We start from the raw sequence: 57,671 nt of genomic DNA on the forward strand, positions 1-57,671 counted from the left end.
TCCGTAACGGAGCCTACCTCGAGTTGACCTGATTTGATAGGACTTAATGACATGGATAGCTTGCTCCCTTCGAGTACATGATTTAATCGTAGCATAACCCAAAAAAAATCCAGTGTCCAATATATAGTTTGTAGCTTTGTTATACATTTTATGTATAATGAAAGCGAAGGAGTGGGGATGATGGAGCTTAGGCAATTACAATATTTTCTAGCGGTTTCGGAGGAATTAAATTTCAGCAGAGCTGCCGAGCGCCTCAGAATGACGCAGCCTCCATTAAGCCTGCAAATTCAAAACCTTGAAAAGGAGCTGGGGTTTCCGCTATTTAATCGAAACCACCGGCTTGTAGAGCTTACTGACGCGGGGCAAGTATTTGCTGACGAAATCCGCAAATTATTCGATCAGCTTCATCGGGCGATCGAGCATTCCGGCAGTGTCCACCGTGGGGAAAAAGGCAAGCTTACAATAGGTTTCGTCGGCTCTGCCACCTATGATATACTTCCAAGAGTGTTACGAGAATTCCGTAGGTTATATCCGGATGTCCTTGTACATCTGTTGGAATTATCTACACCTGCCCAAATGGTCGCTTTACATGAGGAAGAAATTGATATCGGCGTGCTTCGCCCTCCGATACATGACGATAACCTATGCACGGAAATTGTTTCTACGGTACCTTGCGTGTTAGCGGTCCCCAAGCAGCATCCGCTTGCTGTTCAACCGAATGTTTCTCTTGCCGACTTGGCACCTTACCCCTTCGTGATGTTATCCCGCAAAACCTGGGCGGGTCTATACGATGAGGTATTGGCATTTTGCAATCCCATTATTCAGCAGGAAGCGTTTGAGTTCCAAACGGTGATCGGCCTTGTTGCAGCAGGACTCGGGATCGCGGTTGTGCCGCAATCTGCGATGAATTTACATACCAAGGATGTCGCTTACTTGGATATGCGGAGCCAATTACCTGAAGCCTCGATGGGAATTTCTTGGCGTCGGACGGACGCTTCCCCATTAGTACAAGCTTTTGTCCGTTTTGCACAGGATAACATGCCTTCATAAATAGCAAAGATCAATATTCATCAGCTTTATTTAAGTTCGTCTACCCTATATTTACAAAAGGAAGGATCAAGGCTATGGGCTTTCAACTAACTGAGCGGGTTATTAAATTATTATGCGGGCAGACCTCCTACGACAAGGGAGAAGACTACGTGCGGGCTGGAAAAGTAAGCTTCACCCAATATGATGCCGATCCTTCTCTTTTTAAAGCCGCAGTTGAGGGCAGCCGCAGCTATCAGGTGATTGTAGAAATTGATCGCAACGGGGACGTATACGCCGAATGCACTTGTCCTGCCTATCTCGGAAATGGCAATAACTGCAAGCACATTGCCGCCGTTTTGTTAAGCATCCACCATACCGAGCAAGGCGGAAGCGGCCAAGCTCCTATTCGTGCAGTCTCCTCCTTGCTTGATCCAGAAACCCAAGGAAGGAACGATCCCGGTTATATCGAGCCGCGTGTTGCCCAAATGAACAGAGCGTCCAGGCAGGCCTCTGCCGATCATCGGCTAACCGATAGCATGCTGGGATTGTTCGGCAACCAACCCAAGCGAACAACTAGTAGCCGGGCTCTTTTTGATACAAGAACCCAGCTTACCGTAGAGTTTACCCTCAAGCCCTTCCCTTACAGCTATCGAAAATCAATGTTTGGCATCGAAATGAAGCTCGGGACCAAACGTTTATATATTGTACAAAAACTGAGGGATTTTCTCGAAAAGCTGGAACGCAAAGAAGCTTTTGTCTTTTCTAAGCATTTTATTTACGATCCATTGCTTCATAGCTTGCAGAAGGAGGACGATGCAATCCTCCAGCAGCTCATCCAAATCTACGACAATGAACAGATGTACAAGGAAACCATAAGCCATTATCCCTCTCATTCCAGTACGGCTGGCGGCGAGCGGCTGCTGCTGATCCCCGCTTTTTCCTGGGAAGCCTTATTCCCCTTACTTGAAGCGGCACCACTGATTAAACTGGAGCAAGGCAGGCGTATTTTCGAAGGGCTCCAGCTCTCGGATGAACCGCTTCCCCTTCGTTTTGAATTCGACCAAGCCGAACAGCTGGAGCGAGGTCTAGCCGATACGGATCCTGTGGGCTATCAGCTGGACATTCAGGGCTTAGATGAAATTACGGTGATGGAATCGTACGGAATGGTGCTTTACGATGGAAAGTTCCTGAAGCTGCAGCCTGAACAAGGCAAACAGCTGTCCGAGATGAAGCAAATGCTCGAAGTATCGCGGAAGCAGCAAATCCAAATCGCCCCCGTGCAAATGGAAGCTTTTATGGATAAGGTCATTCCTGGACTGATGAAAATGGGCAGTGTCCGCATCGCCAAAGCCGTATCCGAGCGAATTGTGCATACTCCCTTAATAGCCAAGCTGTACTTGGATCGTGTAAAAGATAGGCTGCTGGCCGGACTGGAATTCCAATATGGCGATATTATTGTGAATCCGTTGGAGGGTAGCCTCCAGAAGCGGGGAACCGACCGAATTCTGATGCGGGATGGAGAACAAGAAGCGCGAATATTGGCACTTATGGAGCATAGCTCAGTTGTCCAAACGGAAAGCGGCTATTTTATCGATAATGAAGAAGCCGAGTATGAATTTCTGTACCATACAGTTCCACAGCTCGAAAAGCTGCTGGATGTGTATGCCACCTCTGCTGTCAAAGTTAGGCTTCATACCGGACCTATCCATCCAAAGGTAGCCGTGGAGCTGAATGAACGAACCGACTGGCTGGAGTTCCGTTTCGATATGGAAGGAATCCCGGAAGCCGAAATTCGCCATTTGTTGAAATCGCTGGAGGCGAAGCGCAAATACTACCGCTTGCCCAATGGATCCTTATTGCCTCTGGAGGGAGACGAGTTCCAGGAAATTATGCAATTTATGAATGAATCCGGCATTCGCGATATGGAAGTGAAAGGAACCGGTGGGCAGCTTCCCGTGCTACATGCCTTGCATCTGATGGATTCACAGCAGCAAGGCCATGCTGTCAAGCTAGGCAAATCTTTTCGCAGGTTATTGGAGAACATCCGCAATCCAGATAATCTGGATTTTCCCGTACCCATCGGCTTGTCGACGGTGCTTCGGGATTACCAGATTTATGGCTTCCAATGGATGAAGACCTTAGCCCATTACCATTTTGGCGGCATTCTCGCAGATGATATGGGGCTTGGTAAAACCCTTCAAAGCATCGCTTTTCTAGTATCGGTGCTGCCCGAAATCCGACAATTAACATTGCCAGCGATCATTGTCTGCCCTGCTTCTCTTGTCTACAACTGGCGCAATGAGCTGCAAAAATTCGCGCCGGAGATTAAAGCGGTCATAGCCGATGGTATTAAAACAGAGCGTGATTTGGTGCTCACCCATGTTTTCCAAGTGGATGTGATCATCACCTCTTACCCGTTACTGCGCAGAGATATTAAGCAGTATGCCAAGCAGTCCTTCCATACCTTGATATTGGACGAGGCGCAGATGTTCAAAAACCATACCACCCAAACAGCGCAGTCCGTAAAGCAGATCCAGGCGCAATACCGTTTTGCCCTAACCGGTACGCCTGTGGAGAACCGGATCGAGGAATTGTGGTCGATCTTCAATGTTGTCTTCCCGGCTTTATTCCCGGTGCGAAAAGTGTTCAGCGAGCTATCCCGCGAAAATGTTGCCAAGCGCATCCGTCCGTTTCTGCTGCGCCGTTTGAAAACGGATGTGCTGAAGGAGCTGCCGGATAAGATCGAATCCTTGCAAGCCTCCGAGCTGCTCCCGGAGCAGAAAAAGCTATATGTCGCCTATTTGGCCCAGCTCCAGCAGGAAACCCTGAAGCATTTGAGCGAGGATGGCTTTCAGAAGCATCGGATCAAGATACTCGCCGGCCTAACTCGGCTTCGCCAGCTCTGCTGCCATCCTGCGCTATTCGTTGAAGGCTATTCAGGAAGCTCCGCCAAGTTCGAGCAATTGCTGGAAATTATCGAGGAATGCCGAAGCGCAGGCAAGCGAATGCTTATATTTTCGCAGTTCACCAAGATGCTGGAGTTGATCGGTCGCGAGCTTGGCTACCAAGGTGTGCCCTATTTTTACCTGGACGGAAGCACCCCTGCCTCCCAGCGTGTAGAGCTATGCAACAGGTTTAATAAGGGTGAGCATGAACTATTCCTCATCTCGTTAAAAGCCGGCGGCACCGGGCTGAATCTAACAGGGGCTGACACGGTTATTCTCTACGATCTCTGGTGGAACCCCGCTGTGGAGCAGCAGGCCGCTGACCGGGCACATCGGATTGGACAAAAAAATGTAGTCCAAGTCATCCGCCTTGTCACACAAGGCACCGTTGAGGATAAGATGTACGAGTTGCAGCAGAAAAAGAAAAGCTTGATCGACGAAGTGATTCAGCCTGGACAGGAAGCCTTAAGTACGCTTTCGGAGCAAGAGATTCGGGATATTTTGATGATCCATTGACAATGGCGAGTGTAAGATTGTGAGAGTGAACTAGATATTTCATACGCATTGATGATTCGCGGCAGAGCCTGTTTTCCATTCACTTTGTGGAGAAGAGGCTCTTTTTTCATGCTATTGATAGGGGACAGCACCTAGAAATTGCAATTTAATAGGCTCTAAAGCTATCTGCTGAATATCCCCCGTATAATGAAAATTATATAACAATATAACGGTATTAAACGGATGTGGCCATGTTTGTTGTGTCAAGGCTATAAATCGGGGGGTAATGGCTTCCTCATACGAAAAGCCTGCCAGCAATTGCTCCATTTCATGGCTTGGCGACTCCCGATATTCGGCTTCTCTAACCGCATCATCATAATAAGGAAGCCCAAAATAAGTAGCAAATAGCGAAGGAATAGATTCCCCCTCTTCTGAATAAGCAACCAGCATAAGCTCTTCTAAAACTGCAGGGGTACTAATATTGCCTACCCATAAAGATACGAAACCTTCTTTTACCATTTAATGGCTCCCTTCATGTTGTACATATTGGATACTGTTAATAATTTATCATAGTAAGCACAGGAGTCCAACCCTATATTTTACGTTGCAAAATAGCGCCAAATCGTACATACTATATTTAGTATAATATTTATACCAATTATTCAAAAAGGAGATTTTCTCTATGACAAATGTAGCCCAGCCGTTAAAAGATTATTCAGTTGATTCCTTAAAGGTTCAAGTATTCAAAGACCGCAAATCTCTTGGCGCAAGCTCAGGAGCTGCAGTTGCCGCAAAAATGCGCGAGCTACTCGACCAGAAAGCTAATATACGAATGGTTTTTGCAGCGGCACCGTCACAGAATGAATTTTTGGAGACACTTATAGCCGCGTCGGGGATCGATTGGTCCCGTGTCACAGCCTTTCATATGGATGAATATATTGGGTTATCCCTCGAAGCCCCACAACGATTCGGGAGGTTTTTATCGGAGCGTTTATTTGATATCGTTAAGCCGGGTACGGTCCATCTGATAAACAGCAGCGCGTCCATCGCTTCGGAATGCGAGTACTATAGCCAATTGCTGGCTAAAGCACCCATCGACATCGTATGTATGGGTATAGGTGAAAATGGCCATATCGCCTTTAATGATCCACCGGTTGCAAATTTTCAAGATCCCGCTTCGATCAAAGTAGTGGAGCTAGATGACCCCTGCCGGCAGCAGCAGGTTAACGATGGATGCTTTGCTACCTTTAATGACGTACCTACGCATGCTTTAACGCTTACCATCCCTACGTTAATGTCGGGTACACATTTGTTTTGTATGGTTCCAGGTTCAACCAAACACCAAGCAGTTCAACAAACCTTAAACGCTGCCATTTCCACGGATTGCCCGGCAACCATCCTTCGCCAGCATGCCGATTGCATACTTTATGTGGACACAGATTCATATGGTACCGTTTAATGGAAGCAAACGCGAAACGATTGATTGATGGGAAACGCCTTACTGACAGCGCCGCTATTCGTCTACATGTTGAAGACGGGCGAATAACTAGCTGGGAAGCGTAGATGAAACAGTCAATGGCTTGGATAGCACGCTCCCCTGGATCGCGCCAGGGCTTGTTGACCTGCAAATCAACGGATTTGCCGGGTTCGATTTTAATGGGCTCCTCCCAGATGCTGGCCGCAGGCATCGAGCTGTTGCACAGCAAAGGCATCACCAGCCTCGCGGAAGCGTGGGAGATGGCATCGGCCAGGCCTGCGAAGCTGCTTAACCTGCGCGAACATGGACGCCTAGATGCAGGTGCTTTTGCCGACATCGTCTTGTTCGACTTAGAAGGTGAACACTACCATATTCACATTCGTGAGGTATACAAGCAAGGCTTGAAGGTATTATAAAAAAAGATGCCTTCATTTCCCTGAAATTCAGTGGATTTGAGGGCTTTTCTGCTACGCTTACTCAATAAATGTCCGATTCAATCTTGCCAGTAGCTCTCCGAACCTTTGCCTTTCCTCATCCGACCAATCCTTAAATAGCTTTGTATGCCTGGCTATCCGGGCTTTTTTGGCATCCCCTACTTTACGCATCCCTTCTTCTGTCACTTGAAAATAACTGGATCTCCCATCAGTTGGATCAGGTAACCGCTGTACATAGCCCTTTGCTTCCAAAGCCGTCGTTTGCCTGCTTATTGTCGATACGTCCAATCGAAACTCGTCCGCTAATGCCTTGACTCCAATAGGTCCATTCTTAGACAGCTGTGTCAGTAGCGTATAGGTAGATCGGTCAAGCCCTCCCAGCTCCTTATCCAAGGAAGTGCGGCGAATAAGAACAACTAATTCATAATCGATCAACTCCAGATCCTTTTCTTCCATCGATTTATCATTCCTTTCCATGGTATTGACTTTATCGCATGTAGTTGTATAATACATGTACATAAATGATTGTATCATACAACTATATGAAAAATATACCTCGTTCTCGTTGTGTTTGATAGCAGTGATGAAAGGCGGACACTACCATGGCAAGCAAAGCAACTGCTAATTCAGCGTTCTGGTTAATTATTTTATCGATTTTTTTCGGAAATTTTATGTCCATTCTCAGTTCTACAACGATCAATGTTGCCTTTCCAATATTTATGAAGGATTTTCATGCCGAATTAGGCGCTGTTCAATGGATGATTACCGGATTTTTGCTGGCTACAGGAGTTGTCGCTCCGGTTGTTGGCTATTTTGGTGACCGCTGGAGCTATAAACGTTTATACCTATTTGCTCTTATAGGCTTCACGTTATTCTCTGGATTATGTACGGTCGCATGGAATATTGAATCGTTGGTGTTGTTTCGGATTTTGCAAGGGGTATTCAGCGGATTAATTATCCCTACTACCATGACGATGATCTATCAATTTATTGAAAAAGATAGACAGGCATTCGCGATGAGCTTATGGAGCCTCTCCTCCATGCTGGCACCAGCTTTTGGACCGACACTTGGAGGCTGGCTTACGGAATATTGGGGCTGGAGATCGTTGTTTCTTCTTAATTTGCCAATCGGGCTTACTGCTATTGCAGTTGCGTTCAAATGCCTTCCCTATCAACGGGCAAGCCAGTCGAAGACTTTCGATTTATCCGGTTTTATTACCGTGCTTATTAGCAGCACGTTCATCATTCTTGCTTTTAGTGAAGGCAATGGCTGGGGCTGGACCTCCTGGAAAACCTTGTCACTCCTATGTATTGGGGCAGCAACCTTGGTTTATTTTATTCGCCATGAGCTTTCCTTGAAGGAGCCTTTGCTTAACCTGAGTGTGTTTCAATCCCGCCGCTTTACGTACAGCTTAATCATTAATTGCGTTATTACCGCGTCGTTATACTCGGGAACTTTTTTAATTCCGGTATTCCTGCAGGATGTCCAGCAATCTACGGCTTTGAATACGGCTTTGGTGCTGCTGCCCGGTTCCTTGGTTATGGCGTTGTTTTCACCGATTGTTGGCCGGCTGTATAGCAAAATAGGCCCATTTGGGCTGATTCTTAGCGGCATTATATTGTTGACCATCTCGACGTGGGAGTTAAGCCATATTACGCTGCAGGCTACTCATATGTATGTGGCGGTTTGGATGACGATCCGTTATGTGGGGATTGCCTTGGCCTTTATGCCGGTTATGAATGCGGGGATGTCTGCCATTCCCAAAGAAAAATCCGGACATGCCTCGTCCGTAACGAACTGGGTACGACAAGCTACAGGAGCTTTGTCCATCGGGATTTTCAGCTCCATGCTCGCTGCCAGGTCGTTAACTCACCAGCAAGAGCTCAGTGAAGGTGCAGCGGCAAGCACATCATTACTACGAGAGCAAGGTATGACCTTGGGCGTTCAGGATGTTTTTATGGCGGCTACGATCATTTGTATATTGGCTATCCCACTCACCTTTTTGTTAAAAGAAAAACGCCGGAAAGCTCAGCCTATGACCGAGTGAAGGTGTAAAAAGGATCAATATGGAGCAAAGGACAAACACGACCTGAGTCCGATCCCACATGAAAAGCAAAAGGACCTCCTATCCACTAATTTAGTGGGGGAGGTCCTTTTTTTGTATGGTACCACTGTTCTTAAATCCGCATCGTATCCACGCGGCGGTTTTTAATCGCGGCTTGAATAGCGGCCGGCTGTAAATTTTCGCTAGCTGTCCGCTCTGCCAGTGCTGGTAATTCATTGTCCCCTGCATAACGCAGGGCAATGATTTGGGCTAGCGTAAGCTTGGGATTTAATTCCTTGCCTGTTAAACGAAAATGGCGGAATTGCTCCTCTACCCTCACGATCCGATCCTGTGTCTTCGTTGCATAGACACGCATTTTCAACACAGCAAGCAATAATCCTAAGGTGATGCCAAACAGCAAGGCATACATAGCCACAGACTGCCCATCTCGTAATGCAGTGAATAGATTGATGCAAGACCAGATGAACACGATTAAGGCAATTGGTAAGTTAACAAAATGATGTGCGGGATCAAAGCGTAACGCCTGTTTGGCATTTGATTGTGATTGTGGTTCCTCCATGCCTTTCCCCCTTTTTAAGAATTGAATATTTTGTGGTAGCCTTGCCGTTTCGGATCACTTTCAACATCCAGGTTATCCTCTACAGCCAACCAGTTCCGGATCATCGAAAGCAGCTGGGCACTATTAACTGGCTTGGTAATATAATCGGAGGCACCTGCTTCCAGACATTGCTCACGGTCGCCTTTCATCGCTTTGGCAGTCAAAGCAATAATCGGAAGCTCCTTGAACTCTGCTTTCTCCCGGATTGTACGTGTCGTTTCATAGCCATCCATCACCGGCATCATAATATCCATTAACACAATTTGAATATCCGGCGTTTGCTCAAGGATCGTAATCGCGTCATGTCCGTTCTCGGCTGCAATCACCTTCATCCCATGGCGTTCCAAAATCGTCGTTAAAGCGAAAATATTGCGGATATCATCATCAACAACCAGCACCTTTTTCGTCTCGATCATCGCATCGGATTGCAGGTGGTTGACAAGTGTTTCCTTGGGCCCCTCTGGAAGATTCTCCGCATTCCTGTGTAGGAACAGAGTTGTTTCATCAATAATTTGAATCGGCGACTTCACTTCCTTGACCACTGCCGTCCTGATCAATTCATCCAGCTCATTGGCTTCCTCGGGTGACAGCTTTCTGCTTGTATGAACCACGATTGGCAGGTATTTATTTTTGGAGATTTTTTGCATTTCGCGCACCAATTGAATGACGGACATATCCGACAAATCATTGTCGATAAGCACGCAGTCAAAGCTTTTGCTTTTAAATTGGTTCAGTGCTTTGCGGGAAGTATCCACGGCGACAATTTTGATATCTTTATTTTCGAGCAAATTCATAAATTGCTTACGCCTTGCCTCATCACTTACCACAACGAGCAGCTGGTGTACCGCTTTGTCCGCAAAGTTATTTAATTTGTCCAATGCATTTTCCAGATCTTCTTTCGTTACAGGCTTACAAATGTAATCATACACGCCTTTTTGCATCAATTGAATAACATCTTCCTCTACAGAAATGACGCATACCGGAATATGGCGGGCATTCATATCATTTTTCAAATGCTCAATGACGATCCAGCCATCTGTATCCTTGAGGTGTAGATCCAAAGTGATCGCAATGGGTTTATATTGGTTGGCAAGCTCTAAAGCATTCGAGCCCTTGTTCGTAAGGATCACTTTGATCCCCTTTTTGCGCAGTGCATCCAGCAGAATTTCATTAAACTTCTGGTCATCCTCAATGATTAAGAATACACGGTCCCCCGGCAGGATATTGTCCCGATCATCAATCACTTCCTCTTCCGTATTCAATTGGAAGGTTCTAGTCCGTTTGGGCGGCGTGACATCAATGACCTCCGAAATGTACTTTGGCTTCACCTCGGGCTCTATCATATCGGTTTCAAACGGCAGGTACAGATTAAAGGTGCTGCCTTGACCAACCATACTGAAGAGGGTCAGCTCTCCACCCAGCATCGTTGCAATTTCACGTGAAATCGCAAGGCCCAGACCAGTTCCGCCATATTCCCGATTTGTACTGCCATCAGCTTGCTGGAACGCTTCGAATATAATTTGCTGCTTTTCCTTAGGGATGCCGATACCTGTATCACTTACCGAGAAGCAAAGTACACCTTTTGCGCGATTCAGCACATCGTTGTTAGGGCTCCAATCATTCAAAGCTCTCCGGATCAGCAGCATCACTTGACCCTGATCCGTAAATTTGAAGGCATTGGACAATAAATTCTTCAGAATTTGTTGCAGTCTTTTGGAATCCGTCAAAATCGCCTTAGGCACATTAGGCTCAATCTTAATTAAATAATCAAGCTTTTTATTATCGATCATATGGCGGAAGGTGCGATCCAATCCATCGGTAATTTCCTTGATTGAGGTTTCAATGAAATCCGGCGTAACCGTTCCCGATTCAATCTTCGACAGATCCAGGATGTCATTGATTAGATTCAACAGGTCAAACCCAGAGTCTTGGATCGTTTTGGCAAATTTCACTTGGATTTCCGTCAAGTTCGATTCCGGATTATCCACAAGCTGCTCGGCAAGCAGCAGCAATGAATTTAGCGGCGTCCGCAGCTCATGCGACATATTCGCCAAAAATTCCGATTTATATTTGGAGGTTAATACCAACTGCTCCGCCTTTTCCTCCAAGAATCGCTTCGCTACCTCGACTTCGTTGTTTTTACTTTCCACCTCGGCCTTCTGGATAACGAGCAGCTTCGCTTTATCCTCCAGCTCTTCGTTCGTCGTTTGCAGCTCATTTTGCTGCTTTTGCAGCTCTTCAGTTAACGACTGGGATTGCATCAGCAATTCCTCAGTACGTCTATTCGCCTGCATCGTATTAATAACGATACCAATCGATTCCGTTAATTGATCGAGGAAAGCCAGGTCGATTTCGCTAAAAGCACGGAACGAAGCCAGCTCTAAGACCGCAAGCACCTGATCCTCAAAAATAATCGGCAGCAGCACAATATTGAGCGGAGTGCCTTCGCCTAAGCCAGAGGAAATGACGACATAATCGGCAGGCACATTCGTCAATAAGATGCGCTGATTTTCGATTAGGCATTGGCCCACCAAGCCTTCACCTTGACGGAACTCGTTAGACAAATGCTTGCGCTGCTGATAAGCATAGCTGGCAAACAGCTTGAGCACAGGCTCTCCATCCAAAGTCTCATTAATATAAAAGACGCCGTGCTGCATAGAAACCAGCGGTGCCAATTCGGAGAGGATCATTCGGCATACGGCAAACAAATCCCTTTGACCCTGCAGCAAGCGTGAAAATTTCGCAAGATTCGTTTTTAACCAATCCTGCTCGGTATTAATCCGCGTCGTTTCCTTCAGGTTGCGAATCATTTCATTGATATTGTCTTTCAGTGTGGCGACCTCACCGGCTGTTGCAACATCGATCGTTCTCGAGAGGTCACCCTTCGTAACGGCTGTCGCAACATTGGTAATGGCTCGTACCTGTGTAGTTAATGTACTCGCCATATAGTTAACATTATCAGTCAAGTCCCGCCATGTGCCTGCTGCACCTGGTACATTCGCTTGTCCGCCCAGTTTACCTTCGGCACCAACCTCGCGCGCAACGGTCGTAACCTGGTCAGCAAAGGTAGCCAGCGTATCGATCATATTATTGATCGTATCGGTCAGCTCAGCGATTTCGCCCTTGGCATCAACCGTCAGCTTCTGCTTCATGTTCCCGTTTGCTACCGCGGTTACAACCTTGGCAATACCACGCACCTGGTCCGTTAAATTCGTCGCCATAATATTAACATTATCGGTGAGATCCTTCCAGATTCCCCCTACACCACGCACCTGTGATTGCCCGCCCAACTTCCCATCGGTACCTACCTCACGCGCAACCCGTGTAACCTCGGAGGCAAAGGAATTCAATTGGTCCACCATCGTGTTGATCGTATTTTTCAGCTCAAGCAATTCACCTTTAACATCTACGGTAATTTTTTTGGACAAGTCTCCATTCGCAACCGCCGTAGTCACCTCGGCAATATTACGCACCTGATTCGTCAAATTCGAAGCCATATAGTTAACCGTGTCCGTTAAGTCCTTCCACGTTCCACCTACGCCCTTAACCTGCGCCTGGCTTCCCAGCTTACCTTCAGTACCTACCTCACGGGCAACACGTGTGACCTCGGAGGCAAACGTCGAGAGCTGGTCCACCATCGTATTGATCGTGTTTTTCAGCTCAAGGATTTCCCCTTGAACGTCTGCGGTAATTTTCTTCGACAAATCGCCATTCGCAACCGCTGTTGTAACGACCGCGATATTACGCACCTGGTTCGTCAAGTTGGAAGCCATGTAGTTAACGCTCTCCGTCAAGTCGCGCCAAGTACCGGCAACACCCGTAACCTGAGCTTGCCCACCCAACATACCAAGCGTACCCACCTCACGCGCCACCCGCGTAACCTCAGAGGCAAAAGTGGACAGCTGATCCACCATCGTATTGATCGTGTTTTTCAATTCCAGGATTTCGCCTCTGGCGATAACCGTAATTTGCTTGGACAAATCGCCTTTGGCAACTGCTGTGGTAACCTCCGCAATATTACGCACTTGGTCGGTTAGTGTGCCCGCCATGAAATTAACGTTATCCGTCAAGTCCTTCCATGTTCCCGAGACATCTTTAACGTCCGCTTGGCCGCCCAGCTTGCCCTCGGTCGATACCTCACGGGCAACACGCGTAACCTCGGAGGCAAAGGTAGACAACTGCTCCACCATCGTATTGATCGTGTTTTTCAGCTCAAGAATTTCGCCGCGGGCATTGACCGTAATTTGCTTGGACAGATCGCCCTTTGCTACCGCTGTAGTCACCTCCGCGATATTACGCACCTGATCGGTCAGGGTGCCCGCCATAAAGTTAACGTTATCGGTCAAATCCTTCCACGTACCCGAGACATCCTTAACATCCGCTTGGCCGCCCAGCTTGCCCTCGGTCGAAACCTCACGGGCGACCCGCGTAACCTCCGAGGCGAAGTTGCTGAGTTGGTCTACCATCGTATTGATCGTGCTCTTCAGCTCCAAAATTTCACCTTTGGCGTCAACGGTAATCGTTTTGGACAAATCGCCCTTGGCGACCGCTGTTGTCACCTCGGCAATATTACGCACCTGATTCGTCAGATTGCTTGCCATATAGTTAACGCTTTCAGTTAAATCACGCCAAGTTCCGGCAACTCCGCTTACTTCAGCTTGCCCACCGAGAATCCCTTCGGTACCTACCTCACGAGCCATCCGAGTAACCTCGGAAGCAAACGTTGAAAGCTGGTCCACCATTGTATTAATTGTATTTTTTAGCTCAAGGATTTCCCCTTGGACATCCGCTGTAATTTTTTTAGATAAATCCCCATTCGCAACAGCCGTCGTAACTACTGCGATATTACGTACCTGGTTTGTCAAGTTCGAAGCCATATAGTTAACGCTTTCCGTCAAATCCCGCCAGGTTCCCGATACACCTTTAACATCTGCTTGTCCACCCAGCTTTCCTTCGGTACCAACCTCACGGGCAACCCGTGTAACCTCCGAAGAGAAGGTCGAGAGCTGATCCACCATCGTATTGATCGTGTTTTTTAGCTCCATAATTTCGCCTTTGGCATTAACGGTAATTTGTTTGGACAAATCCCCGTTCGCAACGGCTGTCGTTACCGCAGCAATATTACGCACCTGGTCCGTTAAATTGCTCGCCATATTATTAACCCCATCGGTCAGGTCCTTCCATGTACCTGATACGCCTTTTACATCCGCTTGTCCGCCCAGCTTACCATCGGTTCCTACCTCACGCGCTACGCGTGTTACCTCAGAGGCAAAGGTGCTGAGCTGGTTCACCATCATATTAATATTCGTTGCCGTTCTGTGGTATTCCCCGGTCAAAGCCCGGCCTTCAAATTCAAGGTCAACCTTTTGCGATAGATCGCCTTGGGCAACCGCGTTAATAACCCGTACCATTTCACTGGTTGGTTGCACCAAATCAATAACAAGGCCGTTAAGGGATTCCACGACGGTATCCCAAGAGCCTCCTGTATTTTTATGGGTTAACCTTCGGGTAAGCTGGCCTTCCTTGCCTACTACTTTGGCAACGGTTTGCACCTCGGTTACCAGGCTTTCCTGCATATCCATAATTTCATTAAAAGTATCAGCTACTTTGCCGGCAATACCTGTATGGTCGTAAGGTAATCGATAGGAAAAATTGCCCTTCTTCAAAGCCATTAAGGCATTAAGCAATTCACCTGTGTCCAAGGCATTTTGGATCGATTCTAGATTATGTTCTTGATCCGGCATAGTAAACTTCCTTTCTATCTATCAATTTTGACTTCACAATATAGCATTCTTAACTGTAATTCTAGTGTTTATTTTACACAATAAATGTTCCGTTTACAAACATCCCAGAACCTACTCCTTTTGGTAAATCAACGTAAAAAAGAGCCTGTACAAGCACTCTTTCCGGGAATCTACGACATCGGTTGGAAGCTATTATTTCGAATGCTCCTGGATCAAATCCATTTTTTGCTGCCAAGCCTTTACGCTTAAATCGATCGGGTATATGGCAGGATTCAGCTTGCGCAAATATTCCGGCCAAAATAGATCCAGCTGCTCACGGTGGAACCTGCGAATTTGCTCCAAGGCCGGCAATTCATAGACCTGCTTGCCTTCCACAAATATCGGGCGAAGCAGTGGGATCGCGTCGTAATCCTCGACAAATTTGAATAAATAGGGATGCAGCTTATCGAACAGCTTCAGCTTCTGCCCTTGCACCGCTTCTGTTTCTCCGGCAAGCGTCACATAGTCGGCCTCCGCTTTGCCCGTCGCCCTACTGACAATACGATAGGCATCCTTGATGCCCGGCGTCGAAACCTTCTCCGGGTTGCCGGATATTTTAATAACCGGTACATAAGCTCCGTCCTTTTCGCGGGCAACCAGCTTATACACACCGCCAAGCGAAGGCTGGTCTGCCGCGGTTATTAATTGCGTGCCTACTCCCCAGCTATCGATTCGTGCGCCTTGCGCCTTTAGGTTGAAAATAATATGCTCATCGAGGTCATTCGAAGCTACGATTTTCACATAAGACAAGCCCGCTTCATCGAACATTGCCCTTGCGGTCTTGGAGAGATAAGCCAAATCGCCACTGTCTAGGCGAATCCCGTTCATCTGCTTGCCTTGCTGCTCCATCGCTTTAGCGACCTTGATCGCAAGCGGCACGCCGCTGCGCAGCGTATCATAGGTGTCGACAAGCAGCGTCACCTGATTGGGAAGTGCCTCGGCATAGCGGATGAAGGCTTGCTCCTCCGTGTCGTGGCTCTGCACCCAGGCATGGGCATGTGTGCCTTTGGAAGGGATGCCGAACAGCATCCCTGCACGCATATTCGAGGTCGCATCGAAGCCGACGATATAAGCAGCACGTGCGCCCCAGATGGCGGCATCGGCCTCCTGCGCGCGGCGCGTGCCGAACTCCATCAGGATATCATCCGGCGCAACCTGGCGAATTCTTGAAGCCTTCGTGGCGATCAGCGTCTGGAAATTCATAAAGTTAAGCAGCGCCGTTTCCACAAGCTGCGCCTCAAAGATCTCGCCTTCCACACGGATTAAAGGCTCGTTGGCAAATACAATAGCCCCTTCCTCCACGGCGCTTAGGTTGCCATTAAAGCGAAAGTCTCGCAGCAGCTTGAGAAATTCAGGATCATAATTCTCCTCCTGCTCCGCTAAATAAGCGATAATGTCATCATCGAAATGAAGATTGTTAATATAGTTAACAATTCGTTCCAGCCCGGCGAATACCGCATAACCATTGCCAAAGGGCAGCTTGCGAAAAAAAGCCTCGAACACCGCTTTGCTCTTATGGGAGCCATTCACCCAATGAGCATACATCATATTGATCTGGTATTTATCGGTGTGTAGTGTTAAATTATGATACGACATTTACAGCCTCTCCTTCCACCATACATCATACAGGGTGACAGCGCCATTGCGCTTATGCTCCGTCCGTTCATATCGCCTTTCTATAATATCCTTTGACGCTTCGGCAATGTGCTTGCCTTCCAAATAGAGATCAATTTCCTCATAGGTTACGCCCAAGGCAACTTCATCTGGCAGCCCCGGCTTCAAGTCTTCGAGGTCTGCGGTTGGTTTTTTCAAATATAGCTGTTCAGGGCAGCCCAAATGCTTCAACAGCTGCTTGCCTTGGCGTTTATTAAGCCCAAATATAGGAGCCGCATCGCAGGCACCATCCCCATGCTTCGTGAAAAACCCACTGACAGCCTCCGCCGCATGGTCAGTACCCAGCACCAGCATTCGGTAGTGTCCTGCCAAATCATATTGCACCTTCATCCGTTCTCTTGCTTTAATATTGCCTTTCAAGAAGTCGCTAAGCTTCTCGCCTGTCGCCTGCTCGAACTGTGCCACCGAAGCCTGCACTGCAGGCTGGATATTCACGGTTATGTTCAGTGATGGTTTAATGAACGTGATCGCCAATTGGGCATCGGCTTCATCCTGCTGTACACCATAAGGTAACCGCACGGTAATGAAGCGGTATTCCTCCCCAGCCAAACCTGCCGGGTCTGTAAGCTCCTCATTCAATTCATCGACGGCAATCTGCGCCAATTTGCCCGTAAGGGTCGAATCCTGCCCACCCGATATACCAAGCACAAACCCTACCGACTTCGAGGTTAACAAATAGCTTTTCAAAAAATCGACCCTTTGGCGAATTTCCGTAGCTGCATCAATCTCCGGCTGCACATGCAGCGCTTCGCGAATTTGTTCCTGTAATGTTGGTTTTGTCATAACCTCAACCCCCTGATTATAATAGTGTTGCTCCCAGCGTATGCTGGAAATGCCCCAATGCCCATTCATGCCCAGCAGCATTAAAGCTTGCTACGGCATCCTGGTGGACAATAATCTCAAAGCCTTTATTATAGGCATCCACTGCTGTATGCAAGACACAAATGTCTGTGCAGACACCAATGAGATGAAGCTCCTTAATGCCACGGGCACGAAGCTGCAATTCCAAATCCGTCCCAGCAAAAGCACTATAGCGCGTTTTGTCCATCCAATAAATCGCCTCACGGTTAGCTTCGTAAACTCCATTAAGTTTACCATATAAGTCCCTGCCTGCCGTACCCCTAATATTGTGGGGCGGGAATAGCTTGCTCTCGGGATGGTAGCGATCCTGCTCATCGTGCAGATCTACCGCCATCACCACATAATCCTTGTTGTGTACGAAGGCTTCCGTGAGCTCGGTGACCCGCTCCTCGATATCGATGCCTGGCTGGCCGCAAGGCAGCTTGCCAACAACAAAATCAACGGTGTAATCAATCACAATTATAGCTTTCATAAATCTCATCCGCCCCTTCATACAATATTCCAATAATATCATAACGACATTATTGATTGTGAAAAAGAAATCCGCAGCAGCCTTTTTCAACTGGATGCGGGTACTCCTTATACAGCTTCCACATTTATTCTCTTTGATACTTTCATTATGACATATTTAAAATATTTGTCAATCATTTATTTTGCCACCGCCAATATTGCCCTTATGAAAGGGGATCCTCACCACCCATTAAGCGCAATAAGGCTTCTGGGATTTCAAATTGCTGGTTACTGATGCGGATTTGATTCCTTTCCTCTTCTTCAAGCTCCAAATTCCCTTCTTTAATTTCTGTTATTTCTGTATGCAGCCGCTCCATTTGCTGATCCAAAGCCGTAGCCGAATCCGCCGCCGCCTTCAATTCCTGAAGCAACCGGTCTGGTACCGCTTGATTGTATTTATAAAAAATTTTGTGCTCCAGGCTGGCCCAGAAATCCATCGCGATCGTGCGAATCTGCACCTCAATACAAACCTGTTCTTGCCTATCCGACATAAACACCGGGATTTCAATTAATAAATGAAGGCTTTGGTAGCCATTAGGCTTCGGATTCTTAATATAGTCTTTAATTTCAAGAATTTTCAGGTCGCTTTGCCCTGCAAGCATCTCTTGAATACGGTAAATATCCGAAATAAAGGAGCAAGTGATTCTCATCCCTGCGATATCTTTAATATTATGCTTGATGCTCGGCAATGTAATTTCGAAGCCCTTTTTGTACATTTTGCGCATAATGCTCTCAGGTGTTTTCAAGCGGGATTTCGTATGCTCAATCGGATTGTAGTCGTGAAGAAATTGAAATTCTTCCTTTAAAATTTCCAGCTTCGTATCAATGGCGTCTAAAGCAAACTTATAAGCCATCATAAAACGGGTAATATCATTTTTGAATTGTCGAAATTGCTCGATCTGGTTAGTACTCACAGCCAATCTTCCTTTCTTATGTAAAGCTTTACTATTTTATTATATAGAAAGCTTACACAAGAACGGAAAACAAAGCAATATTTGCTAGCGCTCGAAGCGTTTGACTTATTTAAATTCCGTAGGTCCTGCATCCATTTTAAAGCTGCCATCTTGCTTAAGCAAAGGTGACCGCTCAGAACCACTTTTCGAATACGTTTCGACGTGGCTAATCACCATTTCATCCGCAGCCGTGAAATCAATCGCCGCAATTGCCACCCAATAGGCAAAGCTATTATTTTGCAAGAGCGGAGCTATTACCGTTTGTCCGGCATGGTTATCGACCACAGCTGGAATCCTGGTCTAATTCCATATAAGGCGACCTCTTCGCGCTGCCTAATTGACGGTAATAGATTTTATCAGCTGTCCCATCCTTCAACACATAGAAGCAATATAGATCCAAATCCTTTTTAGGATTATCCCATTTCAGCATGGCGGTTACTTTCGCAGACTTCTTGATGGATATCGATTCTTTTTTCTTCAGCTCTATTTCCCCCATAAAGAAGGGTTTGCTGCTGACACTTCTTCGGTTTTTACAGGAGCATGAACAGGCAGAACCGTGATGGGTGCCGCTTGAACAACTTGTTGAGCTGGCTCTACTTGGGTAAGCTTAGCGGGGGGAAACCACTTCGCTGCTCTCTTCTTCGATGACCACGATGCCGTAATGGCTGCAAAGCGCCGACAATCCGCCATGAAAGCCACTCGCGATCGCATTAAATTTCCAAGCTCCATTATTTATGTATAATTCACCAACAACAATCGCAGTCTCCAGCTTTAGCTCTGTACCACTTATTCAGCTTGCTTCTCAATCACAATGAGGCAGGTGCTATCGGGTAAATTCACAAGCTCCTGGCGTTCATTTCGCAGCTTAACCTTAAGACTCAGCGCCTCTGTATAGCCTTCCTGCAAAAAGTGGCGATTTTCCAAAATTAGCGCTTGGGAGCCGAGTACCTGATTAATGAAGCTAGTGAATTCAGATGGTGTGAAATACCCAAACTGCTCCTGTACTTCATGCACATAAGCCTCCTCGCCCCATGTATAGGTGTAGAGAAACTCCATCGCATCATTAATCGGCATCATTACCTCGCTTGGCCCCAATACTTCGAATTGAATGCTTCTACCGGCAAAATCCTTCACATACCGCTCCAGCCACAACATCCCGTCCTCGTCCACAAACGTAATAATCCGCTGCTGGTCGACGGGCTCGCTCATAACACCGTCCCTGATAATAATTCTGCCGCCTACGGGAATCACATCAAAAGCGCTGCGCAGAGCGGCAGCCACTGTGTCATGGTTAAATCGTTTGCCTTCATATTCCACATACGAATACAGCTCATGCAAGATCGAAGAAAAGATGACCGTGTCAATGCTCCCCGGCGTCACATATTCTTTCAAATTTAGAGCATCGCCCTTCATCACAATCCAGCGGCGGTTTTCCAGCTGCCGTTTACGCTCCAGCGCTTCGATCACATTTTGCGAAATGTCGATGCCTATCGCCTGCTTGCTCTCAAGTGTTTCCTCAATCAAATCGAGCATAACCCCGCCGCCAGGACCAATATCAACAACGCGGTTGCCTACAATATAGTCAAGAATAATTTTCTTGTAATCCGCCGTTTGATTCATCATCGATAAATATTCTTCCTCATTGTGAAAACGGTCATAAGCATCCCTGCGCAGCTCGAAGAGGTCAAACAGCATAAGGACAGCTTTCTCATACAGCGGAGATTTCTCGGCTTCCATGCAAAATTGGATCAGCTTGTCGGCTGCCGCGGAGAACTCCATTTGAAAATATACGGTATCCGGCTGATGGCTTTCCCGTTTTAGCTTGGGTGCCAGGTGGCCGTTAGCAGGTAATTGATCAACAGCGATATCCTCAAAGCTGCATTCGCGTAAATATTTTTCGATCATTCTTTTTTTGTAGACATTAATTTTTTTCTGTCCGCGATAATCATAATACATCGAATTCATCATAGGCTCAAAGCTGATGTGTATGGCCGGCTTCGTTTCATCCGAGCTAGCAATCATAAAAAGCATCTTGCCAAATTCTTCAAAAGAAAACTCCTGAAGCGCCGCTTCAACAAACCATAAGGTTTTGTCCTCCAAGCATTGGAGTGCCTCAATAACAGCCGGCTTCTCCAGCAGCACGCCATATTCCAGCTCGAAGTTGGCTCCGCGTGCAATCGATTCCGAGCGCAGCCTTTTCAGCCTGCTTTTCAGCGAGAATCCGCCCTCCTCACTGTTGCAGATAATAAGCTCCACAACCAGCTCGACCTCGCGCTCAACCACTTTCCATAGCTCCGGCGAAACAGCTGTGATGATACACGCATTCAACACCAGCAAAATATCTCTTAATTCACTGGCTGCAAGCATCCCTGATGTCACCAGCTCCGTCAAAGGCTTCTGTTCGGCGAAAGGCACCTCCCCCCGCAAATATTGCCCAATAAGTCCATGCGTATGGATAAGCGTAAAAATGACATGGCGCCTCGCCTCGCTCTGCTTCTGGTTGCCATGGCGCAAATAAATTTCTCCGGAGCCCACATTGTGGGCCATCAAATGCACCCCCTGCTCCCGCCATACCATCCGCTGGCGCAGGCTTCCGCCCTTAGCGACCTCCGACCAGACCAGCACCTCTTCAACGATCTCCCTAATCCAAAAGGACATGTGCTGCTGACTGAGCGCCTCCAACGATTTCTCGACATAATCGAGAACCGGATTTGCATTTATTAAATCGTGAAGCGATTGAACCCGTTCCAGATTGACCATTCTTTCTTCAGCTGAACCTATATAATGCAGCCAGGGATGCTCTGCAATAGCTACGTTCTCCTCATTTTTGTAAGCTTGAATAATGTCCAGTGCTAGCTGCAAAACGGCTCACCCTCTCTTGCCCTTTAGAACGTGCCATCAATAATCGTCCCGGCATTCATATCTATATTATCACGCACGCATTTTATTGAAAATGTCGATGTTCGTGTTGCAATCTTAATCACAGGCACAACCTTGATCCTGATGTATTCGACAAACTCAAAATAATCAAAAAAATGCACCTAAGCGCGAAAAAACGCCAAGGTGCATCGCAATCCCATATAGGTTCGCTTCCTTAATTCCTGCTAAAGCCCACAATCGAAGCCAAAAACCGTAATATATAAATGAACAGATTAATAAAGTTTAAATAAATATTAAGAGCGGCCATAGGCACTTGCTCAGAACCCACACCATCTTTATATTGGGATACATCGTATAATACCCAGCCGCTGAAAACAACAATGCCCAACACGGAGATGACCAAGTTCGTCACAGAGCCCATCGGTATAAATAAAGAAGCCAAGCTCACTACAATTAATCCAATGGTCGCTGCGAATAAGAAGCCGCCCAGAAAGCTGAAATCTCTTTGCGAACGGTAAGCGTAGAAGGATAAACCTCCGAAAATACCTGCCGTAGCCAAGAAAGCAACGGATACCAGATTGGCTCCAAGTAAGCCGCCGTAATTAGCAATGACCGGGTATAAGGTTACTCCCGTTACCGCTGTAAAAATATACAAAAAAGGATAACCTATCGTTTTGCCGCGGAATCGGATAATAAATACAGATACAAGCATGACCACTTCAACAACAATGAACAAGCCGACTAAGGAAGGCGGAATAAACATCGCACCCGCCAATGTACCTATAAACGAAACCAACAAAGAAAGCGCAAAAGTCTGCATTATATGCCCAAAGCTACCTGTATGCGATTGTACTAATGTTCGATCCATATCCTAAAACCTCCTTAACTAATACTTACGTGATTTGGCAATTTAAAGTTTCAATTTATTACTTATGTTATAACCTAGGCAACTCCCGTAACTTATGTAAGTTTATCTTGCTTGAAAATCGATTTCCAAAAAACGTGCAACTTCTTTTTTCCAAATATGCTCTACATAATCCACATGTACAGGATGCTCATTGTAAGCTGTATAGGCTGCTTGGTCGACAAACTCCATCGAGAATCCATAATCATAATCGTTTTTGCCGCTTATCTGACGAAACACTGCGAAATTCTCCACTAATGGAATCACTGATAAAACCGCTTCACTTTTCTGCAAAAATTGCTCGGCTTGCTCTGAGCCCGCCTCAACCTGCAAATTAAAAATTACCATATGCTTAATTCGTAGTTCTGCCAATGTCAAACCTCCATTCTTATGATTATAATCCAAACCTCCAACTATCATACCAATTTCATGCATATTTTTCCATACGGTCAAAGTTATTTCATTGGTTACACCTTTACGATCCATTATGGAGCATGAATCGACGTATCTTTGAATATTTCCCAATATTCATGATGATACTAGTCAAAATATTGAATCTATGATACATTATGTATCATAGATTATACGGAGGTAATGATGATCGATGAATACATTCGTTAAGTGTTTGCTTGCTTGTACCTCGCTTGGGCTTGCGCTGTGCGCCTGGATGGTTTTCGAGCTTAATCCCAGCCAACATTTCGAAGCTCATGCTCTGCCTGTGCTGGCCACACCTGCCCAGCCTATCAAGAATCTCCCTAACGACGGATCCAGCTTCAGCTTTCGGCTTAAGCACCAGCAATATGTACAGCAGCTAGTAGCATCCAGCATGCTGCCAGCAGCTATAATTGCTCCAGGTACAGGTACAGGTACAGACACAGACATAGGCTCAGGTACTACAGCAGACTCGGTTACGTTATCCGTTACGTCTTCCGTTAAATCTTTTGCTACAGCTATAGAAGCTAAAGCTCCTCCTTCCGAAACCGAGAAGGCTGATTCCAAACAACAAGCCTTCAATATCCTCTTGATCGGCGTAGACAGCAAAGGCGCCGAACAGGCACGAAGCGATGTGATCCTGCTTGTTCGAGTCGTGCCTGCTACCAAAAAAGCCATACTCATATCCGTGCCGCGTGATACACAGGTGCATATTGCTGGTGTAGGTGCTACGAAAATTAACCACGCCCATATTCTTGGCCAAGCCCGGGGTGGCAGCCAAGGCGGTGTGGAAGCGGTCATCCAAGCCGTTAGCGATTTGTTCCAGCTTCCCATCCATTATTATGCCAAAACTAATTTTTCAGGATTCGAGCAGTTTATCGATGAAATTGGCGGAGTCAGCTTGGACGTGCCACATGATATGCTCATATCGGATAACCGAACCTTGCTGGCAGCAGGTCCTCACCACTTAGATGGCGCCCGATCCCTTGATTTTGTGAGGGAGCGTTATTCTTTGGAGAATGGCGATTGGGGGCGCCAAACCGACCAATCGTTGTTGCTTAAGGCAGTTGTCCAGAAGCTGCTGGAGCCCGAGCAATTGCCGTCCCTTCCCAGCCTTCTGGCACGCGCAAAAAATGACTGGGTTGAAACCAATTTCACCGAAAGTGACCTCCTAAGCCTAGCTTGGCTATTTAAGGGGTTTGACCCCAAATTGGTTAGCCATATCCAGCTTCCAGGGCATTCAGCTATGGGTCAGGATCCTTTAGTTGGTAAAATGCTCTGGTACTGGATTCCCGATTTAAAGCAAATTAGCGAAATCACCCAAAGACTTATTAAGTCTTAGAAAAGTGGGTGTTCCAAAGCTCAAAAAAGTGGTATGATATTTACCAAAATCAAACCGTCTTTTAAGACAAAGGAGCAGCAGCCATGAGTGTTCATCAAGCCATTACGTCCCATACCTTAAAAATGCATGCTCATTTGGATGCCTTCTTGCTGCTCGACCAACAGCGTGAGCTCGCCATTGACCAGGCGATTGCTCTTTGCGCAGCAGGTGAGCCCTTCTCATTAGAAGGAGTGAATGTCATTACAGCAAGAATCAACGAGCATGCCAAGCAAGGCATATCACCGACACGCCCTCATGTTACTAAGGAGATGGTAACGGAGTATGTACAGCGCAAGGCTGCTAAATAGGCAGCCCTAAGCCTGCAAGCACCAGCTTATAATATTCCGGTGCATGAGGCACGAAGTCCTGCGAGCTAAAGCAATGCTGAGCCTCCTTCAGCGATCCATCAGGTGCAAGCGAAACTCCAGCTGCCCACACAGGCTGCTTGGTGTCCAATTCGCAAAAAAGCCGCACAATATCTTGGACACTAATCCAATACAGTCCTGTTACCTCATCCTCCTGCATCTGGTAAGCGGCCAAAGCCTGATTTGATACCATGCCAAACACATGGCAAATTTCCCGGTCTATCAGACCGGGTTTTATGTGGTTTTGCACACGATAAATACCGCAGGGAATCAATTGCTCAAACGGCACAGACAGACCCAACTCCTCCTCCAGCTCGCGGCTACCTTGTTTAACACTTTCCCCGGCTTGCAGATGCCCTGCACAAGAAATATCAAGCAGGCTTGGGTAGGTATCTTTATTTGCATGCCGAAGTTGAAATAATAAATGAGGTTTGCCATCAACCTCTGATACAATCCAACAATGAAAGGTTTGGTGCCAGAGCCCTTCGGCATGCACCTTTTGGCGGCTAGCCTGTCCAAGTAGATTCAATTGCTCATCATAAATATCAAAATATTCCTTTTTTTCTTCCATAATTTTCACTTCTCCTTAACTTTTAGCCCTTAAAGTTTATTTTTTATAAAAACTGATTCAATTACGAAATAATAGGTTATATATACTATAATATATCGATAACGTCGCGAACCACGGTACCGCTTCGTTACAATTGGGAGGCTAACTAAGAATGAATTCACTAAACAACCAATTTGCGAAGGCAGCAGAAGGCATGTACTATACTTATGAAGAAAAAGGGAAATCCAGATTTATCGAGGTTAACGACGCTTTTTCTACATTAGTTGGCATTTCTAAATCCAAGCTACTCAGTATGGACCCGAATGAAATTTTTGCACCAGAATCGTTAAAAAAGATGGAGCAAAAAAAGCAACGCTTGAACCAAAAAGGCTACTTATACGCCGAAGAAACACTAAACGTTAACAATGGTGATAAATTAAGTGTCGAAATCCATAGCAGCAAAATTCGTTGGGAGCAAAAAGATTTATATTTCCATGTTGTAAAAGAAGTATCCGAGAAAAAATGGCTTTCTAGCCAAATCCGTAATAAACCTCTAATGGCCTCAGGATTGCTGAATGAAGAGCTGGTTATTTCCGAGATCCATAATCATTATGAGCCTTTGCCCTTTGAAGAGCCAAAAGAAGGTTTTATTGGTTCCTCTTTGCTTTCCTTTATTAATTCGGCTGAATCCTTAAAGGTCAGACGCAGTATTTCCAAAGCATTGGAATACCACCAGGAAAAGCAAGTAACCTTTATGTCCATTAATCCTTATGATACCGGAGATATTAAGCTCCGTGCTGTGTTCAAACCTTTATTTAATGGAAACAACGAAGTTATCAAAATTGCTTTTATTTTATGCAGAGCCGATTCTGCGGAAGAAGTAACTGAACCTCCAATCTCACCATTATTGCTGGCTTGTTTGTAAAAATAGTAAAAAAAATAAATATGGCTTGCATTTTGAACCGATAAGTGGTATTATTTATAGTTGTATCAATTAATGCACCCCCACTTGATTTTCCTCGGTTCATTTTTTTGTTCCACTACTCATAAAAATCATCCAAATTCCCATAACCCTAAAGAATTTGTATTCGTGGTAACTGATTCACACTGGCACGGTCTAGGAGCCGTAAGGATGAAAGAGAGGTAGGGCTTTCATTGTTTTAGAACACATTATTTTTATGTATGGCTGTAGGTTGCATTACCTATTGATACATCCATGAAGAGCTCAACCTATTTTCTATTGTATTTGCTAGTACGATTGGGAGCTCTTCCTTCTTTATATCGTTAAATTTGATGATCACGATGTAACCCTGCTCATATTTCTACTAGGGTTACATCCTATACATATGTTTTGCCCAGTAATTCAAATGAGGAGGTGTTCCCAACGTGTCAATGAACCCCGAAATGCTTAACAAGCCTTCAAGTGCAAACAATTATCAAGATTCCTATGCACCACAAGCTCCGGTATTAACCGTAAAAGATTGGCTTCTTACTTTAATAGTTGGCATTATCCCTATCGTTAATATCGTTATGTTATTCGTTTGGGCATTTGGTGGGAATGCAAATCCCAACAAAAGCAATTATGCCAAGGCAACCTTAATTATTGCTGCCGTTGTAATTGTTCTTTATATCTTGGCCATTATCGCGTTCTTATTAATTTTTGGAATGGCAGGCATTTCCAGTGGCATGTTCGATGATTTCCAATAAGCTGCTTATAAATGACAAGCAAGCGGGCGAAAGCCCGCTTTTTGTATTGCCCCCAACAAAAAAAGCTTGATTGCTCAAGCTTACTAAGGTTAATCCTCCAATAAATGGCTCATCTCATTAATCGCTTCTTCCTCATCACGGCCTTTAGCTTGAATCGTAATTCGGGTGCCCGTCCGCATGGGTATCAGTAGCATCCCCAGAATGCTTTTGGCGTCCAAATTTATGTTTTCCCGTTCAAACTTAATGGTAATATCGGAACGGTAAGTACTGGCTTTCTGGGCGACCATTTGCAAATATTGCGGCTGTAAGTCATGCGAGATTTCGATTTTGTGCACTCTCATTAGAACGCCTCCGTTCGAATATACTTGATGTTAATATGGCTGTTGCTCCATTATAACTACATGTTACAACACATTCTGGCTTCTGAGAAGTACATGCAATCGTTTTCATTCATTTTCATTTTGTAGACCATTGAAATCACTGATCTTTTGTTATAAAAACAACAAAACAAGCCTGAAAGCCATTTATCATGTGGCTTCCAGGCTTTTATACGATTATAAACTTTCCTTTTACTCATCCGATTCTGAATTATTTTCAGATTCGGATTCAGATTCTACATACCGCTTGAGCAAATTCAATTTATTTTCCCAATGCCGCTCGTAATAAGCAAGCCATTGCTTCAATTCAAGAAGCGGATCGGATGCAAGATGGTAACGGGTCTCACGCCCAACCTTCCTCTCCTTAACAAGTCCGGCTTCTGCCAAAATACGCAAATGCTTCGATACCGCTGTCCGGCTCATAGGAAAATGGCCGCTGATGACAGTGACGGGCAGCTCTTGGTCGATAAGTAGTTGAAGCAGGCTTCGCCTTGTTGGATCAGCGATCGCTTGAAAGACATCATATTTCCCCGAGGTTGCGGGTAAATCAGGCTTCGACATACGCGACCAGCGTTTTGCCCAGCCCAACCCAGCCCTGAGCCATATTATCGCGAATCATTGTATGCGAGAGTCCAAATTCATTGACCGTATTAGCATCCCAGCCAGCATGCACCAGGGTTAGCTCTGTCTGCTCTCCAAGCTCGACCAACGTAAAGGAAATCGTCCAATCCTTGGCCCATTTGAAAGAAAGGCTATGGGGTGGGTCAATCGCGATCACTTGGCAGGGCGACATCCCAAAAGGACCCGCGTCAATTTCGAATTCATGTCCAGCAACAGGCTGAAAATCATTAGGCATAAACCAGGCTGCAATACCTTCAGACGTAGCTACGGCATTCCATACTTTCTGAATAGGCGCCTTCATAACTAACGTTTGAACGATATCAGGTAATGCGGATTGAAGCTTGTCTTCCATTTGAATAACCTCCAGCAGTTTTTTGGGGAATACGAAACTATTTGGTTTCGCATTTATTATATGGCACCAAATGGTTTCATGTCAAATGTTATGTTATGAAATGATTTTTAACCCTATTGCCGAGCTAAGAATCATGGCGATACATAGTAACCTTTTCCATTCTTTAGGCTCTCCATACATAAACATGCCGACTAAAGCCGCGCCAATGGTGCCAATTCCTGTCCATACTCCATAAGCAGTGCCCATTGGAATGGTTATCATCGCATACGATAAGAGTAGAAATCCCACACCAAAGGAGAGCAATAAATAAATAAGCGCATCCCACTTCTTCATCGCTAATCGCTTGATGTTAATGACTCCAAACACCTCTAAACCACCCGCTACAACTAAAGCTATCCACGCCATTATCCTTTGCCCTCCTCTCCTATAGGCTCTGTCCCTGCACTCGTAATAACCTTCAAGCCCATTACGCCAGCCAACAATAAAACAATAAGTCCAATTTTTAATAGGCTAAACGGCTCTCCAAAAAACAGCATCTCGACGATGACGGTCCCACCTGTCCCTATACCAGCAAATATTGCATATACAGTGCCAACTGGTAAAAATTTAGTTGCGATAATAATCATCACAAAGCTAATCATAATCGCTACAAAGGTACCTGCCCACTGCAAGGTAGTTTCCGAATATTTAAGTCCGGTTACCCATAAAATTTCGAGAAAGCCTGAAAATAATACGCACATCCAATAACGATTCAATTTTATCATCTCCATCCTCACCTGACCCATCCACAGCCAAATGCATTTTACAAACTACCTAACGTTCGTTAGTTCATAATATCGCACATGATGGATTAAAGTCAATATAAGATGACATATGAAGCTATATCTTTCCGCACATAAAAAAAGACCGCAGCATTTTGCGGACTTCAGTATGTTCAACTGTTAATAGTTGCTAAATTATGATTATGTAAGTGGTTTGTCAATAATAGGCAGCTTACTTTGCGCGGCTTCAATCAATTGATTGTACAGCTCATCGTTTTCTTCGAGCAACTCCTCCAAAGCCTCGATTTCCTCTTCCCCGCCGGGTTCTTTAAGGAAATTCAAGCTGTAGCCCCACTCCTTCCCTCTTTTACGGTATAGCATGATCTCATAAGGCTGTTTGTGATTAGCTACCTCAAAGGAAACCTTGCCCACATAGCCATCCTCTTTGCTATGCGTCATGCTTGCTTCTAATATATGAATCATTCATCTCATCCTTTTTTATCGATAATCTTGAATTCTTGTGTAGGTTCTAGATCCAGACCTTTAGGTTAAGGTGCTGGCTATCGCTGACAGCCGTTTGGCAAGACCTGCCATCGTATCCACAGACGCTACCATTTGGTTGGTTTCAACAGATTGTTCATTGATCCGATGGGCGCTGTTCTCCGATGAAGCTGTAATTTTATCCATATTGATGACGATCTGCTCGGTGAGGTCCGCAATTTTCTCTGCGTTATCTTTGGATTGGGAGGATAGCTTGCGTATTTCTTCAGCTATAACTCCAAAGCCTCGCCCATGCTCGCCACTTCTTGCTGCTTCAATCGCTGCATTCAAGCCCAATATATGCGTTTGTGTCGCCACATTACGGATAAAAGCAAGCATAACTCCGATATCCTTGGAAATGACCTGAACTTCCTTAATTTGTTGCGCAAGCTGCCTTTCGTTCGTATCGATCTCCTGTGCAGAGGCGTCAATCTGCGTAACACTGATAGATAAGACCTCGGCATTATCATGCAGTAGCTTGGAAACCTCTTGCAAATCATTACCTATTCTTTGCACCAGCTCGTTATTTATACTGCGAATTCGAGTCGATAAGCCCTTCATGACCCGCCAAGCCAATGCACTGTCTTCAGACATTAATTTATGGAACGCTGGCTCACTGAGCAAGACCAGCTCACTCTTTTGCGAAACTTTAGCAGTACCGCTGCGGGGCATCCCTTCCAGCAAGGACATTTCGCCGAAAAAGTCCCCGTTTTTAAGCTTGGCCACCGGGATGCTGCTGCCATTTTGCTCCAGAAAAATGTCTACAGTCCCACTAAGAACGACATACATATCCTCGCCAGGATCACCTGAACGGAAGATGACTTCACCTACTTCTTTCGTCAACACCTGACCTGCATCCTTTAACAGCTGCTCATTCATATCCATAGTTTCCTACCTCGAAGGTTTGTCTTTGTATGTACCACTCCTTCTTACTTATTCTATGGATATTCAATTAATCCCTTTAATCAAATTAGAGAAAGTTACTACTATTTTACCTAATCATTTTGCAACCGCTTCATAAAGTCTTCCATGGCGCTGTAGCCCTGTTGGCGTAAATACCAGTTGTTCGCAGCGGCTTCGACCAGTCCGGCTACATCTCGGCCAGGCTGAAGCTGGATTTCAATGGAAGGAATACGAACATCCATATATTCAGTGAATTTCGGTTCCAGTTCCAGGTCATTATTGAGCGTATTGTCCTGCCATTTGGTCAGCTCAATATCCAGCACGATGCGGGTTTCATCTTGAAAAGCTCGACGCCCATAAAGCCTGGATACATTGATAAGACCTATGCTGCGCAAAGCCAAAAATTCCTTGCTAGTACCATTATGGGTACCAATAATCGTCTCTGGGCTGATTTTTTTCAACACGACCACATCATCTGCTACCAGCCGATGCCCACGATGGATTAAGGTATGGGCCGTTTCGCTTTTGCCAACACCCGATTTACCACGTAGCAGGATGCCAATCCCTGATACATTCACACAAACTCCATGGATCGCGATTTCAGAGGCTAATGCTTTGGCCAAATAGGTATCCATCAAATCGACGAATTTAGATGTCCGCTCCGGGGTACGAAGCAAAGGTATACCTTCCTCCTCGCAATATTTTTTTAAATATTTGAGTCCCTCCTGGTTTCGCGTTACAACAAAGCAAGGCGGATGGTACTTTACGACATTGCCGATTCTAAGGTTTCGTTCTTCCTCACTAAGTGTATGCAAATAGTTAATTTCTTTACTACCCAGCACTTGGACATGAGCGTGGGAAAAGAAGTCAAAATAGCCAACAAACTCCAGGCCCGGGCGATGCGTTTTGGACTTGGCTATTACTCTTTCTAGATGATCATGTCCAGCAAGCACTTCCATTGAAAAACGGTCTAACAAATTTTGCACGGTGACAGACTTCAACATAGCTCGGTTCCTCCTAGATCGTTTTCGCAGAGTGCTAACTTCTTAAGCATCTGCCTTATAACTGGTAGCCTATTGCTTATTACCCGTTTTGGTTTCAATGGTTTTTTTTAATGTCTCAATCTTATCTTCCGAAGGAGCCGAATCGCTGTAGCGTGCCTGCTCATAAAGCTCAATAAGCGAGCTGGTGGATGCGGCTTGGCGCTCTGTCGACCTTTTGGCGATATCCATGTTAACTTCAGCAGGCGTCATATGCTTTTGAAGCGGGTAGCCCTCTTTCGTATGCTTACGCAGCCATTGCCGGTATAAATATCGAACCCGTTCGCGGCGATCCATCGCTTGCCATTGCGGCTTTTGCTCGAATTGCCCAGAGATCCACTTCTTGACTTTACTTGTAAGCTTATTATTGATCCCTTTCCAATCCATCAAGCTTTCCACATCATCCTCATAGCCCACGGCTTTCTGCCGCTGGCTTGTGCGATTAAATATTTGATTAAGCCAAGCGAACAATCGTTTCACTAATGGTGGAAGCTTTTGGGCTGCTATATATAGAAGATAAAGCAATCCCAACACTAGAGCAATGACTATGATCACCATTAATGCTTTTTCCAGCCATTGCAGCCAAAGTGCGGGTGGCTCCACTGGACCTAGATCCATCGGCGGCTGAGGTGCGGGCTTCGCTGGATCTACTGGCGGTGCCTCAGTGGGGCGATTCAATAATTCGCGCAGCCAAGCAATAAGCTGCTCCTTGAGCCAGTTCAGCGCTGCTTGCAGCTTGCGGAAGAAAACTACAAGGACAATAAAAACAAGCACCATGGCTACGAGGAAGCGGTTTTGCCGCACCACTACAGTAGCTACGACGGCCTCCTTGTCGCCCGATAGCGTCTCCTGCTTCATGGTCGTCTGGTTGGACATCAGCAAAGCTACGGACAATGCCAGCAAGCCTAGCCATGTCAACAGCGGCACATAAGGCTCAAAGGAGCCAACAAATTGCAAAAATACGGATGCAATAAAATAAATCAGTAGCCCTACCAAATAATAAGAAACCGGAAACATCAGGCTCCAAGCCATCGTTACCATACGCGCGCCGCGATAAATGAACAAGCAGGCAAATGGGAATATAATGAAAAAAGTATAGCTTTGGCCGCATAGAAGGTAAGCACTTATTGCACCCAACAGGATAACAACAGCCTGTAATTGATACCATCTGCTTAATGGCAGCAGCGTGTTAACCGTAAACCCTACTGCATACAGCAGAGGGATAATAGCAAGCCACAGCCACATGCCCATTCCAAGCGGAAGCAGCAGATAGACACCGATAATCAACAGCAGTGGGAAAATCATAAGGGCTTCCACGCTGCCTTTAAGGGCTGCCAGCCCGATACTGGCTAGCTTTGGATTTATTGATTGAGGCTTCATGAGACAGCACCTGCCTGTTCGCTGGAAGGCGGTACGGCGGAAGACTGATGCGCCTGCTCAAGTAAAAACATCTCTACGGCATTTCCATTACGACGCAGCTGTTCAATCGGCTGGATCATTTTTTCGCCCATATAGGCTGAAATGACAACAATATCCAGATTGGATGTACCTAGCGCAGCTATTTCCCCAAGCAAATCGTCAAAAGGAATTCGCCGGCCGGCCACCAGCTTAGCCATCGTTTCCAGTAAAAAGCCCATATGCGCCGGTCCATTTCGGGGATCAATCAGGACAGCTTCTCTAGGTGCATCGATTAAATAAGCATTCGTTGCGAAGCCTGTTTCCATGCCTTGCTCAATCGCCTTGGCTGCAATCGCAGCGGCGTAGGAGATTCCCTGCTCGAACAAGGCTTCATCGTTAACCTGGCTCCACATCTTCTCATGATCCTCGACATTAAGCAAAATCATAAGCCTGTGGTCAGCCGTATAGTCAAGCTGGTGCACCTGCAGCTTTCCGCTGCGGGCTGTCGCTTTCCAGTTGACCCCTTTTAAAGGGTCGCCATAGCGGTATTCCCTGGCACCGGAAATCATGAATGGATCCTCTACAATCCAGCGGCGCACACTAATATCCCCTTGCCAGCTATGGGAAGGCATTGTGAAATCCTCCAAGTCAGCAGGCCTTGGATACACCAGCAGCTCTACATTCAGTGCTATCTTAATCGTATTTTTATAAACACCTAAAATATCGCCACATGTCAATGAAGCTGTATTTAGCCGGTAGCAGCCACGCTTGGAGCAAAGAATCCGATGCCGCCTAGTAATTTGGGTAAAGGGCATCAGGCTGAATAAGCTTTTATGATTCTGGAACAACGAGCCATCACTGATATCCAGATTGGTTTGGCTCTGGAATTTCAGGCCTGCATGAATTAGCGATTCCAGCCTGAGCCAAGGTACTGGAATGATATTGCGGTTGGAGATCCGCTCCACAAGCTCAACCTCGTCACCCTCGAAGCAAGCTTTTGTGCTGAAAAACCGCTCATACTTTAACCCTCGTTGCCCCCAGTAACGAAATATCATTCCTTGCGCAACAACAATAAGTAAGGCCGCCAATAAAAACCAATGGATTCCCATATGTCACATCCTATCTGGAAACCAGGTTATCTTCGGTTGGCACAGCCACATCCCGCAATATACTGGCGAGCACAGCCTCACTGGCCTCTGCACGTGAACGCATCGAGCCTTTGACAATCAAACGGTGCGCCAGCACGGGCTGCGCCATCGCTTTAATATCGTCAGGCGTTACAAAATCTCGCCCTTTTAATATCGCCTGCACTTGCGCTGCTTTCAGTAAAGACTGGCTGCCGCGGGGGCTCACACCCGTTGCTATGTCGCTATGTGTCCGAGTTTTCTCAACAATCGCGATTAAGTAGCCCAGTATATCATCGCTTACCTGGACCTTCGAATAGCTGTCTTGTGCGGCCACGATCTCCTCTGCCTCAGCCACTCCAGCGATCGAATCAAGCGGATTGGCTTCCTTGAAACGTTTGAGTATATCTACACCTTCTGCTGTAGTAGGATAGCCCATTTTAATTTTGAAAAGAAAGCGGTCGAGCTGGGCTTCAGGAAGCGGGAAGGTGCCTTGATTTTCTACTGGGTTTTGAGTCGCGATAACAAAAAAAGGCCGCTGCAGCTCCCTCGTATCTCCATCGATACTAACCTGCCTTTCCTCCATACATTCCAGCAGGCTTGATTGGGTACGAGGCGTAGCACGATTAATTTCATCAGCCAATAAAACATTGGTAAACAGCGGCCCAGGACGGAATTCGAATTCAGATAGCTTTTGATTAAAAAAATGGATACCGCTTAAATCCGAAGGCAATAAATCCGGTGTAAATTGAATCCGTTTAAAGCTGGAATGCACCGACTTGGCCATCGCTTTGCCCAGCAAGGTTTTCCCTGTACCCGGCACATCCTCCAGCAGCACATGGCCCGAAGCGATCACCGCGATCAATAATTTATCGATCACGTCCTCTTTCCCAACAACAACCTTGTTAATATTGTCTCTAATCTTCATCGCTAAGGTTCGAATCTGTGCGAGCTCCATGACATTGCCTCCATCTATAATAAGTAGTTACTATGAAATCAATGATGCAACAAAGTAATATGAAATTAATGATTTAGCGTGATAGATAAGATGAACAAAAGATGACAAAGAAATGAGCCCATGGTAAATGGACATTGGACATTGAAAGCCAAGCCGCTGGAAAGAAAAGGAGCAAGCGGACTGCTGGGCTTTAATACGAACTAGTCTATGATTCAATGCTGTAATCGTTTGCAAGTTAACTGTACCATAAACGGAGGTTAGCAGTACACCCTCCAAGGTCCTCTAGACTCCCATGCTTTCTAATAAGATAATTGACAGCGTTGCTTCATTAATATGTAGAAGCGTGTTAGGATTAAGCTAAAGTGGTTAAGCATTTATTTATCGAGGTGTACATACATGAATATATTAAAAGTTAAAGACCGGCAAGAGCTGGATAAAAGAATCCCGACCATGCCCTGGTACGTGGAGAAATTCATCAATTATAAGCTGCCTGACCTCTCGCCCTCCTCATTACTGGAGTATGTGCGTGATTATGAAACCTTTTTCTCGTGGTTATTGGCAGAAGGGCTGGCAGAAACAGATTTGATCAAGAACATACCAATTGAAGCGCTGGAGAAGCTGCATATGGAAAGCATCGATAATTTCCGGATGTTCCTGATGACACGTGTGGAAAACACGAATAGCCGGGTAACGATATCACGCAAGCTTTCTTCTCTTCGTTCGTTATTTCATTATTTAAGCCAAATTGCTGAGGATGAGCAGTTTTACCCTTTGCTAAAAAGGAATGTGATGGCCAAAGTTGAGGTCAAACGAACGTCCAAGCCTAAGGATACAGCAGCCAAGCTTGAAGGCAAGCTGCTCCAAGAGCAGGAAATTCACGAATTTACGGCGTTTATTGAGCAAGGCTACGGCGAGACGATGGCTGCCAATAAGCAGGCAATGTATTCCTATCGCTTAAATAAGATCAGAGATGCTTGCATCATCCGGCTTATTTTGAATTCGGGCTTGCGTGTCTCTGAGGTGGTTAACCTTAATATAGACGATATCGATATGAAAAAAAAGCTGATATACGTGTACCGTAAGGGCTCGAATGACGACAGCTTCAAAACACCAGTTTATTTTCGCCAGGATGCAACTGAGAGCCTCACTGCTTATTTGGAAATTCGCCAGCTTGATTATAAAGCGCCAAAACGGGAAAAAGCGCTTTTCCTTGCCATTGCCAATGGCAAAAAGGAAGGAGAGCGCATGACCAAGCGCGCTATTCAGGAAATGGTGATCAAGTATGCCAAATGCTTTGGCAAGCCTTATCTGTCCGTTCATAAGCTGCGCCATTCGTTTGCAACCGATTATTACTTACGTAATGACCTCTACAAAACGCAGGATCAGCTAGGGCATGCCTCCCCCGAAACGACGCAGATCTATGCCCATTTAACCGACAAAACGATGGCTGAAGCTATTGATAACGAAAAAGAGTCCAAGGCTAAATAAAGGTTAAATAAGTACTGCAGCGCCATTAATTCTTTAGTGAGCCTAAAGCTAACAGAGACCTTTAGGCTTCATCAGCTTCAGTGGCAGCTGATTTCATTTCCGATCTCCTGACCCTAGTTTTGTAAAGGTTATCAGTATTACATTTGTAGTTCATAGATAGACACTATATATGTAGTCATCATTAGTCAATTCAGTTACGACATTAAAGCCCCAATCGCACCGCTGTATTCACCATTTCGCAAAACGGTAGGCACTGCGCCTCTAAGCACCGTGTAATTAACGACTGTATCTCTTAGCACGTCATTGCCGATAAAGGATGAGCCTATGTACACAATAGATGAAGCACCGTTTTGAGTTGCTGCTTGCACACTAATCGTAGTAATGGTTTCCCCTACAAGTCCGATAACGGAAGCTAAGATGTCCGAGTTTTGGCGGGTAGTTTGATGCTGGAGTACATTGCCAAAATTGCTCGCGGTCAGGTCACCGGGAATCGGAGGCACCATCCCTTCATAAATATCGCTAACCTTCAAGTCAATGAATTTGCGATTTCCCTGACGTGACACCTCAACAATTTCTGCATAATTCTGGATACCCGTAAGCAAGAAGGAAAGTCCCATCAACGTCCCTCCCCCCACTCCGATGCCACCAAGACGATGGTGCTTTTGCTTATCCACAAAATGAATAGAGGTGCCCGTCCCCACATTGGTTAGCACAAATGGCTCATCTGAGAGCTTCTGCATGTCCATTAAATATTGAACCCCATTACAGGTTGCGTCGAACTCTACCAAGGTGCGGATTGGACGGTTTAAGAGGTCATGAAGCTGCTTCGCCTTACCCCCTGTCACACAAATTTCAGCACCCGCAAAATGCTCTTGAATCCATGCGGCGGCCATGGCGATTTCGGAAACCGGAAACTTTTCGAAGCTTAGCTCTTGCTGGTCATTCCTATAGGCTATTTTGATCAGGGTGCCCCCTGCATCTACGCCAACGCTATTATACTTTTCCAAAATATCGCCTACTTTTTATGTTATGGTGTTGTAACGTTACTTTTCTTATACAGATGTTATTTCTATTTGAAATTCCTTCACGTACACGCCCGAGCCGCTAATCGTTACCTCGTAATTATTATCAGCCGGTGTAACCGTTACCTCAACCTGGCCTTCGCGTTCCATTTCGTGACCCTGCTCGACTACTAGCTGAATAGGTTCATCGATTCCGTTACGTATGTATGTTGCATAATAAGCACCCATTACACCAGACGCCGTTCCCGTAACCGGATCTTCTATGGTACCTGAATAGGGAGAGGAAAAATGGCGGGCATGCATATCTGCTGCTGGATCATAGGTTTCCATGCAAAAAGGATGGATTGAAGCTCTTGGCATTCCCCTTAGCACCTCAGGAAACTGAATATTATTAGGTACCATTCTTTGAAAAGCTCCCAGCTCTTTGATCGGAACCAGCAAAGTCCAGATCCCGGTACTCCCGTAAACTGTTGGCTTTTGCAAATCCAAATCTTCTAAAGTAAGTCCAATAGAAGCAGCCAGCTCATCTAGCTTTCCATCAAAAACGACAAATTGGGCAGGGGATTGCTGCATAGTAATTATCGGAAATCCACTTTCAGATAAACGAATTTGCATCGGCAGAAGGCCGGCTTTCGTTTCCAGTTTCAAATCCTCAAGGCTTAACAGCCCCCTTGTTGTTAACGCATATAAGCTTGCCACCGTTGCATGGCCACAAAGATTCATTTCATGTCCCGGCGTGAAATAACGGATTCTCAGATCAGCAACCTCCGATTTTACAATAAATGAGGTTTCATTGAACCCTACCCGTCGGGCAATTTCCAACATCTGGATGTCGGTTAAATCATCTGCGTCTAACACAACTCCAGCCGGATTTCCTTTATCGGGCAGCCTGCTAAATGCATTGTACTGGTAGACCGTGACTTGTTTCATCCGCTCATCCTCCAATCCATAAAATTTTTCCCATAGTAGCATCAACCACCAAATATTGCAACCTTTTTAACAATCAGGAACATTTCAGGTTAATTCGAGAATAGGATCGAATGTTCGTTTGAAATATATAAAGTATAAACCAAAAAAGAGACCACTCCTGCGGTCTCACCGAATTTACTATGCTGAATTTTCTAAATCATTTTTCTTTTCCTTTTGGCAAACAGCCAACCACCAATCAAGGCTAGTGCCGTCAGCAGGATTAGTGGAACAAATGGGAATTTCGCTACCGCCTCTGGAGTCCCGCCATTAGTATTTATATGTCCACTCTCAGCCATACTTCCATGCCCACTTGCAGTTGTGCCTCCAGTCCCACTACCGTGTCCACCTCCAGCTGTAGCACCAGTTCCACCACCATGCCCACCATGAGCTGAGCTTACAGAGGAGTTCGTACTCGTCTCCTTCGAGCCAACGCCTGCACCCAAATCTAAGCCTGCTGCTTGTTTATCAAAAATAAGCAGCTGCATCACACCTTCATTGCTCCCCACTTTTTGCGTCCATGACCGAACGAGCTCCTTATTCTTCCACAAAGCCGGATCAACGGCTGCATTAGCAATTTTGGGATGGTCGCTTAAGCTCCAATCTTTGCCGCCGATTTGCAGGATATAAGTCTTAGTCACTTTTCCTTCTGCATCCTTGGTTTCCTGTTGACTAATCTCTTCAATCTTGCCTGCCGGACCTGGCGTAAAGCCTGCCATTTCATAGAGAGTTTTATCATGAGTATTGTTGGTGCCATTTGTATGGCCAGCAGCGTTCCCGCCAACCTGCTGATCCAGATTGGCGGTCATAAATAGCACAAAGGCTTCGCGTGTCAGCTCACTGTCAAGCTGCCCAGTAGCTACCTTCGCTTGCCCTCCAAAAAAAGCTTGGCTAACCTCGCGATACGTCGCATTGCCTTGCAATGAGCTTACAAGTCCCGCGTTCTCGGCAGCCTTGGCTATATCTGATGCTGTAGGGCTAGCCGCTGGAAGCTGCTGGAAGGATCCTGCCCAATAGGCAAGATCCTTTCGGCTTAACGGATCATTGGGCTTAAAAAGCGAAGCGCCATGCTCGTAGGGGATCACGCCAATTGCACTTAAGCTAACAATTGGCTCCTTAGCAGCAGAAAACTGAATATCCTCGTAAATCGTTTGCTCGTTAACGACATGTGCCGAAGCAACGGATGGCAGCAGCAAGCCTAGCATTGTCAATAGCAATAAAAGAATTCGCATGTCGGTTTCTTTACCCCCCTTCCAAAATCAAAGCACCACCAGCTTGCCGCAAATAATATTGGTCTGTGTTTCCCGGCAATTGCTTCAATTGCTCAGGTCGTATACGAAAGCCTATCAATTCCTCGACCAAGGTGCTGGGCATGAGAAATCCATTAAAAAAACCAGCCTCCAGCTGTAAAGCAGGTGCCTTTGTTGCATCACTTGTTAAGGCTATGTACTGACAAAAAAAATCTTACAATTAATGAAAATGAATATCAATATCAATAAATGAGAGTGATCGTTTCTTTTACTCGATATTAGCTTGATCTATCAATCTTATTACGTTGTCATTCGATTTCTTAATCCACTTATAAGAAATGTTGCAGCGCATAAAAAACGCCCTATAGCAACAGAGAGTTCCGGCTGGTAAGAAAATATCGTTCCACATCTTGACAAAACGCGGTTTCGGCTGGGGTCAGCTTTGTGTTTTTGCGAACTGCAAAACCATTCGTCCGTGTAAGGTTTAAGGAAGAAACCGATCTGGCCTGAAGGCCTCCATGTTTAATATCATTAATTACTGTTGTATAGGGAAGAAAAGCAATGCCCAGCTTGGACTTAACGGCTTGCTTGATCATTTCGAAATTACTCATCTGTAAAAAACGCACTTTAACGTGCTGCTTCTCCACTTGCTTTGTAATATATTGCTGCAAATAAGGGCTTTGGGGGAGCAGGATCGTCTCATTATGTAAATCCCGGCAGTAGAGTACCTTGCGGCTGCTCCAGGCATGGTCTATAGGAAGAATGAGCGGAAAATCGTCCTCGAAAAGAACCGTAATATCATATTGGCTGCGGATATATTCATCCTCTTGGTAAATAGGCATAAACGCCACATTCGTTCTACCTTCACGGAGGCAGCGTACGAGATCATCATAACAATAGGTGTAAATCTCCAATAATTGCTTCGGAAATTCGGTATGAAAATGGCTTAGAATATCCGAAAAAAAATAACCGGCAATATAGTTGCTCACATAAACAGAAAGTACGGAATCCTGCTGAGATACCTTTTTAATTTTGATAGCAGCTTCTTCAACGAGAAACGTCATTTGCTTTGCATATTCGAGCAAAACTTCGCCCTGTTTTGTTAGCTGGACGCTTTTCCCGGTACGGAGAAAAAGCGTGGTCTTAAACAGTTCCTCCAAATGCTGGATATGGTTGCTTATGGTCGGTTGGGAGCAAAATAGCCTTTTGGCTGTTTCTGTGAAAGAGCTACATTCCGCTAAAACAATAAAGGTCTCCATCTTCTCCAATATTTTCAAATCACGTCACCTCGATAGGTTTTGGAAAATTATTATATTGATAAAGATTATCATTATCACTCGTAAGTGTCAATAGAAAGCCCTTTACAATATGTGTTCTATCCCCTGAAAATACGGATGGGCTTCGAAGTATATGTTAAGCAGTTTTATTGGATGAAACTGCTATATTTGCTTTCAAACTTAAACGGAGGTGCTCACCTGATGGATACTGCCAAACATAAGATGCAAAACCGTTTTGAGCAATGGAAAACAGCAGCAAGCCAGCTCATATCCGGATCCCAATCTGAACCCGGAGAAACAGACGAAGCCACGGTACTGGACCTTGATCCTGGACTGCTGGACCAATGCCAACTTCAAGCCGATAAACAACATACGACCGTTAGCACCGTAATTAATCATATCCTTCACCAATACTGGTCTGAAACCCATAGTATCGCTAAACAAGCTATTCCTAGAGACCAATTAGAACGCAATCCGCTGCTTTATTTGGATGGGTTATCCAAACGCGAATTTACCCAGTACCGAGGTGAAACCTATGCTGAGAAATGAAGAACAGGATTTCCGCAAGGCCGTCTTTCTGGACCAAAGCGCATTATCTTCCTTAATGGACGAGCAGCATATTCATTATAGCCGGGCAAAGGCACTATTTCTCGATTTGGACGACTTGGAGCGCCCCTTAATTACGACCAACTATATTGTGTTCGACACCCATCAATGGTTGAGAAACAGCTTTGGCTTCGACCATGCGCAATTTTTTATTGATATTGTGGATCAATCAGCCGCCAAAGGGATCATTAAAATCATTCCGGGCAGCCCCGAGCTTGAGCAGGAATCGAAGCAGTTAATCAGCAGCTGTCCTGATCTGCGGCTGTCGCTTAGTGAAGCCTTAACTGCTGTCGTTATGCTAAGCTATCAAGTAAAACGGATTTTTACTTTCAACAAAAATTATGATTTTCTATCCACCTTGGATTCGGATATTAAAGTGATGCCAAGCGCAGGCTAGAAAACATTAATACTAAGAAAAAAGGCTTACGCGATTATACATAACGATTTGCGTTCGCGAGGGCAGGCATATGGGAACAACAAAAGCACCACATCCCCCTATTTAAAGTGGGGATGTGGTGCTTTTGTTGCAGGGGTATTGAGTTATTTCATCATATCGTGATCGACATAACGCTCGCCATTGATTTCACTAATGACGTTAATGGCTACCTTCGCGCCATCGCCTGCGGTAATGATCGTATGAACGCTGACACCCGCCGCTGTTCCCGCTGCCCAGATGCCTTCAACGGTTGTTTTGCCATCCGGTTTGGTATCATATACGGTTTTAATCCGTGGTTCTGTACCTGGCTTCGTGTCGATTCCGATTTGCTGGGCAAGCTCGGTTAAAACTCCAGTCGCCAAAATAATATGCTTGCCTTCATAACGATCGCTTTCCGTTACAACATGAAAACCTTCCTCGGATTTAACGATATTAATCGCCTTGCCTTGAACCAGCTCAGCCCCAAATTTAGTCGCTTGGCTTTTTCCGATCTCGACCAGATCCGGTCCTGAAATCTCTGATACTCCATAATGATTCTCTAACCATGCGCGTTTCGTAATGCTCTGGTCGTTGTCGATAACCAAAGTTTTCTTACCTGATTTAGCAGCGAATAAAGCTGCGCTTGCTCCTGCTGGACCCGCTCCGATTACAATAATATCATACATCTTGGAATGGTCTCCCTTCGATTAAAATGTTGATAATAACTTTGTGTAATAGCATGTTTGCTATTCTATATGGTACACAATGGAATTGCCAAAGTCAAAATATGGGGGCTTGGCTGGTGCTGACTGAGCTCCAAAAGGAATGGATCGTTCTTGGAATTACTTGCTCGGTACATTCAATATTATGTTGTAGGCCTCCTGCTTAGATTACTCATGAATATAGGGGGAAATTTTTCACATTCCTTGTATAATTGAATGAAGGTAAAGTCATTTTATCCACCACTTGATTCAAAAGGAGACTGTCCGCATGAATTGGCGATCACCCTATCTTTTATTAATAGTAGCCACTTGCTTGTGGGGAGGCAACTTTGTCGTTGGCAAGGTTCTTGTTGCTGATATTCCTCCCATTTTGTTAGCGACGCTTCGTTGGTGTATCGCTTTGATCGCCATTACACCTTTATATGTCAAAGAGGCGTGGAAGCATCGACGCTTATTTATCGAGAAATGGAAGGTCTTGTTGTTCCTATCCTTAACAGGAGTTGCCGGCTTTAATACACTTGTCTACATCGCTGTGCAATATACAAGCTCGATCAATGCTGCCGTCATGAATGCGGCTACCCCGATCCTGATTATTATGGCCACATGGATGATGCTTCGTGAACGAATCCGTCTATCTATATTACCGGGGATTGGGCTGTCCATGCTTGGTGTGCTGTGGATGATAACCCGCGGCAGCTGGGAAATCCTAATCGGGCTTTCCTTTAATCAAGGCGATTTATGGATGTTGGCCGCGATTATGTGTTGGGCATTATATTCAGTTGGGATGAGGCATTACGCTAAGCAAATCCCCAGCCAAGCCTTATTTATGTATACGATCATTCTTTCAGTAGCCATATTGATTCCTCTTTCTGTAGTGGAAACGATGGTGCGCCAGCCTGTTCTTCACAGCTCGGTTGGAATATGGATGGGCCTGCTTTATATCGGTGTATTGGCTTCGTTAGTGGCCTTCTCGGCCTGGAACCAATCGATTGCCCTTATTGGACCAGCCCGTTGTGCAGGTTTTTTAAACCTGATCCCTTTATTCAGTACGATTTTTGCCACAGCCTTTACTGGAGAGAGCCTTCATCTATATCATTTTATAGGAGCCCTGCTGATCCTCATGGGCATCTATGTAGCCAATCGCAGATTGAAACTGGAGAAAGCTGCACCTTCCGAGCAATCGTGATACCGCTCTTTGTCTTATATCCCATCTTTTTTTCAAGCGGAATTTATGCTAAATTAAAAAGATAGATGTACCTATCTTCTACTTCAAGGAGTTGAAACAATCGATGAGCCATGTTGCTTGGGAGCAGTTGGTCTGCGCAGTGTCTGAACAGAAGCAAGCTGATTATCAACAATTCATTCAAAATGGAGGCTACTCCGCTTTTCATCATTTGTTAGAAGGTATTAAACAGAAGCTTCGCCATGTTCAGGATTCTGAAATCAAGCAGTTTGGCCAGTGGATCGACCATGCTCAGCAATTATTTCCCGAGCCTGGTATATTTAGCCCTTCTTGGTCACGAATCTGGGAGGAGCTAAAGCAAATACTTGCCATTAAATCGGGTATTATGCAGCAAATTCCTATAGAAGAACGAAGCGGTGAATGGCAAATTATTATCGATAATCCCCTTTCGATTCAGGAAATTGTCTGCCATCCGGCTTTAAGCTTTGACGAGGCTGCCTATTTGTATAGCTATTTCCGTCCAGGCTTGGAGAAAAATGAATACATTCGATTACAAAAGGTTTTAAGCCTTATGACTGATGTCGGCTATTGAGAGCGTTATCATGACAACATTCTCCTGATTTGCTCATAGACCGCCCTATAGTTTTCAGGCAGTCTGTCGAATCTTGGGTGGTTTTATCAAGTATTGCGCTTGCCCGGGAAATAATCGGCGCACATGGGAAATACCCCAGACATGGAACATCGTCTGGGGTATTCCACCTATCATGGACTCGCACCTAATATAAATGACTAGCTTCGCATATAGTTGTGGACTTTAATCTACAGGCTTAGCTCCAATATTTGACGCACATCTTCCTCATTCAGCTTTTTGAAAGAACCCACCGGTCCGTAGCGTACGGTTTCTTTGGCCATCCGCTCTAGGTCCTTGCCGTCAATTTTCAAATCGCCAAGGCTCGCAGGAGCGCCAATTCTCGTGAAATAATCACGGGTTGCTTGGATACCCGCAAGTGCAATATCCTCATCCGATTTGCCTGCTGGATCGACATTCCAGACACGAACCGCAAATTGCACAAAACGGTCGATCCGCTCCTTGTGTACATACTTCATCCAATTGGGAAATAAGATCGACAAGCCCTCTGCATGGGCAATATCATAGATCGCACTAATTTCGTGTTCAATCATATGCGATGCCCAATCATTTTGCATCCCGACACTAATCATGCCGCCATTCAAGGCATAGGTTCCACAAAGCATCAAATTGGCACGTGCCGCATAATTGTCTGGCTGCTTTAAAGCAAGCTCACCGTTTTCAATCACGGTTTGCAGGATGGATTCACATAATCTTTCCTGAAGCGGCGTATCCGAGGTTAAGCTAAAGTATTGCTCGAATACATGGGACATCATATCAACAATACCGTTCACAGTTTGGTTAGCTGGAACCGTAAAGGTCCAGGTAGGATCAAGAATGCTGAACTTCGGATAAGCATGAATGCTGCCGAATGCTTTCTTAAGATTTTCCTCCCAGTTTGTAATCACCGAGCTGCCGTTCATTTCTGAACCGGTAGCCGTTAAGGTTAATACCGTACCCAGTGGAAGTGCTGATTTGATCTCAGCTTTATAGGTTAGGAAATCCCATACATCACCTTCGTAAGGAACACCCACTGCTACTGCCTTAGCTGCGTCAAGCACGCTGCCTCCGCCTACGGCCAGGATGAAATCCAGTTGATGCTCACGGCATAGCGCAATCCCTTTGCGAACTGTAGAAACACGTGGATTGGGTTCAACACCAGCAAGCTCATGCACAACCGCCCCTGCTTGCTTTAACTGCGACTGGACTTGGTCATACAATCCGCTCGCTTTGATGCTTCCGCCTCCATAAATAAGCAGCACGCGTTTGCCGTATTCAGCTAGCTGTTCGGCAAGCGTGTCTACGGTACCAGGACCAAATATTATCCGTGTTGGATTCTGAAATTGAAAAGTGTTCATGATCGGCCTCCATTTTCTAATACATCCATTGTATAATCGGGTTCCCCATCATTATAGCCTTTAGTACGGTGATTTAAAATAACTGACCTAGGCTTTACCTAGTTACCTATGCGTAACTATTGCAGCCATACACCAGCCTTATTGGTCAAATAATCCCACAAGCCTACGGCTTGTCCGCCAAATGGTACAATAAATGCATGCCATAGCAAAACTAAGGTTAAGGTGATACATATATTTTCGACTAAAAACCCACTAAACTTGCCTGTGCTCATAAGCGGAATCCTTAGCTTCCACTTAAGTGGCGGAAACAACTGGACGCCATGCTTCGTAAAAGCATCACATAATAAATGAAGTGAATAAGAGGTAGCTCCAGCTATGTACAAAGGCATATTTAATTGGCTGGAAGCAGCATAAAGCAGCCCGCCCCATATAGCAATTCCGTAAATGGAATGAGTCAAGCCCCGATGTGGAAGAACAGAACAAACCATTAACAGCGCTCCAATTACCGCAAACCAGGGTCCGCCTTCCGCCCCCATATAAAGCAGCAGCCCGCCCAATGCTGCCATCACCAATTGGCGAAATAAGCGTTGGTTTACCCAGCATAATGCAACCATCATCAAGCCAATTCCATAGCTATAAGGAAGAAAAAAGAGCTGGATATATGCATATATCATAAAACCAATACCGCCAGCTGCCAATGCCAGCTTTAATTTGAGGATGAGCGATTTGGGTAGCGACTTCTGCAAAAGCAGGCTATTTGGTTCATCAATATCCGGAAGCAACGAGCTAACCAGTGCAATAGCAAATCCGGGCAAGGAGACTCCCTGCCCCATTAGCTGCAGAACGGACATGGTTACTCCAGTACTCACAATGAGGTGGGTTCGTCCCGTCATAAGCTTATTATCCTTTCCTTTCGTAAAGATTGCCTTTACTTTAGATCAGATAATTATAACATGGATTCCGGAATTATGCGAACACGAGTTCCGATAACTCTCTCTAATAATCCTGACGATATCCCATCCCCCCTTTCGTATTTCACTATTTTAAAGTTGCGAATGCTTCCTCAAGCGTGCGTACAATAAATTCCAATTCCTCATCTGATGTAACAAAAGGTGGGCATAACGTAATAATATTGTTGAAGCCTACAACGGTATCTCCATTCTTGCCAATTAATAACCCGCGTTGTTTACATTCACTTATTATTTGTTGCATCTTGTCTGCCGCTGCGGGCAGCTTGCTTTTTTTGTCCTCAACCATCTCGATACCCGCTATAAAGCCAAAGCTTCTAATTTCCCCTACATGGGGATGCGCCATTAGCACCTCCAGCTTTTGACGTAAAGCTTTACCTAGCTGAGCTGAGCGCTCCACTAAATGTTCTCTTTCCATAATTTCTATGTTCTTCAATGCAACCACACAAGAAACCGGATTGCCACCAAATGTGTTGATATGGCGGAAGTGGCTGTCTGCTCCTGAACCCATAAAGGTCTCATACATGCCCGCTCTAACAGCTGTTGCCGAAAGTGGAGAGTAAGCGCTGGTCATTCCCTTAGCCATCGTCACGATATCGGGCTCGACACCATAATTGTGATGGCCGAATTGCTGTCCGGAACGCCCAAATCCGCAAATGACCTCATCAAGAATCATCAGAACTCCATATTTATCACATATATCGCGCACTTTTTTCAGATAGCCATCGGGAGGTACAAGAACGCCACCTCCTGTAATAACAGGCTCAAGAATGACGGCCGCCACTGACTCGGCACCTTCCCAGTTAATTACATCCTCGTAGGTCTGGGCGCATTGCATGCTACAGGTATCCTTCGTTTTCCCGAACGGGCAGCGGTAGCAATAGGGTGGTGCCACATGCTGGAATCCCATAGCAAGCGGCTCGTATTTAGTTTTTCGCTGTGATTGTCCGGTTGCCGCCAAAGCCCCCATGGTGTTGCCATGGTAACTACGATGTCGGGAAATAAACTTATAGCGGGTGGGCTCCCCATTCTGGTGATGATATTGACGGGCTATTTTGAAAGCTACCTCATTGGCTTCCGTGCCTGAATTGGAATAAAAAATTCGATAACCGCCACCGAGCCATTCGTTCACCTTCTCGGATAGCTGGATCGCAGGCGGATGGCTTTGAGTGAGCGGGTAATAAGCTAATTTCTTCATTTGCTGGGCGGCCGCATCAGCGATTTCTTCCCGACCGTGTCCGACATTGACACACCATAAGCCGGACATGCCATCAAAATACCGCTTGCCTTCAATATCTGTAATCCAACTGCCTTCCCCAGACTCGACGATCATTGGATCGGGATTATGGGGTGTCATAGGATGCCATAGGTACTTCCTGTCTTTGTCTAGCAATGATTGTTGATTGAAATCTGAGGTGTTGGCTGGATCTGTCGATTCGTTCGGTTGATTATCCATTTGATTGCCTCCTATTTCTTTATAATCAAATGGTAACTTGAATAGCGCTCTTTTTCATCATACATAATGTAAGATAAGTGCTATAATTATTGTTACATTATGGATATTACATATTTTCGCGTTTATACATTTTCACACTTTGTGTAGAGACCATGCTGGGAGGCCGACGTATTGAATATCGATCAATTAACGATCCAGGATCTGTTGAAGCGCCCCTTATTCCATCAAGCCAAATTGATTGCTGGCCATAACGGTATCTTGCGTAGCGTCGGCTGGATTCATATTTTGGAAATTACAAGCGCTATGCCTTATGCGAATAAGCACGACCTCATTCTTACTACAGGACTTGGCATTCACCAATTCAGCGAGCAGCGAAGGATGTATCTGCAAGAGCTGATCCATCTCCAAGCAGCAGGCTTATGTGTCGAGCTAGGCCATTATTTCAAGTCACTCCCGCAGGATATGGTCGATTTGGCCAACGAATATCATTTCCCGTTGATCGTTTTTGAATCGCCAGTTCGGTTCGTTGATATTACCCAAGACATTCATGCCTTGTTGATTAATAAGCAATATCAAATCCTGCAAAATTTAGAGCTTTTCTCGCGAAAGCTTCAGCAGCTAAGTTTGGAATCGACTAATATTCAAGCTATCCTTAAGCTGCTGAATGAGCATACGTCCTTACAGGTTATTTATTATTCCATCGTGGATAAGCCAAGCTTTGCTCCATCGGTCTCTTCCGCAATTGCCAAGAAATTGGTTCGTCAGTATCAGCTTGAATTGGAGCTTCCCTCCTCCTCCTCGGCTACCTCAGAGAATACTGTGTTTAAGCTTACCGCAAAAAAAACGATTCTCTCTCAGCCTGTAATCTGCTTGGGACAAACCTTATCGTTTGTAGGCATCGTCCTGAACGACCAAGAGCCAACCGAGGATCAAGTATTGCTGCTTGATTATGTTGGCAAAGCGATCGCCCACATCCTGCTTCGCAAGCTGTTTCTGGAGCAAAAAACAACAGAAAGCCACTCTCAATTGATTCATGATATTCTTCAGCATAAGGTAGTTAATGAGGAGCAAGCGCTAGCTCGCATTGGACTTCGCCGGCAAAATAATGGCAAGTATTGGTTCTTGGCGGGCATCATCGAAATCGAACAGCCATTAAGTGTTCAGGACGAGGAGGAGTTCGAAGCGAGAAATCAAGATTTTCTTGTATTACTGCGTTCCTTGCTATCTAACAATGGCATCTACAATCTGCTTTTAGCACAAAACAATCAAATTCACTTGCTTTGTGTGAAGGAATCCTTTGCCTCTGTACTTCCGATCAACATTTTTAAAGAGCCCTTACTCAAAACGCTTGAACAACTAAGGAACACCGTCTTCCAAAATGTAGCAAGGCCCCTTCGAATCGTAACCGGATTTGGAAGCATGAAGCGGAGGTTAGTGGACGCGTCAGCCAGCTTCAAAGAAGCCTTTGATACACTCTCTGTATCCCAATCTCTTTCGTCAAAGCCGCTGAGTCCTTTTTATGAGGATTTAGGCATTTATCAAATTTTCAAGGGTATGGCCGATTTGCAGCAGCTTGACTCCTTTGCCAATTATCATTTGGGGTCTGTCCTGGCGTACGACCAGCAGTACCATTCCTCCTTATTGGAAACATTGGAAACTTTCCTTCTATGTATGGGAGCCAAGCAAGAAACAGCGGAGCGATTGTTCATCCATCGACAGACGCTTTATCACCGCTTGGACAAGCTGAAGGAGTTGCTAGGAGAGGACTATCTGCAACCGGCCAAACGCCTTTGCCTTGAGGTTGCCCTCCATGCTTATAAGCTGAACCCCCGTCCCTAATCGGATGCACAAAAAGCCTGCTAGCAGCCGCGATATGAGGCCTATAATTTAGCCCTTCCTGCTTGGTTTCCGAACGCACACAAGACGATACCTTCAGCAATTAACAGCTCGCGGATTTGACGGACAAACAACAAGGCCTGTTCCCCATCTCCATGAATACAAATGGTCTCGGCAAGGATAGGCACAGCAGTGCCTTGAGGCGATGATACGGTGCCCTCCTTGACCATTTGCAGCAGCTGCTTCAGTGCTTGCCCGGGATCCTTGATCAAGGCATCCGAGTTATTCCGGGGTGTCAATGCTCCATCCTGCTGATAAGTACGGTCGGCAAAAACCTCGCTAGCCGTTCGCAAGCCCCTTCTGTTCCCCGCTTGGATAAGCTCGCTGCCTGAGAGTCCGAACAGAATCAACTCAGGATTCACACGATAGACAGCATCGGCAATCGCATCGGCTAGCTCCGAATTTCGTGCAGCCATATTATATAAAGCTCCATGCGTTAACATGCTGCATAACCCCGCCCTCCGCTCTCACAAAGCCGTCCAAGGCACCAATCTGGTATACCATTAGCTCATACGCTTCCTGCGGTGTCATACTCATCTCGCGCCGACCAAAACCAATCAAATCCGGCAAGCCCGGGTGCGCTCCAATCGCCACACCCTGCTCCAGAGCAAGCTTAACTGTTGTCCTCATCGTACCAGGATCCCCCGCATGAAACCCACAGGCAATATTCGCTGAAGTAATTAGCTTCAGCAACTCCTCATCTTGCCCCAACCTATAGACACCAAAGCTTTCGCCAAGATCGCAATTCAAATCGAGTGTAATCTTCATCCTGATCGCCTACCTCATTTCTTTATAACGAATTTCAATCGCTTTGGACAATTGATACGTCTGCATTTCATGCTCAAGATAAAGCGCCTCGGACTCCTGTTGGGAAATCATACGAAAGCGAACAGCCTCGCCAGGCTTTAATTGGGCAAGAAGCGGCAAATCTACAGTGGCAATCTGTGCGATCTTCGGATACCCGCCGATTGTCTGATGGTCCGCCATCAAAATAATCGGATTACCGCCAGCGGGCACCTGGACAGTGCCAAAGGAAACGGCTTCGGATATCGGCTCGCAGACCTCGGCTAGGTTTAGAATAGCTCCCTCCAAACGGTAGCCCATCCGATCGGATTGGGAGGACACCGGAAACCTGGCCGCAACCAATGCCTGCCGGCTTTCCTCGGTGAAATGGGCATATTCACGCCCCGGAACGATCCGTATGGTTGGCTCCTTGCTATACGCCGGGCGTATTTCGTGGCCGATACTCCAATTGGCTGCGCCAAAAGGCAGCGGGTTCGTTTTGCTTTCCTTGGCGTGGCACAGCATATGCATATAGGCGATCGCCAACGAGGATGGCTGGCCTAAGGGCAGCTCATCCCCAGCTTGTAATGCCCGGCCTTCGTAGCCGCCCAAGCCGGCCCGCAGATAGGTGCTGCGGCTACCCAGCACCAAAGGCACGTCAAAGCCCCCGGCAACGGCCATATAGGCCCGTGCCCCTGCTTGGCAAGCCCCAAACTCCAAGCTACGGCCAGCTTGCACATAGACGGGGCGCCATAAGGGAAGCGGCTCTCCGTCCACAACAGGGGCTAGCTGCCCCCCACAGATCGAGATAAGTGCATCTCTCTCGAACCTTAGCTTTGGCCCGATCAAGGTTACCTCCAAAGCCGCGGCACCTTCATCATTGCCAACAAGCAGATTAGCAACCCTAAACGCAAAGCTGTCCATCGCTCCACTGACAATCACACCCTGCTGTTGAAAGCCAAACCTTCCTTTATCCTGAATCGTCGTAAGAAGACCCGCAAGTATAATTTGAATACTCATGCTCGCTCCTCCTCCACTCCAGATATTGCTTATGGCTAATCGGCTGGAACCTTACCCGGTCTCCAGCTTGCAGTAAGCTGGGCGCTTCATTGTCCCGGCGAAAGAGTGTTACCGGTGTCCTTCCGATTAATTGCCAGCCACCTGGCGTGGATATCGGGTAAATTCCGGTCTGCTGGCCCCCTATCCCTACAGTACCTGCGGCAATTGTCAAACGGGGTGTAGATCGCCTTGGTGCTGCAATTCGTCTGGACATACCACCCAGATAAGGAAAGCCCGGGGCGAATCCGATCATATGCACCAAGTATTCCGGTGCCGCATGAAGCTCGATAACTTCATCCACGGTAAGTCCGTTATGCTGGGCGACAGCAGGCAAATCCGGTCCCCATTCTCCCCCATAGTATACGGGGATATGGACGGTTCGCGGCGCCTCGGCAGCTTGGTCAGCCAGATTTGCAATAATGCCCTCTAGGATCCGGCAAATCCATGTATAAGGCGAAACCGTCCCACCCGCTCCAGACCTCCAGCTAGCCCCTGTAAGGGGATCCCGCAGCTTTATAGGGTCATAATAAACGGCAACTGTCACAAAAGCAGGGACGATTTCAACCAAACCGGGAAAGGGATACCGATTTAAGTAAAGGCTTAAAGCTTGTACTTTCCGGTGCGTGTGCTGGTCAGTTCCATTGCCTAACGTAACAATAACCACCGTATCTCCAAGAGGTGACAGCTCCACGTACTCTCCAACATCGGATTCAGCCACCTTCTTGTTCTTCTCAACACTAGGCATCTCCACATCTGCATTCAGTCCAGCATCCATTTGGTCATTGGACATGCTACTCACCTCTTACCCATGATTGTTTCCAGCCTAGCTTGCTTGAAATCAGCTTGGCAGTCTCCATCACCTTAGCGCTCAATTCAGCAATATGCTCTTGCTGGAATCTCATATCAGATCCTGCGAGGCTGAGGCCTGCTACCACATTTCCTTTAACATCGAAGATCGGAGCTGCTACAGCAGATGAGTGATCCTCAAGCTTGGAATGGCATAACTCCTTATGAATAAATTTGTAATTTAAATATTCCGAAAATGAATCACTTCTTTATGATATAAATACAGCAGGCAAAAAACAAGGCTTTATTGTACTCGGCTTTGACAGCGAAACAGACAAAAAAAAGAGCAAAGCCCTTTGTGGGTTTGCTCTTTTTTGCGTATTTGTTCAGATTACTGTTCAAATGTAGCGATCAGTCTTTTGGCGATGCCTGTAGAGGTTGTAATGCTTTCATAGATACGAAGAGTTAACGGATAATCCAATTGCTCCGATTTGATATCAGTAAACGAGATTGTTTGTGAACCATTAATCAATTTGCCTGTTCCTTGCAGCAATTGTTCTGAGGTTCCCAATACCCGTTCTCTGCCATCGACAATCTCGAATTCCAGCTTAGCAAAGTCATTGTCCACAATAACCTCAGCTACCTTCTGAATATCAAGACCTAATTTCAATTTATACGTATAAGCGTTTGAGCTGAATACGGAAGACAATTCCCAATTTTCAATTTTGATTGTATACGGGTAGAAGGCAAGCACTTTACTGATGGCTTTCGGATCGTCTGCACCCGTCTGGCTTACAGTTACCTTATACTCTGCAATCGGCAGCTTTAACTTGGACGAATTGGACGCATCCAATATGCTTAGTTTGAAGTCTCCGTTAACTGCTGGAGGCAGCATGTAGGAGTAGCTGTAAACATAAGCTGAATCCGGAATTAGCTGTGTTAAAGTCGTTGTTTGGCGTGTGCCGGGGAATGAAGTACCCGATGTGTCGGTCAATGATGTATCAAAGGCTGGAAGTGCTAGTGTTTCTTTGCTTTTGTTCAAAAACTTAAATTTGGCAATTACCGTTTGGTAGCCATTGTCGGCATTGGTATGCCCATTCAGCTCTACTACGGAAACCTCGAGATTAGGATCAATCAGATCGCTGCCGGAGTTAAAAAGAAAGGCTTGGCCGAGTGTATATGGCATAATATTGTTTAAGCTAGCGGCAGCGGTAATGCCATCCTGCAGACTGACAAGCGCAATTGGGATCGTGCTCGTGATTGAGGCCGCCGATGCTGAAGATCCGCTTGATGAGCTGTTTGACGACGAACTACCTGTTGAAGCTGCCGGAGTTGTTGTCGCAGTTCCACTCGATGTGGAGCCGCTTGCTGAGTTGGATGCTCCAGTTCCTGTTGTCGTAGTACCTGAGACTCCAGAAGCTCCTGCCGCCTTACTCGTAGCAGTAGTTGCTGCTGTGCTAGCTGCGGTAGTGGCTGCAGCCGTTTCATTGGTCGTGGTCGTAGACGAATCGGATGAAGTGCTTGCAGATGTTTTTTGATTATCCGATACCATGAATTGCAGCTTGTCTGGGGCAATTCCTTCAGGTAATTGAAGCGCAAATCGGTAAATACCGGACTCACCCGCCGCAATATACGCATCTGGCGTTGTAATGTTATCCGTTGCGATCGAAAGCGCAGCTTCAGTTGAAATGATCGTTCCGATCAAGGACGGAGCTTGCATGGTGCTTTTGCTGTCATTATGCAAGACAGCCGTAATCAGTGCACCCTTTTTATTGGAAACTAATTGTTCCTCAGCCTTTTGCACTTCCAGTGTTAACCCTTCACGTCCTTGAACAATGTATGGAATTTTGTCGCCCACCTTGGCGATATGGAATAATGAGGCTAAGGATAGCTTACCCAATGATAATATGCCTACGCTATCATTAGCGAGCTCCAGCGACATCGTATTTACATTAGGGAAGGTGTCAACGGTAGCCGTTAGCAATACATGCTTGGTTTGGCCGGCGTTTATCGTATTTCCATCAATAGCATTGGACGTAAACAGCAAGGTACTGCCTGGTCCGTCATGTAATAAATATTTTAACCCTGAGGGTAGCGTAATACTTTCCGAGCCCGTTGGTGTTACAGACGCATCTACGAGGATCGTCCATTTCCCCTCTTGTGGTACCATAATCGCTTTAAGCGCTTGAACCGTAACATAGGAGCTCGCTGTTAGCGATGTATCTACATCTGCTAGATTCACTAGCAGCTGCCCAGCCTGCTCGCCCAATGCTTGTGCGTTAGCAACAGAAAGCGAACCTACATCCTGCAAGCTTCCGCCATTACGTGCAAACACTGTAACCTGCAGTTGATCTGTAGTTACCATTGCCGGAATCGTTGCTGTGTAATAATACTTGGTTGCTGTATGTGGAGCAACTAGGGCATCGGCCGCCTTGGACATTTGTGCCGAATAGTTGCCTCCAGCAGTTGTTGTAGCTTTTATTCCATAATGGTTAAAGTCAACAACCGAGTCACTATCATTATTTAATTGGATGCTAAAACGCATAGCTTGCGTATCCGATCCTTTAGATACAGCTACATCCTCCAGCGTAAAATATACGGAATTACTAACAAATACACCCTCCTTGCCTGCAAAAGCAATAAAATGCGTCCAAGCAGATAATATCATAGCCAGAATAAGGGTAGCTATAATTGCGATTCGGGCAGACTGCTTGAGGTTTCCATCGCGTAATCGTTCCATCATGAATGTCTCCTCCTTAGAGTTTTCGTAGAAAACTTACTTCGTAAGCATCCACCTTAGAGTTTTCGTAGAAAACTTACTTCGTAAGCATCCACTTTAGAGTTTTCGTAGAAAACTTACTTCGTAAGCATCCACTTTAGAGTTTTCGTAGAAAACTTACTTCGTAAGCATCTGCTTTAATTAATCTGTACGCAAAGCGTCGATCGGGCGAAGCTTGGAGGCTTTGTTGGCCGGATATAAGCCGAAAACAACCCCAACTAGCACTGAGAACAGAAAAGCATACATACTAATATCGAACGAAACTACGGTCAATTGTTTTGGGTTGAAGTAAGGCCATAGCTTCGCAAAGGTAACACCCAGCGCCAAGCCGATTAATCCACCAAGCCCGCTGATGACAACCGCCTCAAACAGAAACTGCAAAAGAATATTTCGCCGTTTGGCACCGATCGATTTGCGGATACCGATTTCCCGCGTCCGTTCGCTTACGGTAACGAGCATAATATTCATAATCCCGATCCCACCAACGAGCAACGATATACAAGCTACGCTGACTAACTGGCTTGTCAAGGAATTCGAAGCTTCTGTGCTTGCGGTAAGCAATTGGTCCTGATTCGTAAAGCGGAACCCATTCGCGCTCTTAAACTTATACGTTAAAAAAGCGGTTAATGTGCTTTGTGCTGTACTAATGTCTTCCTTGGTAGTCGCTTCAATATAGGTGGTGCGAATCGCACCTAAATTTAATTGCCGTTGTGCTGTTGTCAAAGGCACAACAACCGAATCATCGGCAGAAGCGCCTCCGATGCTGGAGCCCTTCGTATTCAATAAGCCTACGACGGTAAATTGAAAGCCATTAATATTGATCAGCTTATCTATAGGATCAACATTCCCGAACAGCTCCGTAGCGACTGTTGTGCCCAGCACGGCTACATTCGTACGGAGATCCAAATCGGCTTCCGTAATAAAACGCCCTTCCTTTAATGTAGCTTTTAAGATCGTCATATATCTTTCGTTGGAGCCCATTACGGTATACGACTCTTGCGTTGTATTGTATTTAACATTGATGTTGGATGTCACCGTAGGTGCGATAGCACTAAATTCTGGAAAGCCCTCAAAATTCATTAGCTCCGCATAGTTAAGCTGTGTAGCACGCCCTTGACCCAGCAGATTGACCACGAGTAAATTGGTTCCCATATTCTCGTATTGCTTGGCAATTTGTGCCGAGGTGCCTTGACCGATGGCTACCAGAGTGACCACTGAGCAAACCCCAATAATAACACCCAGCATCGTGAGCAGGGTTCGCATCCAGCTTGCACTTACCGTCTTAAGTGCCATCTGCAATAATTCTGTTATTCTCATACGGTCGCCTCCATCGCCTCGCTTGCCTCCATCGCCTCGACTTTCTGCAATTGAGGCACATTGTCAATATCGCTGACGATCAATCCATCTCTTATTGTGATGATTCGCTTGGCATTCTCGGCAATATGTAAATCATGGGTGATCAGTACGATCGTATTGCCCATTTCGTTCAAATGCAGCATGAGTTCTAGTACTTCCTGGCCGGTTTTGGAATCCAAGGCTCCTGTCGGCTCATCAGCCAGCAGTAAGGATGGTCCAATGGCCAGGGCGCGGGCGACAGCAACACGTTGCTGCTGTCCCCCTGATAATTCACTGGGACGGTGATGTCCCCGTTGCCCCATCCCGAGAAGCTCCAGAGTTTGCTGCGCCTTTTCTCTTCTTTCCTTTTTGCCAAATCCTGCATAAATCATCGGCAGCTCCACATTTTCAATCGCAGTCAGCCGCGGCAGCAAATTAAATTGCTGGAATATAAAGCCGATTTTGCGATTCCGTAAGCCTGCTAGCTCGTCATCCTTCATCTTCTCTGTGGCTATGCCATCAAGGTTATAAGAGCCCGATGTCGGTACATCCAGTAAGCCGATCATATTCATCAGG

Annotated in this window: 57 protein-coding genes and 2 pseudogenes (2 of these 59 running past the window's edge); 15 read left to right on the forward strand and 44 right to left on the reverse strand. The window is 45.9% G+C overall.

Features of this window, described 5'->3' with window-relative positions:
- Positions 1-53, reverse strand: partial view of a cupin domain-containing protein gene (locus tag G9U52_RS11925; protein ID WP_207952932.1) — the 5' portion only. It extends 916 nt beyond the left edge of the window; only the first 53 of its 969 coding nucleotides appear in the window; its start codon is at positions 51-53; its stop codon lies off the left edge, out of view.
- A 127-nt stretch (positions 54-180) separates the two neighbouring features.
- Between G9U52_RS11925 and G9U52_RS11930 the strand changes: the two genes are divergently transcribed.
- Positions 181-1,050, forward strand: coding sequence for a LysR family transcriptional regulator (locus G9U52_RS11930; protein ID WP_166150695.1), 870 nt, complete (start codon positions 181-183; stop codon positions 1,048-1,050).
- Positions 1,051-1,124: 74 nt separating this feature from the next.
- On the forward strand, positions 1,125-4,490 hold the full coding sequence (locus tag G9U52_RS11935) for a DEAD/DEAH box helicase (RefSeq protein ID WP_166149746.1): 3,366 nt from the start codon (positions 1,125-1,127) through the stop codon (positions 4,488-4,490).
- Between the two features lie 111 nt (positions 4,491-4,601).
- Here G9U52_RS11935 and G9U52_RS11940 read toward each other — a convergent pair whose 3' ends face one another.
- Complete coding sequence (locus G9U52_RS11940) at positions 4,602-4,988, reverse strand: immunity 22 family protein (protein ID WP_166149747.1); 387 nt, start codon at positions 4,986-4,988, stop codon at positions 4,602-4,604.
- A gap of 163 nt (positions 4,989-5,151) precedes the next feature.
- On the opposite strand from G9U52_RS11940, the gene G9U52_RS11945 reads away from it, so the two are divergent.
- Together G9U52_RS11945 and G9U52_RS11950 are read left to right on the forward strand one after the other, a co-directional pair.
- Positions 5,152-5,928 carry a glucosamine-6-phosphate deaminase gene (locus G9U52_RS11945; protein ID WP_166149748.1) on the forward strand — a complete coding sequence of 259 codons (777 nt, stop codon included), beginning with the start codon at positions 5,152-5,154 and terminating at the stop codon, positions 5,926-5,928.
- A gap of 104 nt (positions 5,929-6,032) precedes the next feature.
- A complete protein-coding gene (locus G9U52_RS11950; protein ID WP_166149749.1) occupies positions 6,033-6,362 on the forward strand; it encodes an amidohydrolase family protein in 330 nt (109 codons plus the stop codon).
- 57 nt (positions 6,363-6,419) lie between these two features.
- On the opposite strand, the gene G9U52_RS11955 is transcribed toward G9U52_RS11950, so the two are convergent.
- Complete coding sequence (locus tag G9U52_RS11955) at positions 6,420-6,836, reverse strand: MarR family winged helix-turn-helix transcriptional regulator (protein ID WP_166149750.1); 417 nt, start codon at positions 6,834-6,836, stop codon at positions 6,420-6,422.
- A 146-nt stretch (positions 6,837-6,982) separates the two neighbouring features.
- Here G9U52_RS11955 and G9U52_RS11960 point away from each other — a divergent pair, with 146 nt between their 5' ends.
- Positions 6,983-8,428 (forward strand): MDR family MFS transporter, encoded by a 1,446-nt coding sequence (locus G9U52_RS11960; RefSeq protein WP_166149752.1) that lies wholly within the window; start codon positions 6,983-6,985, stop codon positions 8,426-8,428.
- A 130-nt stretch (positions 8,429-8,558) separates the two neighbouring features.
- Here the strand turns inward: G9U52_RS11960 and G9U52_RS11965 are convergent, their stop codons facing one another.
- The 13 genes and pseudogenes from G9U52_RS11965 to G9U52_RS12025 all read right to left on the reverse strand — a co-directional run bounded on the left by G9U52_RS11965 (position 8,559) and on the right by G9U52_RS12025 (position 22,981).
- Positions 8,559-9,005, reverse strand: a complete 447-nt coding sequence (locus G9U52_RS11965; RefSeq protein WP_166149754.1) for a DUF6526 family protein — start codon at positions 9,003-9,005, stop codon at positions 8,559-8,561.
- 14 nt (positions 9,006-9,019) lie between these two features.
- Complete coding sequence (locus G9U52_RS11970) at positions 9,020-14,788, reverse strand: HAMP domain-containing protein (protein WP_166149756.1); 5,769 nt, start codon at positions 14,786-14,788, stop codon at positions 9,020-9,022.
- 192 nt (positions 14,789-14,980) lie between these two features.
- Positions 14,981-16,423: a nicotinate phosphoribosyltransferase gene (locus G9U52_RS11975; RefSeq protein WP_166149758.1), complete on the reverse strand. Its 1,443-nt coding sequence runs from the start codon at positions 16,421-16,423 to the stop codon at positions 14,981-14,983.
- Positions 16,424-17,284 (reverse strand): NAD(+) synthase, encoded by an 861-nt coding sequence (gene nadE, locus G9U52_RS11980; RefSeq protein ID WP_166149760.1) that lies wholly within the window; start codon positions 17,282-17,284, stop codon positions 16,424-16,426. It lies immediately after the preceding gene.
- A 16-nt stretch (positions 17,285-17,300) separates the two neighbouring features.
- On the reverse strand, positions 17,301-17,834 hold the full coding sequence (locus G9U52_RS11985; RefSeq protein WP_166149762.1) for a cysteine hydrolase family protein: 534 nt from the start codon (positions 17,832-17,834) through the stop codon (positions 17,301-17,303).
- 202 nt (positions 17,835-18,036) lie between these two features.
- Complete coding sequence (locus G9U52_RS11990; RefSeq protein WP_311764852.1) at positions 18,037-18,786, reverse strand: GTP pyrophosphokinase; 750 nt, start codon at positions 18,784-18,786, stop codon at positions 18,037-18,039.
- Between the two features lie 105 nt (positions 18,787-18,891).
- Positions 18,892-19,110: a hypothetical protein gene (locus G9U52_RS42180; RefSeq protein WP_166149764.1), complete on the reverse strand. Its 219-nt coding sequence runs from the start codon at positions 19,108-19,110 to the stop codon at positions 18,892-18,894.
- Positions 19,100-19,321 (reverse strand): TerD family protein, encoded by a 222-nt coding sequence (locus G9U52_RS42185; RefSeq protein ID WP_166149766.1) that lies wholly within the window; start codon positions 19,319-19,321, stop codon positions 19,100-19,102. The genes G9U52_RS42180 and G9U52_RS42185 overlap by 11 nt, the downstream gene beginning before the upstream one ends.
- Positions 19,309-19,536 carry a hypothetical protein gene (locus tag G9U52_RS42190; RefSeq protein ID WP_243767296.1) on the reverse strand — a complete coding sequence of 76 codons (228 nt, stop codon included), beginning with the start codon at positions 19,534-19,536 and terminating at the stop codon, positions 19,309-19,311. The genes G9U52_RS42185 and G9U52_RS42190 overlap by 13 nt, the downstream gene beginning before the upstream one ends.
- 4 nt (positions 19,537-19,540) lie before the next feature.
- Positions 19,541-19,615: pseudogene (locus G9U52_RS42195) on the reverse strand (chemical-damaging agent resistance protein C); the annotation flags it as partial.
- Positions 19,612-21,687 (reverse strand): class I SAM-dependent methyltransferase, encoded by a 2,076-nt coding sequence (locus G9U52_RS12010; RefSeq protein ID WP_166149768.1) that lies wholly within the window; start codon positions 21,685-21,687, stop codon positions 19,612-19,614. The pseudogene G9U52_RS42195 and the gene G9U52_RS12010, both read right to left, overlap by 4 nt.
- A gap of 232 nt (positions 21,688-21,919) precedes the next feature.
- A complete protein-coding gene (locus G9U52_RS12020) occupies positions 21,920-22,573 on the reverse strand; it encodes a Bax inhibitor-1/YccA family protein (RefSeq protein ID WP_166149772.1) in 654 nt (217 codons plus the stop codon).
- Positions 22,574-22,675: 102 nt separating this feature from the next.
- Positions 22,676-22,981: a Dabb family protein gene (locus tag G9U52_RS12025; protein ID WP_375790247.1), complete on the reverse strand. Its 306-nt coding sequence runs from the start codon at positions 22,979-22,981 to the stop codon at positions 22,676-22,678.
- 232 nt (positions 22,982-23,213) lie between these two features.
- Between G9U52_RS12025 and G9U52_RS12030 the strand changes: the two genes are divergently transcribed.
- Both G9U52_RS12030 and G9U52_RS12035 read left to right on the forward strand, forming a co-directional pair.
- The gene (locus tag G9U52_RS12030) at positions 23,214-24,383 is read left to right on the forward strand and encodes an LCP family protein (protein WP_243767297.1); all 1,170 of its coding nucleotides are present in this window, start codon (positions 23,214-23,216) and stop codon (positions 24,381-24,383) included.
- 83 nt (positions 24,384-24,466) lie between these two features.
- Positions 24,467-24,730 (forward strand): YpbS family protein, encoded by a 264-nt coding sequence (locus tag G9U52_RS12035; RefSeq protein ID WP_166149774.1) that lies wholly within the window; start codon positions 24,467-24,469, stop codon positions 24,728-24,730.
- On the opposite strand, the gene G9U52_RS12040 is transcribed toward G9U52_RS12035, so the two are convergent.
- Entirely contained in the window at positions 24,723-25,358 is a 636-nt protein-coding gene (locus G9U52_RS12040; protein ID WP_166149776.1) for an NUDIX hydrolase, read from the reverse strand. The two genes, G9U52_RS12035 and G9U52_RS12040, sit on opposite strands and share 8 nt — an antisense overlap.
- A gap of 151 nt (positions 25,359-25,509) precedes the next feature.
- On the opposite strand from G9U52_RS12040, the gene G9U52_RS12045 reads away from it, so the two are divergent.
- Together G9U52_RS12045 and G9U52_RS12050 are read left to right on the forward strand one after the other, a co-directional pair.
- Entirely contained in the window at positions 25,510-26,262 is a 753-nt protein-coding gene (locus G9U52_RS12045) for a PAS domain S-box protein (protein WP_166149778.1), read from the forward strand.
- Between the two features lie 467 nt (positions 26,263-26,729).
- A complete protein-coding gene (locus G9U52_RS12050) occupies positions 26,730-27,044 on the forward strand; it encodes a hypothetical protein (RefSeq protein ID WP_243767332.1) in 315 nt (104 codons plus the stop codon).
- An 89-nt stretch (positions 27,045-27,133) separates the two neighbouring features.
- Here the strand turns inward: G9U52_RS12050 and G9U52_RS12055 are convergent, their stop codons facing one another.
- The 11 genes from G9U52_RS12055 to G9U52_RS12105 all read right to left on the reverse strand — a co-directional run bounded on the left by G9U52_RS12055 (position 27,134) and on the right by G9U52_RS12105 (position 35,118).
- Positions 27,134-27,385 carry an HPr family phosphocarrier protein gene (locus G9U52_RS12055; RefSeq protein WP_166149780.1) on the reverse strand — a complete coding sequence of 84 codons (252 nt, stop codon included), beginning with the start codon at positions 27,383-27,385 and terminating at the stop codon, positions 27,134-27,136.
- Positions 27,386-27,613: 228 nt separating this feature from the next.
- Positions 27,614-27,982, reverse strand: coding sequence for an ArsR/SmtB family transcription factor (locus G9U52_RS12060; RefSeq protein WP_166149782.1), 369 nt, complete (start codon positions 27,980-27,982; stop codon positions 27,614-27,616).
- Positions 27,969-28,394, reverse strand: a complete 426-nt coding sequence (locus tag G9U52_RS12065; RefSeq protein WP_166149785.1) for an SRPBCC family protein — start codon at positions 28,392-28,394, stop codon at positions 27,969-27,971. The genes G9U52_RS12060 and G9U52_RS12065 overlap by 14 nt, the downstream gene beginning before the upstream one ends.
- Before the next feature lie 93 nt (positions 28,395-28,487).
- The gene (locus G9U52_RS12070) at positions 28,488-28,799 is read right to left on the reverse strand and encodes a DMT family transporter (protein WP_166149787.1); all 312 of its coding nucleotides are present in this window, start codon (positions 28,797-28,799) and stop codon (positions 28,488-28,490) included.
- Positions 28,799-29,149 (reverse strand): DMT family transporter, encoded by a 351-nt coding sequence (locus G9U52_RS12075; protein WP_279538627.1) that lies wholly within the window; start codon positions 29,147-29,149, stop codon positions 28,799-28,801. Before G9U52_RS12075 ends, G9U52_RS12070 begins: the two co-directional genes overlap by 1 nt.
- Before the next feature lie 207 nt (positions 29,150-29,356).
- On the reverse strand, positions 29,357-29,638 hold the full coding sequence (locus G9U52_RS12080; RefSeq protein WP_166149791.1) for a hypothetical protein: 282 nt from the start codon (positions 29,636-29,638) through the stop codon (positions 29,357-29,359).
- Between the two features lie 60 nt (positions 29,639-29,698).
- A complete protein-coding gene (locus G9U52_RS12085; protein WP_166149793.1) occupies positions 29,699-30,574 on the reverse strand; it encodes a methyl-accepting chemotaxis protein in 876 nt (291 codons plus the stop codon).
- 116 nt (positions 30,575-30,690) lie between these two features.
- Complete coding sequence (hprK, locus tag G9U52_RS12090; RefSeq protein WP_166150701.1) at positions 30,691-31,599, reverse strand: HPr(Ser) kinase/phosphatase; 909 nt, start codon at positions 31,597-31,599, stop codon at positions 30,691-30,693.
- Between the two features lie 72 nt (positions 31,600-31,671).
- Complete coding sequence (locus G9U52_RS12095) at positions 31,672-33,018, reverse strand: DUF4129 domain-containing protein (protein WP_166149795.1); 1,347 nt, start codon at positions 33,016-33,018, stop codon at positions 31,672-31,674.
- Entirely contained in the window at positions 33,015-34,145 is a 1,131-nt protein-coding gene (locus G9U52_RS12100; protein WP_166149797.1) for a DUF58 domain-containing protein, read from the reverse strand. The genes G9U52_RS12095 and G9U52_RS12100 overlap by 4 nt, the downstream gene beginning before the upstream one ends.
- Positions 34,146-34,155: 10 nt before the next feature.
- A complete protein-coding gene (locus tag G9U52_RS12105) occupies positions 34,156-35,118 on the reverse strand; it encodes an AAA family ATPase (RefSeq protein ID WP_166149799.1) in 963 nt (320 codons plus the stop codon).
- 396 nt (positions 35,119-35,514) lie between these two features.
- Here G9U52_RS12105 and xerS point away from each other — a divergent pair, with 396 nt between their 5' ends.
- Positions 35,515-36,606 carry a tyrosine recombinase XerS gene (gene xerS, locus G9U52_RS12110; protein WP_166149801.1) on the forward strand — a complete coding sequence of 364 codons (1,092 nt, stop codon included), beginning with the start codon at positions 35,515-35,517 and terminating at the stop codon, positions 36,604-36,606.
- A 194-nt stretch (positions 36,607-36,800) separates the two neighbouring features.
- Here the strand turns inward: xerS and coaW are convergent, their stop codons facing one another.
- The 5 genes from coaW to G9U52_RS12130 form a co-directional block, all read right to left on the reverse strand.
- Positions 36,801-37,613 carry a type II pantothenate kinase gene (gene coaW / locus G9U52_RS12115; RefSeq protein ID WP_166149803.1) on the reverse strand — a complete coding sequence of 271 codons (813 nt, stop codon included), beginning with the start codon at positions 37,611-37,613 and terminating at the stop codon, positions 36,801-36,803.
- A 45-nt stretch (positions 37,614-37,658) separates the two neighbouring features.
- Positions 37,659-38,558 (reverse strand): PhzF family protein, encoded by a 900-nt coding sequence (locus G9U52_RS12120; RefSeq protein WP_166149805.1) that lies wholly within the window; start codon positions 38,556-38,558, stop codon positions 37,659-37,661.
- Between the two features lie 191 nt (positions 38,559-38,749).
- Complete coding sequence (locus G9U52_RS12125; protein ID WP_207952933.1) at positions 38,750-39,805, reverse strand: hypothetical protein; 1,056 nt, start codon at positions 39,803-39,805, stop codon at positions 38,750-38,752.
- Between the two features lie 31 nt (positions 39,806-39,836).
- Positions 39,837-39,968: a hypothetical protein gene (locus tag G9U52_RS40865; RefSeq protein WP_279538607.1), complete on the reverse strand. Its 132-nt coding sequence runs from the start codon at positions 39,966-39,968 to the stop codon at positions 39,837-39,839.
- A gap of 238 nt (positions 39,969-40,206) precedes the next feature.
- Positions 40,207-41,121: a LysR family transcriptional regulator gene (locus G9U52_RS12130; protein WP_243767299.1), complete on the reverse strand. Its 915-nt coding sequence runs from the start codon at positions 41,119-41,121 to the stop codon at positions 40,207-40,209.
- 201 nt (positions 41,122-41,322) lie between these two features.
- Here G9U52_RS12130 and G9U52_RS12135 point away from each other — a divergent pair, with 201 nt between their 5' ends.
- Both G9U52_RS12135 and G9U52_RS12140 read left to right on the forward strand, forming a co-directional pair.
- Positions 41,323-41,670 (forward strand): hypothetical protein, encoded by a 348-nt coding sequence (locus G9U52_RS12135; protein ID WP_166149809.1) that lies wholly within the window; start codon positions 41,323-41,325, stop codon positions 41,668-41,670.
- Complete coding sequence (locus tag G9U52_RS12140) at positions 41,657-42,124, forward strand: type II toxin-antitoxin system VapC family toxin (protein ID WP_166149811.1); 468 nt, start codon at positions 41,657-41,659, stop codon at positions 42,122-42,124. The genes G9U52_RS12135 and G9U52_RS12140 overlap by 14 nt, the downstream gene beginning before the upstream one ends.
- A 143-nt stretch (positions 42,125-42,267) precedes the next feature.
- Here G9U52_RS12140 and G9U52_RS12145 read toward each other — a convergent pair whose 3' ends face one another.
- Entirely contained in the window at positions 42,268-42,828 is a 561-nt protein-coding gene (locus G9U52_RS12145) for an FAD-dependent oxidoreductase (RefSeq protein WP_166149813.1), read from the reverse strand.
- Positions 42,829-43,132: 304 nt separating this feature from the next.
- On the opposite strand from G9U52_RS12145, the gene G9U52_RS12150 reads away from it, so the two are divergent.
- Together G9U52_RS12150 and G9U52_RS12155 are read left to right on the forward strand one after the other, a co-directional pair.
- Positions 43,133-44,050, forward strand: coding sequence for a DMT family transporter (locus tag G9U52_RS12150; protein WP_166149815.1), 918 nt, complete (start codon positions 43,133-43,135; stop codon positions 44,048-44,050).
- A gap of 103 nt (positions 44,051-44,153) precedes the next feature.
- Positions 44,154-44,639, forward strand: coding sequence for a hypothetical protein (locus G9U52_RS12155; RefSeq protein ID WP_166149817.1), 486 nt, complete (start codon positions 44,154-44,156; stop codon positions 44,637-44,639).
- Positions 44,640-44,866: 227 nt separating this feature from the next.
- Here the strand turns inward: G9U52_RS12155 and G9U52_RS12160 are convergent, their stop codons facing one another.
- From G9U52_RS12160 to G9U52_RS12170, 3 genes are all read right to left on the reverse strand, one after another.
- Positions 44,867-46,033 carry an iron-containing alcohol dehydrogenase gene (locus tag G9U52_RS12160; RefSeq protein WP_166149819.1) on the reverse strand — a complete coding sequence of 389 codons (1,167 nt, stop codon included), beginning with the start codon at positions 46,031-46,033 and terminating at the stop codon, positions 44,867-44,869.
- 116 nt (positions 46,034-46,149) lie between these two features.
- The gene (locus G9U52_RS12165; protein ID WP_166149821.1) at positions 46,150-46,926 is read right to left on the reverse strand and encodes a metal-dependent hydrolase; all 777 of its coding nucleotides are present in this window, start codon (positions 46,924-46,926) and stop codon (positions 46,150-46,152) included.
- A gap of 145 nt (positions 46,927-47,071) precedes the next feature.
- Positions 47,072-48,457 carry an aspartate aminotransferase family protein gene (locus tag G9U52_RS12170; RefSeq protein ID WP_166149823.1) on the reverse strand — a complete coding sequence of 462 codons (1,386 nt, stop codon included), beginning with the start codon at positions 48,455-48,457 and terminating at the stop codon, positions 47,072-47,074.
- A gap of 171 nt (positions 48,458-48,628) precedes the next feature.
- Between G9U52_RS12170 and G9U52_RS12175 the strand changes: the two genes are divergently transcribed.
- A complete protein-coding gene (locus tag G9U52_RS12175) occupies positions 48,629-50,296 on the forward strand; it encodes a PucR family transcriptional regulator (RefSeq protein WP_166149826.1) in 1,668 nt (555 codons plus the stop codon).
- Positions 50,297-50,337: 41 nt separating this feature from the next.
- On the opposite strand, the pseudogene G9U52_RS12180 reads toward G9U52_RS12175, so the two are convergent.
- From G9U52_RS12180 to G9U52_RS12210, 7 genes and pseudogenes are all read right to left on the reverse strand, one after another.
- Positions 50,338-51,121 (reverse strand): annotated as a pseudogene (locus G9U52_RS12180) (LamB/YcsF family protein).
- Positions 51,122-51,130: 9 nt separating this feature from the next.
- Positions 51,131-52,156: a 5-oxoprolinase subunit C family protein gene (locus G9U52_RS12185; protein WP_166149828.1), complete on the reverse strand. Its 1,026-nt coding sequence runs from the start codon at positions 52,154-52,156 to the stop codon at positions 51,131-51,133.
- Positions 52,107-52,985, reverse strand: coding sequence for a 5-oxoprolinase subunit PxpB (pxpB, locus tag G9U52_RS12190; RefSeq protein WP_311764853.1), 879 nt, complete (start codon positions 52,983-52,985; stop codon positions 52,107-52,109). The genes G9U52_RS12185 and pxpB overlap by 50 nt, the downstream gene beginning before the upstream one ends.
- A gap of 1 nt (position 52,986) precedes the next feature.
- Positions 52,987-53,211 carry an IclR family transcriptional regulator domain-containing protein gene (locus G9U52_RS39930; protein WP_166150705.1) on the reverse strand — a complete coding sequence of 75 codons (225 nt, stop codon included), beginning with the start codon at positions 53,209-53,211 and terminating at the stop codon, positions 52,987-52,989.
- 161 nt (positions 53,212-53,372) lie between these two features.
- Positions 53,373-55,724 carry a hypothetical protein gene (locus tag G9U52_RS12200; RefSeq protein ID WP_166149830.1) on the reverse strand — a complete coding sequence of 784 codons (2,352 nt, stop codon included), beginning with the start codon at positions 55,722-55,724 and terminating at the stop codon, positions 53,373-53,375.
- Between the two features lie 177 nt (positions 55,725-55,901).
- Positions 55,902-57,077: an ABC transporter permease gene (locus tag G9U52_RS12205; protein ID WP_166149832.1), complete on the reverse strand. Its 1,176-nt coding sequence runs from the start codon at positions 57,075-57,077 to the stop codon at positions 55,902-55,904.
- Positions 57,074-57,671, reverse strand: the 3' portion of a protein-coding gene (locus G9U52_RS12210; protein ID WP_166149834.1) for an ABC transporter ATP-binding protein. Its footprint extends 143 nt past the window's final position; the window shows 598 of its 741 coding nt (coding positions 144-741); its start codon lies beyond the right edge, outside the window; it ends in the stop codon at positions 57,074-57,076. Before G9U52_RS12210 ends, G9U52_RS12205 begins: the two co-directional genes overlap by 4 nt.

Source organism: Paenibacillus agricola (assembly GCF_011440305.1).
Classification (GTDB): Bacteria; Bacillota; Bacilli; order Paenibacillales; family NBRC-103111; genus Paenibacillus_S; species Paenibacillus_S agricola.

Bases quoted from the DNA above. Each gene is read 5' to 3' on its own strand.
- G9U52_RS11930 (WP_166150695.1), top strand. From the start codon at position 181: ATGGAGCTTAGGCAATTACAATATTTTCTAGCGGTTTCGGAGGAATTA.
- G9U52_RS11935 (WP_166149746.1), top strand. From the start codon at position 1,125: ATGGGCTTTCAACTAACTGAGCGGGTTATTAAATTATTATGCGGGCAG.
- G9U52_RS11940 (WP_166149747.1), bottom strand. From the start codon at position 4,988: ATGGTAAAAGAAGGTTTCGTATCTTTATGGGTAGGCAATATTAGTACC.
- G9U52_RS11945 (WP_166149748.1), top strand. From the start codon at position 5,152: ATGACAAATGTAGCCCAGCCGTTAAAAGATTATTCAGTTGATTCCTTA.
- G9U52_RS11950 (WP_166149749.1), top strand. From the start codon at position 6,033: ATGAAACAGTCAATGGCTTGGATAGCACGCTCCCCTGGATCGCGCCAG.
- G9U52_RS11955 (WP_166149750.1), bottom strand. From the start codon at position 6,836: ATGGAAGAAAAGGATCTGGAGTTGATCGATTATGAATTAGTTGTTCTT.
- G9U52_RS11960 (WP_166149752.1), top strand. From the start codon at position 6,983: ATGGCAAGCAAAGCAACTGCTAATTCAGCGTTCTGGTTAATTATTTTA.
- G9U52_RS11965 (WP_166149754.1), bottom strand. From the start codon at position 9,005: ATGGAGGAACCACAATCACAATCAAATGCCAAACAGGCGTTACGCTTT.
- G9U52_RS11970 (WP_166149756.1), bottom strand. From the start codon at position 14,788: ATGCCGGATCAAGAACATAATCTAGAATCGATCCAAAATGCCTTGGAC.
- G9U52_RS11975 (WP_166149758.1), bottom strand. From the start codon at position 16,423: ATGTCGTATCATAATTTAACACTACACACCGATAAATACCAGATCAAT.
- nadE (WP_166149760.1), bottom strand. From the start codon at position 17,284: ATGACAAAACCAACATTACAGGAACAAATTCGCGAAGCGCTGCATGTG.
- G9U52_RS11985 (WP_166149762.1), bottom strand. From the start codon at position 17,834: ATGAAAGCTATAATTGTGATTGATTACACCGTTGATTTTGTTGTTGGC.
- G9U52_RS42185 (WP_166149766.1), bottom strand. From the start codon at position 19,321: ATGGGGGAAATAGAGCTGAAGAAAAAAGAATCGATATCCATCAAGAAG.
- G9U52_RS42190 (WP_243767296.1), bottom strand. From the start codon at position 19,536: ATGCGATCGCGAGTGGCTTTCATGGCGGATTGTCGGCGCTTTGCAGCC.
- G9U52_RS12020 (WP_166149772.1), bottom strand. From the start codon at position 22,573: ATGGATCGAACATTAGTACAATCGCATACAGGTAGCTTTGGGCATATA.
- G9U52_RS12030 (WP_243767297.1), top strand. From the start codon at position 23,214: ATGAATACATTCGTTAAGTGTTTGCTTGCTTGTACCTCGCTTGGGCTT.
- G9U52_RS12035 (WP_166149774.1), top strand. From the start codon at position 24,467: ATGAGTGTTCATCAAGCCATTACGTCCCATACCTTAAAAATGCATGCT.
- G9U52_RS12040 (WP_166149776.1), bottom strand. From the start codon at position 25,358: ATGGAAGAAAAAAAGGAATATTTTGATATTTATGATGAGCAATTGAAT.
- G9U52_RS12045 (WP_166149778.1), top strand. From the start codon at position 25,510: ATGAATTCACTAAACAACCAATTTGCGAAGGCAGCAGAAGGCATGTAC.
- G9U52_RS12050 (WP_243767332.1), top strand. From the start codon at position 26,730: ATGAACCCCGAAATGCTTAACAAGCCTTCAAGTGCAAACAATTATCAA.
- G9U52_RS12055 (WP_166149780.1), bottom strand. From the start codon at position 27,385: ATGAGAGTGCACAAAATCGAAATCTCGCATGACTTACAGCCGCAATAT.
- G9U52_RS12060 (WP_166149782.1), bottom strand. From the start codon at position 27,982: ATGTCGAAGCCTGATTTACCCGCAACCTCGGGGAAATATGATGTCTTT.
- G9U52_RS12065 (WP_166149785.1), bottom strand. From the start codon at position 28,394: ATGGAAGACAAGCTTCAATCCGCATTACCTGATATCGTTCAAACGTTA.
- G9U52_RS12070 (WP_166149787.1), bottom strand. From the start codon at position 28,799: ATGGCGTGGATAGCTTTAGTTGTAGCGGGTGGTTTAGAGGTGTTTGGA.
- G9U52_RS12080 (WP_166149791.1), bottom strand. From the start codon at position 29,638: ATGATTCATATATTAGAAGCAAGCATGACGCATAGCAAAGAGGATGGC.
- G9U52_RS12085 (WP_166149793.1), bottom strand. From the start codon at position 30,574: ATGAATGAGCAGCTGTTAAAGGATGCAGGTCAGGTGTTGACGAAAGAA.
- G9U52_RS12095 (WP_166149795.1), bottom strand. From the start codon at position 33,018: ATGAAGCCTCAATCAATAAATCCAAAGCTAGCCAGTATCGGGCTGGCA.
- G9U52_RS12100 (WP_166149797.1), bottom strand. From the start codon at position 34,145: ATGGGAATCCATTGGTTTTTATTGGCGGCCTTACTTATTGTTGTTGCG.
- G9U52_RS12105 (WP_166149799.1), bottom strand. From the start codon at position 35,118: ATGGAGCTCGCACAGATTCGAACCTTAGCGATGAAGATTAGAGACAAT.
- xerS (WP_166149801.1), top strand. From the start codon at position 35,515: ATGAATATATTAAAAGTTAAAGACCGGCAAGAGCTGGATAAAAGAATC.
- G9U52_RS12120 (WP_166149805.1), bottom strand. From the start codon at position 38,558: ATGAAACAAGTCACGGTCTACCAGTACAATGCATTTAGCAGGCTGCCC.
- G9U52_RS40865 (WP_279538607.1), bottom strand. From the start codon at position 39,968: ATGCCCAGCACCTTGGTCGAGGAATTGATAGGCTTTCGTATACGACCT.
- G9U52_RS12135 (WP_166149809.1), top strand. From the start codon at position 41,323: ATGGATACTGCCAAACATAAGATGCAAAACCGTTTTGAGCAATGGAAA.
- G9U52_RS12140 (WP_166149811.1), top strand. From the start codon at position 41,657: ATGCTGAGAAATGAAGAACAGGATTTCCGCAAGGCCGTCTTTCTGGAC.
- G9U52_RS12145 (WP_166149813.1), bottom strand. From the start codon at position 42,828: ATGTATGATATTATTGTAATCGGAGCGGGTCCAGCAGGAGCAAGCGCA.
- G9U52_RS12150 (WP_166149815.1), top strand. From the start codon at position 43,133: ATGAATTGGCGATCACCCTATCTTTTATTAATAGTAGCCACTTGCTTG.
- G9U52_RS12155 (WP_166149817.1), top strand. From the start codon at position 44,154: ATGAGCCATGTTGCTTGGGAGCAGTTGGTCTGCGCAGTGTCTGAACAG.
- G9U52_RS12160 (WP_166149819.1), bottom strand. From the start codon at position 46,033: ATGAACACTTTTCAATTTCAGAATCCAACACGGATAATATTTGGTCCT.
- G9U52_RS12165 (WP_166149821.1), bottom strand. From the start codon at position 46,926: ATGACGGGACGAACCCACCTCATTGTGAGTACTGGAGTAACCATGTCC.
- G9U52_RS12170 (WP_166149823.1), bottom strand. From the start codon at position 48,457: ATGGATAATCAACCGAACGAATCGACAGATCCAGCCAACACCTCAGAT.
- G9U52_RS12185 (WP_166149828.1), bottom strand. From the start codon at position 52,156: ATGAGTATTCAAATTATACTTGCGGGTCTTCTTACGACGATTCAGGAT.
- pxpB (WP_311764853.1), bottom strand. From the start codon at position 52,985: ATGTCCAATGACCAAATGGATGCTGGACTGAATGCAGATGTGGAGATG.
- G9U52_RS12200 (WP_166149830.1), bottom strand. From the start codon at position 55,724: ATGATGGAACGATTACGCGATGGAAACCTCAAGCAGTCTGCCCGAATC.
- G9U52_RS12205 (WP_166149832.1), bottom strand. From the start codon at position 57,077: ATGAGAATAACAGAATTATTGCAGATGGCACTTAAGACGGTAAGTGCA.